The sequence below is a fragment of the Massilia sp. YIM B02769 genome (assembly GCF_030411995.1).
GTDB lineage: Bacteria > Pseudomonadota > Gammaproteobacteria > Burkholderiales > Burkholderiaceae_D > Telluria.
Genome location: NZ_JASNRC010000023.1, coordinates 1 through 46,603 on the forward strand (window position 1 = coordinate 1; position 46,603 = coordinate 46,603).

37 protein-coding genes are annotated in these 46,603 nt (G+C 67.3%); 12 read left to right on the forward strand and 25 right to left on the reverse strand.

What is annotated here, in order from left to right; genetic code table 11:
- Nucleotides 1-60: 60 nt before the first annotated feature.
- Nucleotides 61-1,875 carry a bifunctional diguanylate cyclase/phosphodiesterase gene (locus QPK31_RS25305; RefSeq protein ID WP_290425664.1) on the reverse strand — a complete coding sequence of 605 codons (1,815 nt, stop codon included), beginning with the start codon at nucleotides 1,873-1,875 and terminating at the stop codon, nucleotides 61-63.
- Nucleotides 1,876-2,111: 236 nt separating this feature from the next.
- Here QPK31_RS25305 and QPK31_RS25310 point away from each other — a divergent pair, with 236 nt between their 5' ends.
- A complete protein-coding gene (locus QPK31_RS25310) occupies nucleotides 2,112-2,855 on the forward strand; it encodes a GAF domain-containing protein (protein ID WP_290425665.1) in 744 nt (247 codons plus the stop codon).
- Here the strand turns inward: QPK31_RS25310 and QPK31_RS25315 are convergent.
- From QPK31_RS25315 to QPK31_RS25325, 3 genes are read right to left on the reverse strand one after another with little or no spacing between them, the layout of a single operon-like run.
- A complete protein-coding gene (locus QPK31_RS25315; RefSeq protein WP_290425666.1) occupies nucleotides 2,827-3,213 on the reverse strand; it encodes an ANTAR domain-containing response regulator in 387 nt (128 codons plus the stop codon). The two genes, QPK31_RS25310 and QPK31_RS25315, sit on opposite strands and share 29 nt — an antisense overlap.
- Before the next feature lie 16 nt (nucleotides 3,214-3,229).
- Nucleotides 3,230-4,006 (reverse strand): 5'-3' exonuclease H3TH domain-containing protein, encoded by a 777-nt coding sequence (locus QPK31_RS25320; protein WP_290425667.1) that lies wholly within the window; start codon nucleotides 4,004-4,006, stop codon nucleotides 3,230-3,232.
- A 15-nt stretch (nucleotides 4,007-4,021) separates the two neighbouring features.
- Complete coding sequence (locus QPK31_RS25325) at nucleotides 4,022-4,693, reverse strand: glutathione S-transferase (protein WP_290425668.1); 672 nt, start codon at nucleotides 4,691-4,693, stop codon at nucleotides 4,022-4,024.
- Between the two features lie 208 nt (nucleotides 4,694-4,901).
- On the opposite strand from QPK31_RS25325, the gene QPK31_RS25330 reads away from it, so the two are divergent.
- Together QPK31_RS25330 and QPK31_RS25335 are read left to right on the forward strand one after the other, a co-directional pair.
- Nucleotides 4,902-6,485, forward strand: coding sequence for a methyl-accepting chemotaxis protein (locus QPK31_RS25330; RefSeq protein ID WP_290425669.1), 1,584 nt, complete (start codon nucleotides 4,902-4,904; stop codon nucleotides 6,483-6,485).
- Nucleotides 6,486-6,567: 82 nt separating this feature from the next.
- Nucleotides 6,568-7,380 carry a DUF72 domain-containing protein gene (locus tag QPK31_RS25335; RefSeq protein ID WP_290425670.1) on the forward strand — a complete coding sequence of 271 codons (813 nt, stop codon included), beginning with the start codon at nucleotides 6,568-6,570 and terminating at the stop codon, nucleotides 7,378-7,380.
- Between the two features lie 59 nt (nucleotides 7,381-7,439).
- Here QPK31_RS25335 and QPK31_RS25340 read toward each other — a convergent pair whose 3' ends face one another.
- The 4 genes from QPK31_RS25340 to QPK31_RS25355 all read right to left on the reverse strand — a co-directional run bounded on the left by QPK31_RS25340 (nucleotide 7,440) and on the right by QPK31_RS25355 (nucleotide 10,509).
- Nucleotides 7,440-7,979, reverse strand: coding sequence for a transposase (locus QPK31_RS25340; protein ID WP_290425671.1), 540 nt, complete (start codon nucleotides 7,977-7,979; stop codon nucleotides 7,440-7,442).
- A gap of 125 nt (nucleotides 7,980-8,104) precedes the next feature.
- Nucleotides 8,105-8,365, reverse strand: coding sequence for a DUF6587 family protein (locus QPK31_RS25345; protein ID WP_290425672.1), 261 nt, complete (start codon nucleotides 8,363-8,365; stop codon nucleotides 8,105-8,107).
- 2 nt (nucleotides 8,366-8,367) lie between these two features.
- Nucleotides 8,368-10,248: a ferrous iron transporter B gene (locus QPK31_RS25350; RefSeq protein WP_290425673.1), complete on the reverse strand. Its 1,881-nt coding sequence runs from the start codon at nucleotides 10,246-10,248 to the stop codon at nucleotides 8,368-8,370.
- 3 nt (nucleotides 10,249-10,251) lie between these two features.
- Nucleotides 10,252-10,509 (reverse strand): FeoA family protein, encoded by a 258-nt coding sequence (locus QPK31_RS25355; RefSeq protein ID WP_290425674.1) that lies wholly within the window; start codon nucleotides 10,507-10,509, stop codon nucleotides 10,252-10,254.
- 272 nt (nucleotides 10,510-10,781) lie between these two features.
- Here QPK31_RS25355 and QPK31_RS25360 point away from each other — a divergent pair, with 272 nt between their 5' ends.
- Nucleotides 10,782-10,994 carry a bacterioferritin-associated ferredoxin gene (locus QPK31_RS25360; protein ID WP_290425675.1) on the forward strand — a complete coding sequence of 71 codons (213 nt, stop codon included), beginning with the start codon at nucleotides 10,782-10,784 and terminating at the stop codon, nucleotides 10,992-10,994.
- A gap of 97 nt (nucleotides 10,995-11,091) precedes the next feature.
- Nucleotides 11,092-11,562, forward strand: coding sequence for a bacterioferritin (bfr, locus tag QPK31_RS25365; protein ID WP_290425676.1), 471 nt, complete (start codon nucleotides 11,092-11,094; stop codon nucleotides 11,560-11,562).
- A gap of 261 nt (nucleotides 11,563-11,823) precedes the next feature.
- Here bfr and QPK31_RS25370 read toward each other — a convergent pair whose 3' ends face one another.
- From QPK31_RS25370 to QPK31_RS25390, 5 genes are all read right to left on the reverse strand, one after another.
- Nucleotides 11,824-13,464 (reverse strand): CehA/McbA family metallohydrolase, encoded by a 1,641-nt coding sequence (locus QPK31_RS25370; RefSeq protein ID WP_290425677.1) that lies wholly within the window; start codon nucleotides 13,462-13,464, stop codon nucleotides 11,824-11,826.
- A gap of 109 nt (nucleotides 13,465-13,573) precedes the next feature.
- Entirely contained in the window at nucleotides 13,574-14,644 is a 1,071-nt protein-coding gene (locus tag QPK31_RS25375) for a sugar-transfer associated ATP-grasp domain-containing protein (RefSeq protein ID WP_290425678.1), read from the reverse strand.
- 107 nt (nucleotides 14,645-14,751) lie between these two features.
- Nucleotides 14,752-15,609 carry an outer envelope protein gene (locus QPK31_RS25380; protein ID WP_290425679.1) on the reverse strand — a complete coding sequence of 286 codons (858 nt, stop codon included), beginning with the start codon at nucleotides 15,607-15,609 and terminating at the stop codon, nucleotides 14,752-14,754.
- The gene (locus tag QPK31_RS25385) at nucleotides 15,606-24,269 is read right to left on the reverse strand and encodes a GH36-type glycosyl hydrolase domain-containing protein (protein WP_290425680.1); all 8,664 of its coding nucleotides are present in this window, start codon (nucleotides 24,267-24,269) and stop codon (nucleotides 15,606-15,608) included. The genes QPK31_RS25380 and QPK31_RS25385 overlap by 4 nt, the downstream gene beginning before the upstream one ends.
- Nucleotides 24,270-24,411: 142 nt before the next feature.
- Nucleotides 24,412-26,355 (reverse strand): aminotransferase class V-fold PLP-dependent enzyme, encoded by a 1,944-nt coding sequence (locus tag QPK31_RS25390; protein ID WP_290425681.1) that lies wholly within the window; start codon nucleotides 26,353-26,355, stop codon nucleotides 24,412-24,414.
- 139 nt (nucleotides 26,356-26,494) lie between these two features.
- Here QPK31_RS25390 and QPK31_RS25395 point away from each other — a divergent pair, with 139 nt between their 5' ends.
- The 4 genes from QPK31_RS25395 (at nucleotide 26,495) to QPK31_RS25410 (ending at nucleotide 30,488) form a co-directional block, all read left to right on the forward strand.
- Nucleotides 26,495-26,980 (forward strand): Lrp/AsnC family transcriptional regulator, encoded by a 486-nt coding sequence (locus QPK31_RS25395; protein WP_290425682.1) that lies wholly within the window; start codon nucleotides 26,495-26,497, stop codon nucleotides 26,978-26,980.
- 79 nt (nucleotides 26,981-27,059) lie between these two features.
- A complete protein-coding gene (locus QPK31_RS25400; RefSeq protein ID WP_290425683.1) occupies nucleotides 27,060-28,193 on the forward strand; it encodes a branched-chain amino acid ABC transporter substrate-binding protein in 1,134 nt (377 codons plus the stop codon).
- A gap of 12 nt (nucleotides 28,194-28,205) precedes the next feature.
- Nucleotides 28,206-30,017, forward strand: coding sequence for a DUF885 family protein (locus QPK31_RS25405; RefSeq protein ID WP_290425684.1), 1,812 nt, complete (start codon nucleotides 28,206-28,208; stop codon nucleotides 30,015-30,017).
- Nucleotides 30,018-30,080: 63 nt separating this feature from the next.
- Nucleotides 30,081-30,488: a hypothetical protein gene (locus QPK31_RS25410; RefSeq protein WP_290425685.1), complete on the forward strand. Its 408-nt coding sequence runs from the start codon at nucleotides 30,081-30,083 to the stop codon at nucleotides 30,486-30,488.
- Nucleotides 30,489-30,665: 177 nt separating this feature from the next.
- On the opposite strand, the gene QPK31_RS25415 is transcribed toward QPK31_RS25410, so the two are convergent.
- From QPK31_RS25415 to QPK31_RS25430, 4 genes are all read right to left on the reverse strand, one after another.
- Nucleotides 30,666-31,250 carry a type IV toxin-antitoxin system AbiEi family antitoxin domain-containing protein gene (locus QPK31_RS25415; RefSeq protein ID WP_290425686.1) on the reverse strand — a complete coding sequence of 195 codons (585 nt, stop codon included), beginning with the start codon at nucleotides 31,248-31,250 and terminating at the stop codon, nucleotides 30,666-30,668.
- A gap of 144 nt (nucleotides 31,251-31,394) precedes the next feature.
- The gene (locus QPK31_RS25420; RefSeq protein ID WP_290425687.1) at nucleotides 31,395-32,768 is read right to left on the reverse strand and encodes a caspase family protein; all 1,374 of its coding nucleotides are present in this window, start codon (nucleotides 32,766-32,768) and stop codon (nucleotides 31,395-31,397) included.
- Entirely contained in the window at nucleotides 32,765-33,391 is a 627-nt protein-coding gene (locus QPK31_RS25425) for a hypothetical protein (RefSeq protein ID WP_290425688.1), read from the reverse strand. The genes QPK31_RS25420 and QPK31_RS25425 overlap by 4 nt, the downstream gene beginning before the upstream one ends.
- The gene (locus QPK31_RS25430; protein WP_290425689.1) at nucleotides 33,384-33,980 is read right to left on the reverse strand and encodes an RNA polymerase sigma factor; all 597 of its coding nucleotides are present in this window, start codon (nucleotides 33,978-33,980) and stop codon (nucleotides 33,384-33,386) included. Before QPK31_RS25430 ends, QPK31_RS25425 begins: the two co-directional genes overlap by 8 nt.
- Before the next feature lie 109 nt (nucleotides 33,981-34,089).
- Here QPK31_RS25430 and QPK31_RS25435 point away from each other — a divergent pair, with 109 nt between their 5' ends.
- The gene (locus QPK31_RS25435) at nucleotides 34,090-34,890 is read left to right on the forward strand and encodes a hypothetical protein (protein WP_290425690.1); all 801 of its coding nucleotides are present in this window, start codon (nucleotides 34,090-34,092) and stop codon (nucleotides 34,888-34,890) included.
- 26 nt (nucleotides 34,891-34,916) lie between these two features.
- Nucleotides 34,917-35,681 (forward strand): hypothetical protein, encoded by a 765-nt coding sequence (locus tag QPK31_RS25440; RefSeq protein ID WP_290425691.1) that lies wholly within the window; start codon nucleotides 34,917-34,919, stop codon nucleotides 35,679-35,681.
- Nucleotides 35,682-35,726: 45 nt separating this feature from the next.
- Here the strand turns inward: QPK31_RS25440 and QPK31_RS25445 are convergent, their stop codons facing one another.
- The 3 genes from QPK31_RS25445 to QPK31_RS25455 are packed head-to-tail and all read right to left on the reverse strand — an operon-like array spanning nucleotide 35,727 to nucleotide 39,068.
- Nucleotides 35,727-36,632 carry a glycerophosphodiester phosphodiesterase family protein gene (locus QPK31_RS25445; RefSeq protein ID WP_290425692.1) on the reverse strand — a complete coding sequence of 302 codons (906 nt, stop codon included), beginning with the start codon at nucleotides 36,630-36,632 and terminating at the stop codon, nucleotides 35,727-35,729.
- Nucleotides 36,616-38,175, reverse strand: coding sequence for a hypothetical protein (locus QPK31_RS25450; protein ID WP_290425693.1), 1,560 nt, complete (start codon nucleotides 38,173-38,175; stop codon nucleotides 36,616-36,618). The genes QPK31_RS25445 and QPK31_RS25450 overlap by 17 nt, the downstream gene beginning before the upstream one ends.
- A gap of 5 nt (nucleotides 38,176-38,180) precedes the next feature.
- A complete protein-coding gene (locus QPK31_RS25455; protein WP_290425694.1) occupies nucleotides 38,181-39,068 on the reverse strand; it encodes a hypothetical protein in 888 nt (295 codons plus the stop codon).
- Nucleotides 39,069-39,410: 342 nt separating this feature from the next.
- Between QPK31_RS25455 and QPK31_RS25460 the strand changes: the two genes are divergently transcribed.
- Nucleotides 39,411-40,106, forward strand: a complete 696-nt coding sequence (locus tag QPK31_RS25460) for a hypothetical protein (protein WP_290425695.1) — start codon at nucleotides 39,411-39,413, stop codon at nucleotides 40,104-40,106.
- Here QPK31_RS25460 and QPK31_RS25465 read toward each other — a convergent pair.
- The 5 genes from QPK31_RS25465 to QPK31_RS25485 all read right to left on the reverse strand — a co-directional run bounded on the left by QPK31_RS25465 (nucleotide 40,071) and on the right by QPK31_RS25485 (nucleotide 46,509).
- Entirely contained in the window at nucleotides 40,071-40,391 is a 321-nt protein-coding gene (locus QPK31_RS25465) for a hypothetical protein (RefSeq protein WP_290425696.1), read from the reverse strand. The two genes, QPK31_RS25460 and QPK31_RS25465, sit on opposite strands and share 36 nt — an antisense overlap.
- A 159-nt stretch (nucleotides 40,392-40,550) precedes the next feature.
- Nucleotides 40,551-42,233 (reverse strand): PQQ-dependent sugar dehydrogenase, encoded by a 1,683-nt coding sequence (locus tag QPK31_RS25470; protein ID WP_290425697.1) that lies wholly within the window; start codon nucleotides 42,231-42,233, stop codon nucleotides 40,551-40,553.
- Nucleotides 42,234-42,375: 142 nt separating this feature from the next.
- Entirely contained in the window at nucleotides 42,376-44,064 is a 1,689-nt protein-coding gene (locus QPK31_RS25475) for a M14 family zinc carboxypeptidase (RefSeq protein WP_290425698.1), read from the reverse strand.
- Between the two features lie 31 nt (nucleotides 44,065-44,095).
- Nucleotides 44,096-45,607, reverse strand: coding sequence for an ATP-binding protein (locus tag QPK31_RS25480; RefSeq protein ID WP_290425699.1), 1,512 nt, complete (start codon nucleotides 45,605-45,607; stop codon nucleotides 44,096-44,098).
- Nucleotides 45,604-46,509: a hypothetical protein gene (locus QPK31_RS25485; protein ID WP_290425700.1), complete on the reverse strand. Its 906-nt coding sequence runs from the start codon at nucleotides 46,507-46,509 to the stop codon at nucleotides 45,604-45,606. The genes QPK31_RS25480 and QPK31_RS25485 overlap by 4 nt, the downstream gene beginning before the upstream one ends.
- Between the last annotated feature and the right edge of the window lie 94 nt (nucleotides 46,510-46,603).

Genomic DNA, 46,603 nt, shown 5'->3' on the forward strand with positions numbered 1-46,603 from the left:
TTTTGTTTTGCCGTACGTCGGCGGCGCCCGGACATGGCGGCGCCGCCTTTCACATCGTCGTCAGGCGCAAGCCAGCATCTGCGCCGGCGCCTTGCGCTCGCGCGGCAGCGTCCACTTGGCGCAGACCCAGCGTTCGAAATCTTCCGGCGCCATCGGCCGCGCGTACAAATAGCCCTGCACCTGGTCGCAGCCGTCCGCCAGCAGCAAGGTCGCCACCGCCGCGGTTTCGACGCCCTCGGCCACCACGCGGCGCTCGAGGTCGTGCGACAGCTTGATCATGGTGCTGACCAGCGCGCGCTTGTGCTTGTCGGTGTCGAGGTCGCGCACGAAACTCTGGTCGATCTTGACGACCTTGGCCGGCACGCTTTGCAGGTAGGCCAGGCTGCTGTAGCCGGTGCCGAAATCGTCGATCGCCAGGTGCACGCCGGCGGCGGCCAGGGCGTCGAGCGTCTTCATGGCCAGCGCGCGCTTCTTCATCAGCGCGCTTTCCGTGATTTCCAGCGCCAGCGCTTCCGGCGGCAGCGCGTGGCGGCGCAGCTGCTCGACCACGTAGGCGACGAAGTCCGCTTCGGTCAGGTTCACCGCCGACACGTTCACCGCCATCTGCAGCATCAGGCCGGCGTTGCGCCATGCCGCCAGCTGCTGCAGCGCCTGCGCCAGCACCCAGCGCGTGGTGGCGCGCGCCAGCGAGGTCTGTTCGATCAGCGGGAAGAATTCGCCCGGCGACACCTCGCCCAGCACCGGATGGTTCCAGCGCAGCAGCGCCTCGACGCCGAGGCAGCGCCCGGTCGACAGTTCGACCTTCGGCTGGAACACCAGGCGCAGCTGGTCGGCGCTCTCGAGCGCGGCGCCGAATTCGTTGACCAGGTAGAAGCGGCGCAGGAACATGGCGTTCTGCTCGGCCGAGAACACGCGCACGCGGCGCGAGCCGTCGAGGGCGTCGTGGGCGGCGCTGTGCATGTCGCGCAGCACGTCGAGGATATCGCTTTTCCCGAGCTGGAACGGCGCCACGCCGATGGTCGTGGTGGTCATGAAGCGCGAGGTCATGGCGTCGGCGCGCAGTTCGAGCCAGCAGCCGAGCCAGTCGCAGAAGCGCTGGACGTCGGCGTCCGGCTCGGCCAGGAACACGAACTGGGTCGGGGCCACGTGGTAGACCTTGCGCCCCGGGCCGAGCGCCGCACGCAGCATGCGCACCGCCTCGTCCACGATCTCGTCGAGGTAGCCGGCGCCCATCGCGCGCATGGCGTCGCTGAGCTGCTCGGGGGTGGCCAGGTTGACCATCGCCGCCAGCCGGGTTTCACCGCGCGGGCGCTCGATGGCCAGGTCGCTCATGTCTTCAATGAACTGATTGCGGTTCGGCATGCCGCTGACCGGGTCGATGCGGCCGATCGCATGCTGCAGTTCGATCTGCGCCATCACCATCGAGGCCAGATCGGTCAGGCCTTCGCGCTCGGCCTCGGTGATCGCGCGCGGCTCAGTGCCCAGCACGCACATCGCGCCCAGGCAGTGGCCGTCGCGCGTCATCAGCGGCGCGCCCGCATAGAAGCGCACGCCGGAACGCGCCAGGTGGCTGTCGTGGAAGCATTCGTCGGTGCGCATGTCGGCCACCACCAGCATGTCGCCGTTGTCGACCACCTTGGCGCACGGCGCATTCTCGCGCGGGATCGAGGTGTGGTCGACGCCCACGCGCGACTTGAACCACTGGCGGTCGGCATCGGTCAGCGACACCGCCGCCACAGGCAGGTTGAACAGCTGCGCCGCCATGCGCGTGATGCGGTCGAAGGCTTCGCTGGGCGGTGTGTCGAGCAGCTCCAGCTTGCGCAGGGCATCGAGACGCTCGGATTCCTGTTGTGCGGATAATGAATGGTGGGACATCTGGCTTCCTTGGCGACGAGGGGCATACACATCAACTGACGAAATTGACGGCGACTCTCATTCTGATCGTCAAATTTCCAAACGTCAACAAAAATTCCATCGTTCCACACCGTAACTGTTGCGAAGTGGACGATTCGTGATGTTTTATGGCAACTCGCGTCATCAAATTCGATAAATTTTGATTTTCATAAAGTAAAATACTTTGTTCAGTTATTTATTAGTTGAAAGAATTTGTCATGCCTGCGCCCTCTTCCGGTCCTTCGGACGATCCAATCCTGACCACCCGCGAAGCCGCCCGCCTGCTTGGCATCGCGGTGAGCACCGCCCAGCAGTGGATCGAACACGGCTTGCTGCCTGCCTGGAAGACGCCGGGGGGCCACCGCCGCCTGCGCCTGAGCGCCGTCAGTGCCCTGCTGCGCGAACGCGCCGGCCTGGCGCCGCTGGCGCCGGCGCTGCCGGCGCCGCCAGCCGCCCCGGCGGACGATGCGCACACGTTGCCCGACAACGAGACCGAACGCCTGGCGGCGCTCGACGCCACCGGCCTGGTCGGCAGCGGCGCCGAAGCCGTGTTCGACCGCCTGACCTGGCTTGCCTCGCAAGTCACCGACAGCCCGATCGCCATGCTGACCCTGGTGGACGAGCACCGCCAATGGTTCAAGTCGCGGGTCGGCATCGGCTTTGCCGAGACCCCGCGCGAGATGGCCTTTTGCAGCCACACGATCCTGAGCGGCGAGCCGATGATCGTGGCGGATACCCACCTCGACGGGCGTTTCAGGGACAATCCGATGGTGACCGGCGCGCCGCACATCCGCTTCTATGCGGGCGTGCCGCTGGTCGACGCCAAAGGCTTTCGTCTTGGCGCCCTGTGCGTGATGGACCGCGAGCCGCGCCGCCTGCGCGAGCGCGAGCTGCGCGCGTTGGGGGAGTTGGCCGATATCGCGGCCGAGGAGATCAGGCGCCGCCGCTCTGCTGTTTCTTGACCGCGGCGATGACGGTATTGCGGATGGTCTTCAGCACGGCGTCGGCCTTGAACGGCTTGACGATGAAGCCGTGCACGCCGCGCGCCAGCGCGTGTTGAATGGTGGGCGCGTCGAGCGTGCCCGAGACCATGAAGATGAAGCTCTTGGGCAGGGTGGCGCGCAGCTGCTCGACGACGTCGCCCTCCTCGACCTGTTCGCGCGCGATGCAGATCAGCTGCGGACGGAACTTGGCGGCCAGCAGCAGGGCGCCATGGCCGGTATGGGTCTGGCCGACGACGTCGTAGCTGCCCTCGGTCAGCACCGTGTTGAGCAGGCCGCGCGAGATCGCGTTCGAGTCCACCAATACCGCTTTCAGCATAGTCGGTCCTTCCCCTTCAATTCGATTCGTAAGCCAGCATCTTCCAGGTGACGCCCAGGCGCACGTCGGTCTTCAATTCCACCAGCTGGCGCGACAGGTAGAGTATGTCGCGTTCGGCGCGCAGGCGCTCGCCCAGCGGCGTCTTGAGGATGCCGGCGCCGGCCATCACGGCGTCCAGGCTGCCGTAGGCGTTCAGCAGGCGCGCCGCGGTCTTCATGCCGATCTTCGAGACGCCCGGCACGCCGTCGGTGGCGTCGCCCATCAGCGCCAGCAGGTCGTGCAGCAGCTCGGGGGCCACACCGAACTTGTTGCGCACCCAGGCGTCGTCGTGCCACTCGTTCTTGAAATGGTCCCAGACCAGGGCGCCGTGCGCAATCAGCACGTGCAAGTCCTTGTCGGTGGTGGCGACGATGGCCTCGCCGCGGTTCTCCCGCAGCCAGCGCATCACGCAGGTGGCGACCACGTCGTCGGCCTCGACGCCCGGCAGCATCGCCACCGGCACGCCGGCCGTGCGCAGGCGTTCCTGGAACTCGGGCAGCGCTTCGCGCAGCACCGCCGGCATCGGCGCGCGGTGCTCGCGGTAGCGCGAATACAGCGCGTGGCGCCAGGTCTCGCCGCCGTAGTCGAAGGCGGCCAGCACGTGGGTCGGCGCATGCACCTCGAGCACGTTGCGGAAGGACGAGAACGCGTGGCGCAGCGCGATGCTGGCCTTCAGGTCGGAGTCGGGCTCCGGGCTCGCTTCGTAGACCCGGCGCACGATGTTCAGTCCGTCGATCGCGAGCAGTTTTGCCATTTACTTCGCCATCACTTACTTTGCATAGTCATATTTGCCGCCGCGCTCCAGCGCGCGTTGATAGGCCGGACGCGCGTGGATGCGCTGCAGGAAGCCGCTCAGCTGCGGGTACTGGGCGCCCAGGCCGCCGCGCGAGGCCGCCGCTTCCAGCGCAAAGCTCATCTGGATGTCGGCGGCGCTGAATTCGTTCCCGGCAAACCAGGGACGCGCCTTCAGTTCGGATTCCAGGTAGTCGAGCTGGGCCTGGATGTTCGGGTTCACGAAGCCCTCCTTCACCTTGCGTGCGATGCCGCGTGCGACGGGCTTGACGAAGAACGGCATCGGGCCGTTCTCGATGCGGTCGAACACCAGTTTCATCAGCAGCGGCGACATGGCCGACCCTTCGGCGAAGTGCAGGTAATACGTGTATTTCAGTTTCTCCGGCGTGCCGGCCGCCGGCACCAGGCGCCCGTTGCCGTAGCGCTCGACCAGGTACTCGACGATGGCGCCGGACTCGGCCACCACGGTGCCGTCGTCGGTGATCACCGGCGACTTGCCGAGCGGGTGGACGGCCTTCAGTTCCGGCGGCGCCAGCATCGTCTTCGGGTCGCGCTGGTACTTTTTGATCTCGTATTCCAGGCCCAGTTCCTCGAGCAGCCACAGGATGCGCTGGGAGCGCGAATTGTTCAGGTGATGGACGGTGATCATGGGGAAGAACGCCGGATGTGATGGGACCGCTAGCTTATCACTGTTGCGGGATTACAAAAAGACAGTGAACATTTTGCAATCGAACATTGGCTATTGGAAACATTCGATATACTTGCGCGCTATTTACGCATCCTACTTGATCAATTTTCTTAATTTTTCAGGCTCTTCCTGGTTTTCTCTGCAACGTTTTCAATTTATTACCGTCTTTATGTCAAAGCTGTTTCGCCTGAACATAGCCCAGAAGCTGGGCCTGCTTACCCTGAGTACCGGTCTCGGCATGGCGATCATCGCCGCCTGCTTCCTGGTGTCCGAACGCGGCCTGATCGAGGAAGAGCGCGGCAACGGCGTGCGCCAGGCGGTCGAGGTGGCGACCGGCGTGGTCGAGCGCTACCGGCAGGCCGCCGCCGCCGGCAAGATGGACGAGAGCGAAGCGAAACGCGCCGCCCTGGATGCGCTGCGGATGCTGCGCTACAACGGCCAGGAATACATCTGGGTCAACGACATGGGACCGCGCATGCTGATGCATCCGATGAAGCCCGAGCTCGAAGGCAAGGACCTCGCCGGCTCGACCGACCCGAACGGCCTGCACCTGTTCGTGGCCATGGTCGACGTCGTGAAGAAGGATGGCGCCGGCTTCGTCGCCTACCTGTGGCCGAAGCCGGGCCAGGACGCGCCGGTGCCGAAGATCTCGTATGTGCAGGGGGTGCCGGCCTGGGGCTGGGTAGTCGGCTCCGGTGTCTACACCGACACCATCGGCGCCATCTTCTGGCCGCGCGTGGCCTGGTTCTCGGGCGCGACAATCGTCCTCTCCGCCATCCTGATGCTGTTCGGCTTCTCGCTCTCGCGCAGCATCGCCCGGCCGATGGCGCGCGCCGTCAGCGTGGCGCGCACCGTGGCGTCCGGCGACCTGACCACCGTGATCGAGGTGCGCGGCCACGACGAAACCGCCCACCTGCTGGACGCCCTGCGCGAGATGAACGGCAGCCTGAACACCATCGTCGGCGAGGTCGACACCGGCATCCAGGCGATTGCCAGCGCCTCGGCCCAGATCGCGGCCGGCAACCACGATCTCTCGAACCGCACCGAGCAGCAGGCCGGCTCGCTGGAAGAAACCGCGTCTTCGATGGAAGAGCTGACCGGCGCGGTGCAGCAGAACGCCGAGCACGCGCGCCATGCGAACACGCTCGCCTCGCAGGCCGCCGACGTGGCCGTGCGCGGCGGCGAAGTGGTGCAGCAGGTGGTGCAGACCATGGCGTCGATCAACGCTTCCTCGCGCAAGATCGTCGACATCATCGGTGTCATCGACGGCATCGCCTTCCAGACGAATATCCTGGCCCTGAACGCGGCGGTGGAAGCGGCGCGCGCCGGCGAGCAGGGCCGCGGCTTCGCCGTCGTGGCGGGCGAGGTGCGCAACCTGGCCCAGCGCTCGGCGGCGGCGGCGCGCGAAGTGAAAGCCCTGATCGACGATTCGGTGAGCAAGGTCGATGCGGGCAGCGCGCTGGTGCACAACGCCGGCGCCACCATGCAGGAGATCGTCGCCAGCGTGCGCCAGGTGAACGGCATCATCGGCGAGATCACCGCCGCCAGCGCCGAGCAGGAAGCCGGCATCAGCCAGGTGAACCGTGCGATCGCCGAGATGGATGGCGTGACGCAGAAGAACGCGGCCCTGGTCGAGGAAGCGGCGGCGGCGGCCGAATCGATGCGCCAGCAGGCCGAGCGCCTGTCGGAGGTGGTGGGCGTGTTCAAGGTGGCGGCTGCGGGGGGCGTGCGCCGCCCGCTCGCCCTGGCCTGAGCTCCGCATCGACTGTCGGCTTCCGGCTGCACGCGTTCGGCAACGCACCGAGCGCGCCAGCCTGCCCCTCTATGATCGCCCCATGGCGATCTTCATCGGTATCTCCGGCTGGCGCTACGTGCCGTGGCGCGGCGTCTTCTACCCCAGGGGCCTGGCCCAGGCGCGCGAGCTCGACTATGCGTCGCGCCAGCTGCCGACCATCGAGATCAACGGTTCGTTCTATTCGCTGCAACGCCCCGAAAGCTACGCCGCCTGGTACGCCGCCACGCCGCCGGGTTTTCTCTTCGCGGTGAAGGGCAACCGCTTCATCACGCACATGCTCAAGCTGAAAGACATCGAAGGCCCGCTGGCGAACGTGCTGGCCTCGGGCATCTTCGAGCTGCGCGAGAAACTCGGGCCGATCCTGTGGCAGTTTCCCGAGATGGTGAAGTTCGACCACGAGCGCTTCGCGCATTTTCTTTCCTTGCTGCCGCAGGATACCGAAGCGGCCCTGGCGCGTGCGCTGGAATACCAGCCGCGCATGGAGGGCAAGGTGTCGCTGGCCATGGATGCGAAGCGGCCGATGCGGCATGCGGTCGAGGTGCGGCACGAGAGCTTTCGCGACGAGCGTTTCATTGCCCTGCTGAGGAAGTACAACGTGGCGCTGGTGGTGGCCGATACGGCAGGCAAATGGCCTTATATGGAAGACGTGACGGCCGACTTCATGTACCTGCGCTTGCACGGGGACGAGGAGCTGTACGCCAGCGGGTATGGGGATGCGGCGATCGAGCGCTGGGTGGGGAAGATACGGGCGTGGAGCGCAGGTGGGCGGGATGTCTACTGCTACTTCGACAACGACATCAAGGTGCATGCGCCGTATGATGCAAAGAGACTGATCGCAGCGCTTGGGTTGTAGGGTGGGTACTCGTACCCACCACTCGCCCTCCGCACATACCCACCTTCCGCCCTGTCTATCTACTCGATCGACATCTCCCGGATATCCGGTGTTCCCGCCCAATCTTCCGGATACACCCCATCGCGCACATACCGATGAAACGTCGAATGCGGCCACTCCTTCACCTGTTTCACATACCCGTGCTTGACCGGATTGAAATGAACGTAATCCATGTGCCGCTCAAAATCGTGCCTGTTACGGACAGCATGTTCCCAAAACCGCCTTTGCCATATCGTCGACTCGCACTTGGCCTGGCGTGACCGGGTTAACAACCGTGGATCGTGCAAGGCCCGTCCATAACCGGTGGAGACGAAACGCTTGATCGCACACCACCGTGTCGAATAATCGGCATCGCCATCCGGCAGGGTCCAGATGCAATGCATGTGGTCGGGCAGGATCACCCACGCGTCGATGGCGAATGGTCGGGTTGTGCGGACGAATTGGATGGCTTGCCTGAGGCTCGTTTGAAGCGCAGGATCGCAGAAGATCGGGCGACGGCGGTGAGCGACGACCGTGAAGAAATACGTGGGACCGGTGTGAAGGCGGATGTAATCGGGCATGGTGCGGCATCGTAGGCCGCTGGTCATGCCGGGTATGTGCGGTGGGTCAAACGTGTGCGAAAGCGGTGCGGATAGTACCGAAGGATCGCATGTAACGGAGGCACAGGTGGGTACGAGTACCCACCCTACTTTTGGTGAATCTTGATCACGCGGTGTTTGCTGTCAGCCGGCGGGGTCGGCTCAGCGGGCGTCTCGCAGCTATTGCAGCTACTGCACCCGCTCCCGCAACTGCCGCCCGTATCCAGCCAGCGCACCAGCTTCGAGTCCGCCCCGCCCTTCGACAGGCGGTTCACGATGCGCACGCGCCAGGCCGCAGGCAGGTACTTGGCGCCGACGTACACGGCGGCCACCAGCACCAGCGCGGCAACGGCGAGTTCCTGCCACATGATCAGCCGCCGCCCAGCGCCAGTGCGACGCGGTAGGTGATGAACGAGGCCACGTAGGCCAGGCCGAACATGTAGCCCGCCATCATCCACGCGTACTTGGCGCTGCCGGTTTCGCGGCGCACCGTCGACAGCGTCGCCAGGCACTGCGGCGCGTAGACGTACCAGGCCAGCAGCGACAGCGCGGTGGCCATCGACCACGAGCCGGCGATCAGCGGGCCGAGGGTGTTGGCCACTGCGTCGCCAGTCTCGGACAGCGCGTACACGGTGCCCAGCGCGCCGACCGCGACTTCGCGTGCGGCCATGCCCGGCACCAGGGCGATGCAGATCTGCCAGCCGAAGCCAATCGGCGCGAAGATGAACTCCAGTGCGCGGCCCAGCATGCCGGCCACGCTGTAGTAGATCGGCGGTTGCGTCGCGCCTTCCGGGGCGCCCGGGAAGCTCGACAGGAACCAGAGCAGGATCGTCAGCGTCAGGATCAGGGTGCCGACGCGCATCAGGAAGATCACCGCGCGTTCCCACAGGCCCAGCGCCAGCGAACGCAGGTGCGGCCAGTGGTAAGCCGGCAGTTCCATCATCAGCGGATGCTGGCCGCTGCCGCTGCGGCGCTTCATGTACCAGGCCACGCCCATGGCGCTGACGATGCCCATCACGTACAGCGTGAACAGCACCAGGCCCTGCAGGTTAAAGATGCCGACCTCGCGCTCGGGGATGAAGGCGGCGATGATCAGCGCGTACACCGGCAGGCGCGCGGAACACGTCATCAGCGGTGCGATCATGATCGTCACCAGGCGGTCGCGCGGGTTCTGGATGGTGCGCGCGGCCATCACGCCGGGAATCGCGCAGGCGAACGACGACAGCAGCGGAATGAAGGCGCGGCCCGACAGGCCGACGCCGCCCATCATCCGGTCGAGCAAAAAGGCCGCGCGCGGCAGGTAGCCGATGTCCTCGAGGATGAGGATGAAGAAGAACAGGATCAAAATCTGCGGCAGGAACACCAGCACCCCGCCGACGCCGGCGATGATGCCGTCCACGATCAGGCTGTGCAGCGGGCCTTCGGCCAGCACCGAGCCGACAAATTCGCCGATGGCGCCGACGCTGCTCTCGATGAAGTCCATCGGCGCTTCGGCCCAGCTGAACACGGCCTGGAAGATGATGAACATCAGCGCCGCCAGCAGCACCGGACCGACCACCGGGTGCAGCACCACGTTGTCGATCTTTTCCGACAAATTGCCCTTGTCGTGGGCATAGCTGGCGCTGGCCTCGACGATGCGGCGCACTTCGCGCTGGGTCTGTTCGACCGGCACGGCGTCGATGGCGGCCAGCGGCTGCGGCTTGACGTTGAGGTCGAGGTCCGCCTTGTCGAGCAGCTCGACCAGGGCGCGTTCGCCGCCGGCCTGGATCGCCACGGTCTCGACCACCGGCATGCCGAGTTCCTGCGACAGGCGCGCGGTGTCGATCTCGATGCCGCGCTTTTTCGCGACGTCGACCATGTTCAGGGCCAGCACCATCGGCAGGCCGAGGCGCTGGATTTCCAGCACCAGGCGCAGGTTCAGGCGCAGGTTGGTGGCATTCACCACGCAGACCACGATGTCCGGCGACTTTTCGCCGGCGCGCAGGCCGGCCACGACGTCGCGCGTGATCGCTTCGTCCGGGGTCTGGGCGGTGAGGCTGTAGGCGCCCGGCAGGTCGAGCACGCGCATGGCGTGGCCCTTGGGCGACGTGAAATGGCCTTCCTTGCGTTCGATGGTGACGCCGGCGTAGTTGGCGACCTTCTGGCGCGAGCCGGTGAGACGGTTGAACAGGGCGGTCTTGCCGCAGTTCGGATTACCAAGCAATGCGATCAGGGGCGCACGCGTCGCCACCTGTTGTTCCATGACACCCATCGATTATTCCGGCTGAATTGATACGAGTGCGGCCTCGAATTTACGCAGCGCGAAGGTCGATTCGCCGACCTTCACCGCCACCGGACCGCCCGGCAGGCCGCGCTTGAGCATGCGGATACGCTCGCCCGGCACGAAGCCCAGCTCCATCAGGCGGCGCGGCACGTCGGCGCCGCCCTGCGCGGTGGGCGCGAGATGGATCACGGTGGCGTTTTGCCCGACCTTCAGGGCGTCGAGCGTGGTCAGGGTGGGATTGAGAGTCATGGCGGGTTCCGTTGAAGTAGTGCCAATGCGCTGATGATGCGTTGACAATGCGTCTCAGCGATGCGTTGCCGGTGAGGTGGCGCAAATCGTGTAGCGCTGATGAGACAGATACTAGCATCATAAACCTAAATGCGAATTATTTCTATTCAGGAGACCCCGCACACAACAAATCCGCTTGCGTTCGTGGCCGAGTTTCAGCAGAATACAACACGAATGAGAACGATTCTCATTAATTTTCAAGCAAGCTTATTTCGGTGTTAAGGAAGCTTTCGATGATCGTCTGTGTCTGCAACAACATCTCCGACCGTGAAATCCGCCAGGCAGTCGACCTCGGCATCACCTCCGTGGCCGAGCTGCGCCAGGAACTGGGCCTGGGCACCTGCTGCGGCAAGTGCGTCAGCTATGCACGTGAAGTACTGAACGAACACATCGACAGCAAAACCGTTGTTACCGAACTGAGCTTCCGCCCGGCCCAGCTGGCCTGAGCGTTGCAGTGATCCCCGCCGTGCCGGTTTTCCGGCACGCGCCGTCGCGCCCTTTGCTATGATGGCGGCAACCTCCACCAGAACAAGGCACACCATCATGAAGGGCGATCCCAACGTCATTCGGCTGCTCAACGCGCAGCTGACCAACGAACTCACGGCCATCAACCAGTACTTCCTGCACGCGCGGATGTACCGCCACTGGGGCTTCACCAAGCTCGGCAAGAAAGAGTACGACGAATCGATCGGCGAGATGAAGCACGCCGACAAGCTGATCGACCGCATCCTGATGCTCGACGGCCTGCCGAACCTGCAAGCCCTGCACAAGATCCTGATCGGCGAATCGACCCAGGAAATGCTGGAATGCGACCTGAAGCTCGAACGCGGCGCCCAGATCACGGTCAAGGAAGGCATCGCTGCCTGCGAAGCCGCCGCCGACTACGTGTCGCGCGATTTGCTGCTGATGATCCTGGAAGACACCGAGGAACACATCGAGTGGCTGGAGACCCAGCTCGAACTGATCGTCAAGGTCGGTATCCAGAATTACCTGCAGAGCCAGATGGGCGAATAAGCCTGTCGGGATGCACACGGAACGGCGGGCCCGCGGGTCCGCCGTTTTTGTTTGCGAAGGTGCGTCAATGGCGTGTGGCATCTGCCGGGATTGTTGGCCGTAACAGTACGGTGGGCACCCCGTGCCCACGCGAATGCACGCATCGCGGCTGCTCTTTTCGAGCCACATCATGTGATCAACCGCCAACGCCTGCACAAGCGTTCCGTTAGCGCGTCGTTCCGCGTGGGCACAGCGTGCCCACCGTACGGTCAGCGCTGCAGGCTACGGCTCCTGCATCACCCACACCGGCGCCGACCACAGCACATTGCCATCGGCCTGCGTCACCTTCGCATAATAGAAGTGCGCGCCCGGCGCCGGCGTAAAGGTCGTGGTCGCCTCGCTCGACAACTGCGTCACCACCCCGCCCCGCCCCGGCACGCCTTCCATGATCGCCACCGCCGCCACCTGCTTGCCCGCCGTGCTGGCGAAGTTCGCCACCAGCGTCAACGGACCACTATTCGAAAAGCGCTCGCCCATCAAGCGCCCGTTCGCGCTCAGGACCAGCTGCGAGCCCTTGTCCATGGTCGCAAACACCCGCCTCGCCTTCAGCGCATCGATGAAACTGTCGCGGCCCAAGGCCACGCCGTTCGGAATCAGCACCCCGGTACGGTTGCCGTAGGCCGTGCCCCAATTCGCGCAGTGGTTGTCCTGGTTGGTGCTGAAGGCGACATGAAAACCCGCTTCCAGCCGCTTGTTGCAGGCCGCCTCGAAATTGCTGCGCCGGGTCTCGCCTTCCTTGTCGTTGACCGAGAACGCCGTGCTGTTGACCACCTCGCACAGCGCCATCGCTTCGTCGCCATCGGCCGTGTAGCCCAGCGCCTGGCCGGCAACGGCGAACTGCCCGCTGGTCGACGGATGGTTGAACTGGCCGATCCAGCCGCGCTCGCGCATCAGCGTGTACAGGGCCGGATAATCGCTGCGCGGCGTGAGCACATCGGCCAGCAGCTCGCCCTTGCCGTTCTTTTCCCAGCCCAGCAACTGGTCGCTGTTGAAAATGTTGATGTGGCCGCCCTTGTCGATCACACCCCACTCCATGCCGTACAGCGCCAGGAAGTCGGGATGGGCCGCGTTGTAGCTGGCCGCCGCATCCAGCCCCTTGCGGTAAAGCGCGCCGGGCACCGACGGGTCGACCTCTTTGCTCGTGCCGGCCGAGCCGTCGTACATGTGGTTGTGCTCGGACGTCACCAGGATGTCCAGCCCGTGCTTGTGCGCATAGGCAAAGGCGGCGTCCGGACCGTAGGGCGCCTTCAACGGTTCCTGCGCACCCTTGCAGCTGTCCAGCGGCGCGCCGCCGTCGCTGTGGTTGGTCTGGCTGTGCAGGTTGCCGAGGTAGACGGTGTAAGGCAAGGCGCCCGGCGCCGGCGCCGCCCCCAGCGTGCGGCCGACGGGCAGCGGCGCAAAGCGCGGCGTGGCAGGCGTTTGCGCCGGGCCGACCTCGATCTGCCAGCTTTGTTCATGGACGTCGGCGGACGGCGCCGTGCTGCCGGCATCGCGGCTGCCGGCGCGCAGGCGGACCTGGTAGACGCCGGCGGCGAGCTTGCCGGCATCCAGGTCCGACCAGGGAACCTGCACCGACACCGCCTGCCCTGCCAGTGCCGTCTGGCCCTGCCAGCGCCGCACCACCAGGCCGTTCGGCGCGATCAGTTCCAGCTGCCAGTCGACCAGCTGCGGCTGCTGGGCATTCGGATAATCGAAAGCAAGCGTGAAAGTACGGGCGTCGGGCCGGCCCGGGTCCGTGGCGCGATAAGGCGCGTGCAGGGTGGCTTCGAATTCGCTGTGTTCGTCGAGCACGGGGAGCGCCGAAGCGCAGCCCGACAGGATGGACAGGGCGGCCAGGGAGAGGGAGGAGAGAGAGGCTTTCATGATGCAATTTTTACAATTGCATCGCCAACCCCTCTTGCGTTAGTAGCAGAAAACCTTGCTACTTATTCCATCCTTTTTGACAAAAGGACAATGTCGCAGTAACAACAAGTCAGGCAGCACTCATCCAGCGGTCCACCTGCTTCAGCGGCAGGTTGATCCTGGCGCAGCCGATCTGGTCCGGCCGCACGTTCAGCTCGATCATGCGCGGGCCGTCGACGCCGATCGCCACGTCCACGCCGGCCACGTTCACGTGCGGGAAAGCCTGCAGCGCGCGCATCGCCACGTCCTGGCACTCGCGCCAGTAAGGCAGTTGCACGCCGCTGATCCGGCCGCCGGTGTCCGGGTGCACGTCCATCGTCTCCAGCGGATTCTTGGCATTCGCCGCATGGGTGAGCGTGCCGCTGGCCAGGTCGACCGGGCAGAAGATGCCGCCGCTGCTGGTGTTGTCGACCAGGCTGCCCTTGCGTCCCACGCGCAGGAAAGCGCCGGCGATGCGGCACTCGCCGCGTGCCTGGTAGAGCCAGATGCGCAGGGTGTTGACCGAATTCGGGTGGATCGCCGACAGCACCGCATGCTGGGGCAGGTAATGTTCGACGATGTAGCCGTCGCGGTTGTTGCCAGCCCCTTGCCACCAGTCGGCCAGGGTCGTCTCCGCACCCGTGAACGGGTGCACGAACACCGGCTGCCCTGCCCGCTCCTCGACCTGGAAGGCAAAAAAGCCGGCGCCGCCATAGCCTTCCACCAGCTTGAAGCAGATTTTTTGACCGACCAGCGTGCGGCACAGGGCCTCGAGGTCGGCCAGGCTGCGCAGGGCCGTGCCGTCGGCGCGGGCGCCGCGTTGCGGGTGGATGAAACCGATGAATTCGGGCGTCGGCACGCCAACCAGCTGCAGGACCGCCTTTTCGATCACCTTGTGCTGCGAGCTCTTCTGGTAAGGGCGGCGGTTCCAGCGGTCGATGAAGTCGTTGTATTCCTTCTTGTTGACGTGGGCCCACTTGTCGGCGAACGGCACCGAAGTGCGCCACCAGCGCGCCTGCAGGTAGTAGCCGGGGCCGATGCGGCGCACCAGGAACAGGGCGGCCATCTCGGCCAGCTGGCGCCAGAACGGCAGGTAAGGCTGGTCCGCCTTTCCGGCGCTCAGTTGCGCCCAGGCGCGACGAATATCGTTGATGACTTGCATTGACTATCCAGTGGGTCGGGGCCGGCACGAACGGGCAGACCGGAAATTGCCATTATATTATGCGATTCCGATATGCAACGCCCGTTTGCGGCGCTCCCGAACGGCCACTAGAAATGGTACTCGGCGCGCACCATCGGCGTGCTGGCGCGCTGGCCGTTGCCGCCCGTGGTCCGGCGCGTGTTGCCGAACTTGTTGTTCCAGAACTGGTATTCGAGGCCGAGGCGGAAACGGTTCTTCGGCTGGCCAAAATGGGCGCCGACGTCGTACATCAACGCCATGTCGAGATTGGTCTCGGCGCCGGTGCCGTTGCCGACCTCGTCGCGTCCCTTGGCCGCGATGAAGTTCAGGTAGCCCTCGAAGGCCAGGCGCTCGGTCACCGGAATGCCCCAGCTCGCGTTCAGCATGGCGTGGTTGTCGTAGGTGTAGCGGCCGTTCACCTCCGAGATCGGCGGAAAGGCCCCGCTCGGCGCATTCGATTCCTTCAGCAGCAGGACGCTGGTGGTGAGGAAGCCCGGCACGTCCCACATCAGCGTCGGTCCGGCCACCAGCATGCGCTTGCGCGAGTTGTAGCCGACGTCGTTCTTGGTGTTCCAGTCGAAGCCGAAGGTGACGCCGACGCCCTTCACCGGGCCGTAGCGCATCTCGGCGCCGCGCAGGGCGCCGATGTCGAGCGTGTGGCGGTAGACGATGTAGGCTTCCTGGGCGCCTTCGGACTGGCCGAGCGAGGCCGGGTCGGTCTTGTCGGACTGCAGCAGATCGACGTTGAAGTAGTTGCTGCCGTACTTGTAGCCGCTGGCGTGGGTCAGCGCGAAGATGTGCTTCTTGATGTGTTCCGGGTTGTAGGGCTCGGCGAAGCGGGTGCCGTAGCGCCAGCTGACGGCCGTGTCGCTCCAGTCGGCAGCATAGGCGCCGCCGCAGGACAGCAGGAAGGCGGCGCCGGCCGCCAGCGTGATTTTCTTGGTCATGTGATCGACTTCGACTGAGTGGGTTCGTGCGCCGCCGCCATGGCGGGTCCGTGCCGGCGCGGCACCAGCAGCTCGACGCGGTGGCGCTGGCCGTCGTCGGCCAGGTCCAGCGTGTTGCCTTCGCGCGCACGGCCATCGACCAGCAGCGCGCCCGCCTCGGCGAAGCGCACCTCGATCTCGTACACGGCGCTGCGGTAGCGGTATTCCATGCGGAAGCCCGGCCACCCGCAAGGCAGCTGCGGCGCCAGCACCAGCCGTTCGCCGCGGCGCTCCACGCCAAGCAGCGATTCGACGATCAGCCGGTACATCCAGCCAGCCGAGCCAGTGTACCAGCTCCAGCCGCCGCGTCCGATATGCGGCGCGGCGGCGCACACATCGTCGGCCAGCACATAGGGTTCGAGACCGTAGCGCCCTGCGTCCTCGCGGCTGGCCGCGTGCTTGATCGGGTTGAGCAGCTCCAGCAGTTCCCAGGCGCGCTCGCTCTGCCCCAGGCGGGCGTAGGCCATCGCCGCCCAGACCGCGGCCTGGGTGCACTGGCCGCCGTTTTCGCGCACGCCGGGCGGGTAGGCGGCGATCGTTCCCGGATCCTGGCTGGCGCCGTCGAAAGGCGGATCGAGCAGCTGCACCAGCCGGTGCCCGCGCCGCATCAGTTGTGCCTCGAACGCCGCCATGGCGCCCGCCGCGCGCTCGGGACCGGCCACGCCCGAGAGCACGCTCCAGGCCTGCACCATCGCATCGATGCGGCAGGCCGCGCCATCCTGCGTGCCGAGCGCCGTGCCGTCGTCGAAGAAGGCGCGGCGGTACCATGCGCCGTCCCAGCCGTGTTCCTCGAGGCGCGCGCCCAGCACCTGGCAGGCGGCGCGGCAGGTGGTGGCGAAGCCGAAGTCGGCGCGGCGTTCGGCCAGCTCGGCGAAGCGCGCCAGCACCTCGGCCATGAAGAAGCCGAGCCAGACACTCTCGCCCTCGCCTTCGATGCCGATGCGGTCCATGGCCTCGTTGCAGTCGCCGCTGCCCATCAGCGGCAGGCCGTGCGCGCCGAAGCGCAGGCCGTGGCGAATCGCGCGCACGCAGTGCTCGTACAGGTCGCCGCGCTGCCCGGATGGCGCCGGCTCGCCCACATACGCTTCTTCGCCCTCGCGCAAGGCGCGGCCTTCGAGCCAGGGCAGCGCTTCGTCCAGCACCGCCATGTCGCCGCTGGCGGCGATGTAGCGGCAGGTTGCGAGCGGCAGCCACAGGTGGTCGTCCGCACAGCGCGTACGCGCGCCGCGCCTGCCGGGCGGATGCCACCAGTGCTGCACGTCGCCTTCGATGAACTGGTGCGCCGCGCACTGCAGCAGCTGCGCGCGCAGCAGTTGCGGACGGGTGTGGATCAGGGCCATCGCATCCTGCAAGCCTTCGCGGAAGCCCTGGGCGCCGCCGGACTGGTACTGGCTGGCGCGCGCCCACAGGCGGCAGCCGATCGTCTGGTACAGCAGCCAGCCGTTGGCCAGCATGTCGAGCGCGGGGTCGGGCGTGGCGATGCGCACGGCGCCCAGGGTCTCGTCCCACCAGGCGCGCAGCTTCTCGAAAGCGGCGGCAGCGGCCGGCGCGCCGCGGTGCCGGCGTACCAGGCCGGGCGCGTCGGCGCCGGCGCCGAGCATGAAGACCAGTTCCTTCTGCTCGCCCGGCTGCAGCTCGAATGCCACCTGCAGCGCGGCGCAGGGGTCGAGCGCGGCGCCGGCGGCGCCCGACAGGCCGGCACGCGCCAGGGCGGCCGGCTGCGCCAGGCTGCGCCCGCGGCCGATGAATTCCATGCGGTCGCAGGTGAAGGCGGCCTGCGCGGCATCGACGTGGAAGAAGGCGACGCTGTCCGCCATGTCGCCGCTGCCCGCCATGTCGCCGCCGTACGCGCTGCGCGCCAACAGCGCGCCGCTGGCGTCGTCGCGCCCGGTCACCACGTGCATGCCGGAGGCGGCACGCTGCTCGCCCAGCACCCATTCCACATAGCCGGTGGCCGACAGGCGGCGCGGCAGGCTGCTGTCGTTGCGCACCTTGAGCACCGCGTACTTGAGCGGCGCATCGAGCGGCACGAAGCTGGCCAGTTCGGAATGGATGCCATGCGCCGTGTGCTCGAACACGCTGTAGCCGAAACCATGGCGCGTCAGGTAGTCGCCCCCCGAGGGACGCGGCGCGCCGGTCGCCGACCAGTACACGCCGCTGTGTTCGTCGCGCAGGTAAAAGGCTTCGCCGCCGGTATCGCGGACCGGGTCGTTGTGCCAGGGCGTGAGGCGGCAGGCCTGGGCGTTGCCGCGCCAGGTGTGCGCCGTGCCGCTTTCCGACACCACTGTGCCGAACTCCGGATTGGCCAGCACGTTCGACCACGGCGCCGGCGTGGGCCGCCCCGGGCCGGTGCGGATGACATATTCGCGGCCGTCGGCGCTGAAGCCGCCGATGCCGTTCTCCAGCACCAGCTGGGGCGGCGCCGGCTGCGGCGTGCGCACGGTCCAGGCATCCTGCGCCGTGTCGCTGTGCAGCAGGGGCGGCAGCGCGGTCTTGCCGGCCGCTGCCCGCCGCAGCTGGTCGCGCAGGCTGCCGCGTTCGTCCAGCAGCACCACGCTGGCAGCTGCCTGCATCAGCAGCTGGTCCTCCTGCGGTACCCCGTCGCTGGAGAACACGTAGACGCCACCCGGGCAGGCGACCGCCTGCGCATCGACACGCGAGGCCACCAGGTTCCGGACCCCGTCGTGCAGGGTGTCGTCGCTGCTGCCGATCCAGATCGCCAGGTCGGTGCGCAGCCCTTTCATGCGCCACCAGGCGTGGGCTTGCAGCAGCTGGCGCACGAAGGCGAGGTTGGCCGGGTCGACAATCCGAGCCAGGAGCAGCGGATGCTCGCCCGTGAGGCCATACGCCTGCAGGCAGGCCTGGCCACGCCCGTTGGCGGCGATGCGGTCCGGGTCGGCGCGCAGGGCGCGCTGCGGATACAGCAGGCTGCCGGCCAGGCGGGCGAACAGCTGGGCCTCGTCTTCGCCGGCATCCAGACTGCGCAGGACGGCCTGGTTGTGAGCCCAGGCCAGGTCAAGGGGGCGGTCGGCGTGCGCATGGTTGCGGTAGCGGTCGATCAGCCGCAGGGCGGACGCGCGCGTGCCGGCCGCGCCCAGCACGAGGTCGACCGCGGCTTCCTCGCCGGGCGCCAGCGCGAGGACGCGGCGGATCGCGACCGCCGGGTCGAGCACAACGCCATCGTGGCCGCCCAGCGGTCCTGGCTGGCGCAGCGCCGCCGGCAGCAGATGCCCATGTTCGCGCCCGACGAAGTGCACTCGGCTGGTCTCGAAGGACGCCGCGCCGGCGCCGGCGCCATGCACGGTCATCAGGTGCAGCAGCCAGGGCGCCGCCTCGCCCTGCCCTTGCGGACGGCGCGTGCACAGGATGGCGTCGCGGGCGGGCAGGATCTCGCCCTGCACGAACAGCTTGCTGAAGGCCGGGTGGGCGTTGTCCAGCGCCGGCGGCGCCAGCGCCACGTCCGCATGGCTCGTCAGCTCGATGCTGCGCGCGCGGCCGGTGACGTTGCGGATGCGCATGCGGCGCAGTTCGACGTCGTCCTCGGGCGACACCACGATCTCGGTCAGCAGTTCGATGCCATGGTCGCGCCGGCGCAGTTCCACGCGCTCTTCCAGAAAACGCACCGCGTAAGCCTCGGGTTCGGCCAGCGCCGGCTGCCAGGCAGCCGGCCAGGCGACGCCGCTGTCCAGGTCGCGCAGGTAGCAGGTCAGGCCGCCATCGAAGCCGGCCGCATCCGCGCGCCAGCGCGTCAGGGCCAGGTCTCCCCAGCGGCTGTAGCCGCCGCCATCGCCCGTCACCATCACGTGGTAGCGCCCGTTCGACAACAGCTGGACGTCGGGCTGCGCCGCGCCGGGGCGCGTGACGGTACGCGCCGGCAGCGGCCGGGAACGCGGCGCCTCGGCCTCGCCGGCGTCCGCCTCGAAGGCGCCGGACTTCGGCACCCGCTCCTGCAGCAGCAGGGAGGCGGCCCGGCACTGCGGGTCGGCGGCGAAGCGCGCCTGCATCGGCTTGTCGTGCAACAGGTTCGATAGCGCCAGCAAGCCCATGCCCTGATGCCGCGCCATGAAGGCGCGCACCACGGCATGCCGGCGGCCGTGCGGCAGGTGCGCGGCGGTATGGTCGATCGCGTCATGGAAACCGTATTCGCCCAGGCAGCCCAGCTGCGCCAGGCGCTCCAGGTTGGCGCAGGCCGCTTCCGGTTCCACCATCAGGGCCAGCATGCTGGCGTAGGGCGCCACCACGAGGTCGTCGCCGCGGCCGCGCCGCAGGCCCATGGCCGGCACGCCAAAGGCGCCGTAGGCATACTGCATCGCCGCGTCCACCGCGTGGTAGCTGGAGTCGGACATGCCCCAGGGGATGCCGTGGCGGCGCGCATGGTCGATCTGCACGCGAACCGCCGCGTGGCAGCTGCGGTCGAGCAGCGTGTTGCGCCAGGTCGGCATCACCAGTAGCGGCGCCAGGTAGGCGGCCAGCGCGCCGCTGCGCGACAGCAGCACCTGCTCGCCGTGCACGATGCCGAGCTGGCGTCCGAGCGCGAACCAGTGTTCCTGCGGCAGCTGGCCCTGGGCGATGCCGATGAAGCTGGCCAGGCGCGCCTTCGATGCCAGCAAGTCGTGGACGTCGCTGTCGGGGCGTTCCTCGTCCACCTGGTAGCCGGTGGCCAGCAGGCCGAGTTCGCGCCGGTAGAGGCAGCCGAAGTCCATCGCGCCGAACCCGCGCGCCTGGCTGGCCAGGGTGGCGATCGCGGTCATGCGCGCATTCGCCGTGGCCACGCCCTCTTCCACCAGCGCCGCCAGCGAGCGCGAGGAAGCGTCGGTGGCGCGGGGCGGAACGACAGCGGCCAGCTCGCGCAGCGTCGGGATGCGGGTCAGGCTGGCGTCGAGCACGTATTCGTGCACCGCGCGCATCCAGGGCGCCAGGTCGAGCAGGTCGGCGTGGGCGGCGCGGCACTGGCTGTCCAGGCGTTCGCACCAGGCGCGCAGCTGCGGGTCGGCGTCATCGGGCAAGGCGGCGAGCAATGCCGCGGCCGCGCCGGCGGCGGCCTGCAGGCAGTCGGCCAGGCCCGGCAGGGTGTCGGCGCTGCGGCAGCTGTCCGGGCCGAGCGCCGCGCGGCAGCGCGCCAGCGCATCCGCCGGCGGCGCGTGTTCCCCGATCACATCGAGCGTGGCGCGCGCACCGGCCAGCGATGTGACGCCGGCAACCGGTTCGTCGGCCATCTGCTCCAGCCCGGCGGCCAGGGTCAGCAGGTAGCCGGCCAGGTTGCCGCTTTCGACAGTCGACACATACTTGGGTAAAAGCGGCGCCAGGGTCTGCGTGTCGTAGCCGCTGTAGAAGTGGCCGCGATAGCGTTCGAGCAGCGCCATGCTGTCGAAGGCCGCGCGCACCCGCGCCAGCAGCTCGGCCTGCGCGATGAAGCCGAAGTCGCGCGCCGCCAGGCTGGCCAGCAGCCCGACGCCGATACTGGTCGGCGAGGTGCGCGGCAAGGTGCTGGCCTGCGGGTGTTCCTGCAGCGTGTCGGGCGCGAGCCAGTTGTGCCCGGGCCCGGCCTGGGTTTCGAAGAAGCCCCAGGTGCGGCGCGCCAGCCGGGTCAGGAACAGGGTCTGCTCGCCCGACAGCTGCGGCACGCGCGGCACGAAGGGCAGGCTGAGCCACCAGGCGAGGATGGGCGACAGGAACCACAGCAACAGCAGCGGCGCGGCGGCGAACAGCGCAAACGGATGGGCAAAGCTCAGCAGCAGCGCCGTGCCCACGGCCAGCGCCGGCGCGAACCACATGTTGCGCCAGTTGGCTTCCAGGTCCAGGCTGGAGCGCGCCAGGCTGGCCGCCTTCCATTCGAGCAGCCTGCGCTTCGAAACGACCAGGCGCCAGCTGCCGCGTGCGATCGCATCCACGCTGTACCAGGCTTCGTGCGGCAGGAAGGACATGCTCATCACCGCATGCCCGAGTGCGCCGCGCGCGCCGCGCCACCAGTTGGCCAGGTGCTGGCGCCACAGCATGTCGTGCGGCTTGTCGCCGAGCGCGGCGAACATGCCGAGGAAGGCCGGCAGGAAGAACACGGCCAGCGCCGCCGCGCTCCAGAACGCCGGCTCGGGCAGCAGCGACCAGCACAGCAGCAGGGTCGCCACCAGGGTCGGCGCCACCAGGCTGCGGCGCAAGGCGTCGAACAGCTTCCAGCGCGCCAGCGGCGGCAGCGGATTCGCCTCGCGCCCGCCGCCCGGCGCGGGCACGCGGGCGCGCAGCCAGCCCGCCAGTTGCCAGGCGCCGCGGATGCGGCGGTGGCGGCGGCCGACGTCGTCGCTGTAGCGCGCAGGATAGGCCTGGTACACCTGCACGTCGCTGGCCAGGCCGGAGCGCAGATAGACGTCTTCCAGCGGCTCGTGCGCCAGCACTTGCCCGTCCGGCAGGCGCGCGCCCAGCACGCGCTCGAAGGTATCGACCTCGTAGATGCCCTTGCCCAGCCAGGCGCCCTGGCCGAACAGGTCCTGGTAGACGTCGGGCGCGGTATGCGCATACAAATCGATGCCCGGCTCGCCGCCGCACAGGCGCTCGTAGCGCGAGGCGTCGTCGACCGGCAGCGAAGTGGTCACGCGCGGCTGCAGCAGGCCGTGGCCGGCGATCACGCGGCTGCCGGATGGGTCGAGCAGCGGACGGTTCAGCGGATGCGCCATGGCCGCCACCAGCTGGCGTGCGGCGTCGCGCGGCAGCTGGGTGTCGGGGTCCAGCGCGATCACGTAGCGCACCTGGTCCAGGCCTTCGAGACCGCCCTCGGCCAGGACGAAGCGCTCGCGCGCGCCGCCGCGCAGGAAGGCGTTCAGGTCGGCCAGCTTGCCGCGCTTGCGTTCGCGGCCGATCCAGGCGCCTTCGGTGCCGCTCCAGGTGCGCGGGCGCTGCAGCAGCAGGAAGGGCGCGCCCTGCCCGTCGCCGTGGCGCGCATTCAGGGCGGCGATGGCGCTGCGCGCTCCTTCCAGCAGTTCGGCATCCTCGAACATGGTTTCTTGCGGCGCATCGGCGAAATCGCCCAGCAGGCAAAAGCGCAGTTGCGGGTCGCGGTTGGCCAGGTAGCACACTTCCAGGCTGGCACCCAGGGCGGCGACGGTCTCCGCGCTGTCGAGCAGGGCCGGGACCACGACCAGGGTCTGCGCATCGTGCGGGATGCCGGCGCCGAAATCCATGCGCGCCAGCGGCTGCGGCCGCACCAGGCGCGCCGTCATCGCGTTGACGAGCGCCAGCGCCAGCTGGCTGGCGCCGAACGCCGACAGCAGGGCCAGCGCCAGCAGCAGCGGCATGCCGGCGCCATCGATCCAGGCGTGCACCAGCAGCGCCGTGACGAACAGCAGCGTGAAGCCGCCGACGGCGCCGAGCCAAGACAGCAAGGGCCGGCGCCGCGCCGCACCGCGCAGGCCGGCCAGCACGCCGGCGCGCATGCGCAGCCTGGCGCGCAGCGCCGGCAAGCCCGCGCCGGCCAGGTAATAGCCGACATGGCGCATGCGGCCATCCGCGCCTTCGGCTACTGGCTGGGCGTTGGCCAGCGCCAGCGCCTCGGCCGCCACTTCCGATTCGCCGTGCCGCGACTGCTGCGCCAGGCGCTCGACGGCGTGGCGGTAATGCGCGCGCGTGGCGGCATCCATGCGCGCATGCACGCCGGCGGGGTCCTGGCGCAGCGTGGCCTCGACCGCGCTCATGGTCTCGACGAAGTCGTGCCAGTCGATGGCCGCGACCAGGCGCAGGCTGGCGAGGCTGTTGGCGATCGACTCCGCGTCGGCGGCCTGGCTGGCGCTGTCGAGCTGGACGTGGGCGGCGATGCTCGAGCCTTCGTCGGCCAGGCGTGCGCCGATCCACTCCAGCACCTGCGCCAGCGCGGCGCCCCCGCCCTGCAGGCGCTGCGCCAGGTCGGCGACAAAGCCGGCGCCCAGCGGCTGCACGGCGCGCGCCATGTCGGCCACCAGCAGCACCAGGTCGCCGGGGCGGTTCGCGGAGGTGGCGATCAGGCGCTCGGCCCAGCCTTCGGCCAGTTCGTGCTCGACGCGGCGCGCATCCAGGCGCGCGGCGATGCGGCGCAGGTTGTCGACCAGGGCCAGGCGCAGCATGACCGGGATGGTCCGCAACTCGACCAGCTTCAGGGGCGCGCCTTCCTGGTAGGCGGCCACGAAGCGCGCCAGGCTTTCCTGCTCCAGGCGGCCGTCGCCGTGCGTGACGACTTCGAGCGCCAGCTGGTAGATGCGCGGCGCGCCGCCGGCCAGGCGCGGCAGGGCGCGGCTGCAGGCTGGCGGCAGCTGGTGGCGCGCGCTGCGCACGTGTTCGGCGACCAGGTGGTAATCGTCGAGCAGGGTCTCGGCCGCCGGCGCCAGGGTTTGTTTGTTCCTTGCCGCGCGCGCCAGGGCGGCGCAGGCCTGCTGGATGACCGCGCCATTCGCGGCCAGGCGCACCAGCAGGCGGTCGGGCGTGTCTTCGTGCGCGAGTTCGTGGCGCGCCGCCAGCTGGCGTCCGTGCACCGCCATCTGCGCCGCGCTGAACACCTCGGCGCGCAGGGGCGCCTCGTCCGCGCCGGGCTGGGCTTGCGTGCGGACAGGCTGGCGCCCCGTACGCCGGGCGTCGGGCAGGAGATGCAGTTCTTCGTTCAACAGGGCCTCGATGATGGACGTGCAATCCGCCTGTGCGGCGCACGCGTCAAGGCATGCTAGAAGATCATCGGATGAGAAACCGTGCGCTAACGTACGCAGGTGTCCCCGCCGCCTGACGGGGATCAAGCATGCGCCTGCCGGCTCAGTCGCGCAGCAGCGCCAGCCCGCCGGCCAGGTGCCAGACCCGCTCGCGCCCCAGCCCCTGCAGGCATTGCGCCGCCTTCAGGCTGCGGTTGCCGCTGCGGCAGAAGAACACCAGCGGACGCGCTTCGTCGCGCAGCCAGGCGGCATGGTCGGCCAGGCGCGACAGCGGCAGGCTGTAGGCGGCGCGGCCTTGCAGGCTGGGGGTGCCGGCCGCGTGCTCGCAGGCTTCGCGCACGTCGATCAGCAGCGCGTCGGGATGCGCGGCAAAGAAGTGTTTCAACTGGTGACGCGCGAGTTCGGCAGGCTGGCGCACCGGCTGCAGCGCCGCGTCGATGCCCGCGGGCCGGCAAACGATGGCGTCGCCGGATGCGTCGCCGAAGGCCAGGCGCACCTTGGCCAGCACGCCCTCCTCCACCGTCGCGAGCACGAAGCCGGCCGCACCGGGCCGCCGCGCCAGCACCTCGCGTCCGAGGCGGATGGCTTCGGCCGGGCTGCCGTCGGCCATCCGCACCGTCTCGCACGCGGCCGGCCAGCCCGCGGCCTGCAGCCGGTCGCGCAGCGCGGCGCCGCCGTCCTCGGTGGTGGCGAGTACCGCGCGCAGCCGGTAGGCGTGCTGGCGCAGCAGCGCCGTGACGCGTTCCGCCAGCGCGGCCGGCACGTCGATCGCCACGCAATCGCCGCCTGCGGGATCGAAGACCAGCCAGCCGCCATCGGCGCCGAAGTGGTACACGCCTGCGGCGCCCGGGCGCGAAGCCGCCAGCGGCAGCTTGCGCAGCGCCTCGCCGCAGCGCGCGATGCGCTCCACGGCGGCGTCGACAAAGGCATCGTCCAGCAGCGGCCCGAGCGACAGGCGCACCGCGTTCGCGCAGCGCCAGGCGGGCAAGCCCATCGCTTCCAGCACGTAGCTGGGCGCCGCCCTGGCAGCGGAACAGGCCGAACCGGCGCTGACGCGGATGCCGGCGGCATCGAACAGGTCGAGCAGTTCCTTGCCCGACAGGCCGGGCACGGCGAAGTTGAGCGTGGTCGGCAGCGCGTGCGCGAATGGGGTATTGAAGACGATCGCCGGGAAGGCCGCGCGCAGGGCCGCCGCCAGGCGGTCGCGCGCATACAGCAGCTGCGCGTGCGAGCGGAACACGTTCCCCTCTTCCAGCGCGCGCAGGACCGCGCCGAGCGCGGCGATGCCGGCCATGTTCTCGGTGCCCGAGCGCTGGCCGCCTTCCTGGCCGCCGCCGCACATCAGCGCCGTGAAGGGCGCGCCGTCGCGCACATACAGCATGCCGACGCCCTTCGGCGCATACAGTTTATGGCCCGAGAAGGGCGCGTAGTCGATGCGGGTGCGCTGCAGGTCCAGCGGCAGCTTGCCGAGCGCCTGCACGCAATCGACCATCCACAGTGCGGGACTGGCGGTTTCGGCCAGCACCGCGGCGATGCCGTCGAGGTCGGACACGACGCCGCTCTCGTTGTTGGCCGCCATCGTGCACAGGAAAGCCGTGCGCGGCGCCAGTTCGCGCAGCAGGTCCAGGCGGTGGCGGCCATCGCCGTCGACCGGCAGCGCCTGCAGGGTCAGGTTGGTGCCGAGGATGCGGTTCCAGTGCGCCAGGCTTTCCGGCACCGCCTTGTGTTCGGTGGCGCCGTACAGGAGCAAGTCGCCGCAGGGCTGGCCGGCGGCGCGGCGCTCGCGCAGCGCGCACAGGGCCGACAGCACGGCGGTCTGGATGCCTTCGGTGGCGCCGCTGGTGAACATCACCCGCCCCGTTCCCGCGCCCAGCACGCGCCGCGCCCGTGCATGCGCCTCGTCGAGGACGACGCGGGCGCGCAGGCCGGCCGCGTGGCTGCTGCTCGGGTTGCCGAAATCGATCTGCATGGCGGCATGCGCGGCGACGATGGCGGCCGTCAGCACGGGCGAGGTGGCATTGGCGTCGAGGTAGAGTTCGGAGTCCATAATAAAACTGAAATTGCGGGCGAAGATCGTGTTATTGTTCAGAAATATGTTACGAATTTGTATAGAAGTGCGCATTCTTAATTCGTTTGTATATCGCCAAAACTAAGCATGTTTGTTCTCATAGTGACCTATAAATAGAATGAATTCACTAGACAAATTTGATTGCGCCATTCTTGCCGCGCTCCAGGCAGACGCGACGCTGTCGATTTCCGGGCTCAGCGAAAAGGTGGGCCTGTCGAGCACCCCGTGCTGGAAGCGCGTCAAGCGCCTCGAGGAAGAGGGCTATATCGAAAGCCGCGTCACCATCGTCAACCGCCGGAAGGTGGGCTTGCCGGTGACGGTATTCGTCAGCGTGCGCACCCGCGAGCACGACGAAAAATGGCTGGAGCGCTTTGCCGCCGCCGTGACCGCCCTGCCCGAGGTGCTCGAATTCCACCGCATGAGCGGCGACGTCGACTACCTGCTGAAAGTGGTCACCACCGACATCGAAGGCTACGACCGCTTCTACAAGAAGCTGATCAAGACCGCCCAGCTGACCGGCGTCTCCTCGGCCTTCTCGATGGAGCAGATCAAGAGCACGACCGCGTTGCCGCTGGAACTCATCGCGCACGGCTTGCCGGCCTGACCTGGCCGTGCATTGTCCCTTCCGGGCATGCCGTTTTATGCGATGATGGCGTCCGTTTGCACATAACGGAGACAGGCTGATGCCATCGAAAATGAACATGGCGCCACTGGCGCTGGCCGCGCTGCTGTGCGTATCCGGCACGGCGCTGGCGCAGGAACAAGTCGTCAAGATCGGCGTGACCGGCCCGCTCTCGGGCGCCAACGCCTTTGCCGGCAAGGACAACGAAAACGGCGTGCGCCTGGCGGTCGAAGACCTCAACGCCCAGAAGATCAAGGTAGCCGGCAAGACCGTGCGCTTCGATCTGCAATCCGAAGACGACGCCGGCGATCCGAAACAGGGCGTGACGGTGGCGCAGAAGCTGGTCGACGGCGGCGTGAAGTTCGTGCTCGGCCCCTACAACTCGGGCGTCGCGATTCCCGCTTCGCGCGTGTACAACGAGGCCGGCGCCCTGATGTCCACGGTCGGCACCAATCCCAAGATCACCCAGGGCGGTTATAAAACCGTGTTCCGCACCGTCGCCAGCGACGCCCAGGTGGGCGGCTCGATGGCCAGCTACGCGGCCAAGGAACTGAAAGTGAAGAACGTCGGCGTGATCGACGACCGCACCGCCTTCGGCACCGGCATCGCCGCCGAATTCAAGCGCCAGGCGCAGGCCGCCGGCATGAAGGTCGCCGGCCACGAATTCACCAACGACAAGGCGAGCGACTTTTCCGCCATCCTGACCTCGCTGCGCGCGAAGAAGGTCGACGCCATCTTCTTCGGCGGCTATGCGCCGCAGGCCGCGCCGATGGCGCGCCAGATGGCCGCCCTCGGCCTGAAGGTGCCGCTGCTCGGCGGCGATACCCTGTGCAGCCCCGAGATGGCCAAGCTCGGCGGCCCGGCCGTCGGCGAAAACGTGCGCTGCGCCCAGGCCGGCGCCATCATCGCCAAACAGCCGAACGGCCCGGCTTTCCTGAGCAAGTACAAGGCGCGCTTCAAGCGCGAACCCGACGTCTACGCGCCTTCCTTCTACGACCAGACCATGTTCATCGCCCAGGCGATGCAAAAGGCGAACTCCTTCGACCCGGCCGCCGTGGCCCAGCAGCTGCGCACCCTGAGCTACGCGGGCGTGGTCGGCACCTACGGCTACGACGACAAGGGCAACCTGAAGAAGACCGCCGTCACCGTCTACACCTTCAAGAATGGCGCCCTGGCGCCGCTGGCAAGCTATTAAGGATTCATGCACATGACCCAGTTGTTCAAGCTCGGCGCACTCGCCGCGGCCGCACTCATCGCCTCCGCACCTGCCCTGGCCGCAGGGCAGGCTGCCACACCCGCCACCAAGCAGGCCACCGCCAATCCGCAAGCCGGCAAGGCGCTCAACAAGCTCGCCGACGAATACTACGATGCCATCGCGCGCTTCGATCCGGTGTCGGCCAGCGAAAGCGGCGACAACCGCTTCATCGACCAGATCGGCATGACGATCTCGCCGCAGGAACGGGCTAAACAGTTTGCACGGTATAAAGACTTCCAGAAGCGCCTGCACGCGATCAAGCGCGACAGCCTGGGCCAACGCGACCAGACCAGCTACGACATCCTCGACTACGAGCTGGCGACCGCGCTGCGCTTCGAGCCCTTCCCGGAATACCTGCTGCCGGTCAGCCAGATGGACAGCATGCCGGTCACGCTGGCCAACTACGCCAGCGGCCAGGGCGCCCAGCCTTTGTCGAGCGTGAAGGATTACCGTGCCTACGCCAGCCGCCTGGTCCAGCTCGGCCCCTGGATCGACCAGGCCATCGCCAACATGCGCGAAGGCGTCAAGCGCGGCGTGACCTATCCGAAATCGGTGATGACGTCCGCCCTGCCCCAGTTCAAGCAGCTGGTGGCGGCCACGCCCGAAGACAGCATCTATTATTCGCCGGTGAAGAGCTTCCCGGATGGGTTCTCCGACGCCGACAAGCGCCAGCTCACCAAGCTGTATGGCGACACCATAGCCGGGAAGCTGAATCCGGCGCTGGCGCGCCTGGCGACCTTCCTGGAAAAGGAATACCTGCCCGTTGCGCGCACCAGCACCGGCTGGGACGCCCTGCCGAACGGCGCCGCGTGGTACAAGGTGCGCGTGGCGAGCCAGACCACCACCAGCCTGACGCCCGAGCGGATCCACGAGATCGGCCTTAAGGAAGTGGCGCGCATCCAGGGCGAATACGGCCGCACCGGCCCGAAGATGGGCTACAACGGCCCGGCCGCCGGCCTGCCGGCCTGGGTGTCGCAACAGGCGAAGTACAAGCCATTTAAAACCGACCAGGAAGTCATCGCCGTCTACCGCAAGCTCGACGCCCAGCTGCGCACGAAGCTGCCTTCGATGTTCAACCTGATGCCCAAATCCCCGCTCGACCTGCGCCTCGAACCTGAACTGAGCCGCGCCACGGCCTCGGACCACTACACCCCGCCGGCGGTGGACGGTTCGCGTCCGGGCGTGTTCTGGTCGGTGGTGAACGACCCGACGCAGTACGGCAGCACCGGCATGGTCACGCTGTTCCTGCACGAAGGCCAGCCGGGCCACCACTTCCACATCGCGCTGGTGCAGGAACTGGGCCTGCCGAACTTCCGCAAGTTCGGCGGCAACAACGCCTTTACCGAAGGCTGGGCGCTGTATGCCGAGACCCTGGGCAAGGACATGGGCCTGTTCGACAAGCCGGAAGATTACTTCGGCCACCTGAACGACGAGATGCTGCGCGCCGCGCGCCTGGTGGTCGACACCGGCATGCACACGAAGGGCTGGTCGCGCGAACAGGGCATCAAGTACTTCTCGGAGACGCTGGGCTACAGCGAAGCCGACTCGCGCGCCCAGATCGAGCGCTACATGGTGTGGCCGGGCCAGGCGCTGGGCTACAAGATCGGGGCGCTGAAGATCGTCGAACTGCGCCGCCGTGCGGAAAGCGCGCTGGGCGACAAGTTCAACATCCGCAAGTTCCACGACATCGTGCTGGGTGAAGGGACGTTGCCGCTGTCGTTGCTGGAGGCGAAGGTGGATCGCTGGATTGCCGAGTCGAAGTAAGCGCTTGAGGGAGGTGGGCGTCTGCCCACCTTCGTGATCGATTGTCAGGAAGACAGGCAAGTCATGAAGTTCTCGTCTGCGAAAAATGAGGCGCCCAAGGAATCTGGCTGTTCGATACCGATCGACGCAAGACAGGTGATGCCGATGCGCTTCGCGACACGGCTAGCGATTGGTCTGTTGTTGGTTCAGGCCGGCATCGTACTTACTGTCGTGCTGGAGCGTTTTTTGGTCGCACTGTACAAGCTTTACAAATTTTATTTTGCGTGGCCCCAGCCGATTTACTTCCAAAGTAATACAGTCATTTTCTTTGTCGCCTATTCTGTGATGATCTGGATTGCCAGTCACTGGCTGGCACGATCAGCAGAGGCCGGCGGTATAAAACGCTTCGCCAGGCTGGCAAAAGGAATGAATGCAAGTGCGCTCGTCGTGGTGCTCATGATGCTCTTGTCAAAGCTGGCGATGCTTTCATGATCAAGGAAATAGCCTTGCGAATGCAGCCGAACTGGCAATGGCGGTATAACGCGGATAGGCACGCAGTGCAGGGCTGGGCATACCGGCCAGTCAGCACTTGCTGATACTCGAGATGCGCATCCCTTGCCGTGTTCTTGAGCCGGGCCAGGACCGACTGCGGCATGTTCCTTGTCACATTCAAACAAGCGACTCCAGATAAGGACGCATGATTTTCTCGACCCGGCAAACCTTACCGAAATAATAAAGCTCGCGCATCGTTACGCGCTTTTCCCGCCATGCCTCGCGCAGCGCCTCGATGCCGACATCGACGCCGATCTTGTTGCGGTACTTGAAGCAGTCGGCAATTGTCTTGGCAATACCATACACCTCGATGGCCTGCCCGGCCACCTCGTGCCGTTCGACGCCTTCCGTGAGCGCCGTGCCTGAGTACCAGACAATCCTGACGGGGGGATAGTCGATCTTCGGGGCACGTGCCTTATTGGGCAGTGCCAGCCAGACTTCGAAGGGCGACTGGGTGGTCAGCTTGTGAAAACGCAGGGCGGTAAGGAGGCAGAAAACGCCCTGTCCCCTATAGGCGGCAAGGTCGACCAGACTATCCAGTTCCGTGCTGGGCCTGTTGGTGAATGCGTACAGGCCGCGAGCGATGCGCGTGATATCGCCTTGGCGCACCAGGCGCGTCAGTGCCATGCGGGACAGGCCAGCGTCGACGGCATCTTTCGCCCGGAAGGCTGGTTTATTGACAGCTTGCAGCGCGGTGTTCATGCATCCATTGTTGCATATCGTCGGTAAATGCCAATAACTACCGACACTTTGCAACACCACTGTTTTCATGCACCGCAATCTCACCCAACAATGAGAAATGGCCGCTGTGGGAATGGCGTTCCCGAAACGGACCGGTATCCGCGCTTACTGCCCCGTCTTCGGCTGCATCTTCCCCTGCTTCATCATGGTCGCATTGCTGTCCATGATGGTCCCCCACAGCGCCTTGACCGCTTCCGGCGTCGGGTTCTGCTGCATGCGCAGCTGGGCCAGGTCGATGCGGGCACGCGGGTAGCGCGCCTGCGCCGCCTTTTCCAGCCAGCCTAACGCCTCCTCGCGCGCTTGCGCGGTGCGGTCGGCATACAGCATCTCGCCCAGCTCGGTCTGCGCCACCGGGAAGCCGAGGCGCGCCGCTTTCAGGAACCACCCTTTCGCCTGTGCCCTGGCCTGGCGCCTTTCCGCGCCGCCCTGCTCCGCATCCTGCAAGGCGGCCAGCCCCAGCGTGGTCATCGCCACCACATTGCCCTTGCCGGCCTGGCGCCGCAGCGCCGCCATCTCGTTGCTGTCGGCCGCACGCGCGCGCGCTTCCAGCTCATGATCCAGCCCGGTCCAATCCGATTCGTCCATATCGCGGTACCAGGCGTCGTTGCCGGTGCTGCCGATCGAGCCGATGCCGCGCGAACGGCCGGCGGCTGCGCTCGAACGGGCCGTCAGCGGCGGCGCCCCCGGACGCCAGCCCGGCGGCGGCAGGAAATAGAAATCGCCGGCCAGCGAGGACTCGAACCAGGGCTGCTGGTCTTCGCGGGTCTGGCGCCGCACCTGGTCGGACAAGGTGCGGAACAGCGTCTCGGCCGGCAGCCCGCGCTGGGCCAGCAGCCTGGCCAGGGTCTCGGTATAGATGCTGTGGCGGCGGCCGCTGCCGTCCTCGGCCAGTTGGCCAGGCGCGGTGGAGTAGGCCACCAGGGTGCCGCGCGCGGCGCTGGACGGCGCCAGGCCCAGGTTCTCGTAGCTGCGCAGCTTGACCGGCTTCACCGGCTGGAAGGGGTTGTTGCGGCAGGCATCGAGGATCATCACGTTGACCGCCGATTTCGACAGCGCCAGCCTTTCGTGCAACGCCTGCAGCGGAAAGGCGCGCTGCTTCACGCCCTCTTCGCCGGTGACGACCATGTCGACCGGCAGCAGGTAGTTCTCGCCCTTGATCTGCATGCCGTGGCCGGCGTAGTAGACCACGGCCGAGGCGCCGGCCGGCAGCCGCTCGGCGAAGCCGCGCGTGGCGTCGAACATGCCGCTGCGCGTGAGGTCGGTCTTCAGGGTGACGTCGAAGCCGGCCTGGCGCAGGCTGTCGGCAATCAGCCTGGCGTCGGGCCGCGTGTTCGGCAGGCTGTTGGTGCCGTAGTCGCCATTCCCGATCACCAGCGCGTAGCGGTTGGTGATGGATGCCGGCGCCTGCGTCTTCACCTGCGCCTGGGCCGGCGTCCACGCCAGCACCAGCAAGAACACGCCAAGAAGACGCAGCATCATGGCGCCTCCAGCACCAGCACGTCGTCCACCAGGTTCGAACCCAGCAGGGCATTGCGCACGGCCTCGATGCGCTTGCGGTCGTCGACCACCAGCCAGAACTCGCCGCCGCTGCCCGGCCCCCACACGATCTGGCAGCGTTGCGCCTGCAGCAGCTCGGCCAGCTGCGCCATGTTCGTCGATGCACGCACCACGATCTTCAGGTTGGCCGCGCGCTGGGCCGTGGCCAGCGAACGGGTCACGGGTTCGTCGGCCACACGCGGCAGCACGCCCAGGTTCATCACCGTCTGCAGTCCCAACAGGGCGATGACGAAGCCCAGCGCTGGCGAGAAGCCCCAGCTCCTTGCCCACTCGCGCCAGCCGCGCCGCGGCGGCTTTTGTTCGTCAGCGCGCGCGGCGGCCAGGCGCTGCCGGAACTGCGCGAAGCCGGCCATCGGATCGCGCTCCTCCACATGCCGGCGCGCCGCACCGGCGAGCGCCTGCGCGAACGCGAGTTCTTCGCGCGCTTCGGCATCGTCTGCCAGGAAGGCCTCGACGGCGGCGCGCTCGCCCGCAGGCAGCGTGCCATTGATATAAAAGGGCAGCGCCGCCCGGAAGCTGGCGCGTGCCTGTGCCTTGTCATCCATTCCGTTCTCCTCCGAAGCCGCCACCAAAGGCCCGTTCCAGGCATTCGCGCACACGGCGCCGCGCGTGGAACAGGCGCGATTTCACGGTCCCTTCCGGCACGCCGGTGCGCGCCGCCACTTCCTCCAGGCCGCACTCTTCCACCGCGCTCCAGTACAGCGCCTCGCGCTGGCTGTCCGGCAGGCGGTCCATGCATTCGACAAGCGCCGCGCCGCGCTCGCGCTCCTCGATCAGCTCCAGCACGCCCCAACCCGGCGCGGCGGCGTTGTCGATGGCGTCGGGATCGTCGACGAACACTTCCTCGATCCGTCCTTTGCGGCGCCGCCAGTCGGCCACCTTGTTGCGCGCGATGCCGCACAGCCAGGTCGAGAACTCCGACACCCCGGTATACGCATCGGTCTTGCGGAAGGCCACCAGCAGCGTGTCGCTGACGATCTCCTCGACCGCATGCGGGTCGTCCCACACCTGCGCGCGCACGTAGCCATACACGAGGGGCTGGTAGGCCGCGTACAGCCTGGCCAACGCTGTATCGTCGCCGCGCGCGATCTGGTTCAACAGCATCCGCACTTCATGGCGGGGAAGGTTTCGCATTGTTCGTCAAAAAAAAATCTGAAAAAAGATTGAACCGGTTCCAACCCGGCAGCGATACACGGGCACAGATGCTAACACCGACCCACCCTGACCCGAGGAGCTACCACCCATGAATACCCTGACCACGTCCACCCGCACCTTGCGCGGGAAAATCCTGCGCGACACCCAGGCCGGCCCCGGCCTGCTGGCGGTCGACGGCAACAAGATCCCCTTCACGCTCGAGGACCACTGGAACGGCACCACCCCGCCCCAGACCGGCGGCAGCGTCGACATCGGCTTCGACGAAGGCGGCCAGCTGCGCAGCGTGCACCCGGTCGGCGTCGGCAAGGAAGAACTCGAGATCGCCGGCGAACTGGCGCGCCAGGCCCTCGGCAAGGGCGCGCCGGTGCTGCGCGCGTCGGTGCGGAAGATCGGCACGCCGGTGCTGGTGGCCATGGCCATCGTCGCCGTCAGCTGGATCTGGCTGCCGGCGGTGACGGTGCAGATCATGGCCGGCATGGCGCAAAGCGCCACCATGTTCGACGTGCTGCGCATGGTGAACGCAGGCGCCAGCCTGCAAGACTTCGGCCGCGGCGGCAGCGCCGGCCTGTACGGCCTGCTGTGCATCCTGGCGATGGCCGCGCCCGCCCTGCCCGCCCTGTGGAAGCACCGCCTGGCGCCGCTCGGCTACTTCGCCCCGCTTGCCTTCCTGGCCGCCGTCGGCCTGGTCATCTACATGAAGATGAACGCCATGGCCAGCGCCGCCACCGAACAGATGCGCGGCCTCGGCGGCAGCGGCATGGGCGACATCATCGGCGCCATGATGAAACAAGTGATGCAGGCCGTCTCGGTTGGCTTCGGCGTGTATGTGTCGCTGGCCGCTGCCCTCTACCTGGCCTGGATCGGCCTGCGCGCAATTCGTCAACGTTAATCCACCCCCAACTTGTGAGCACATCCATGAAAAACGCCACCATCCTCGCCGTCCAGATCGCCCTCGCCTTCAGCCTCGCCGCCTGCTCGAAGAAGCAGGAAGAAACACCGGCCGGTGCGCCCGCAGCAGCAGCAGCAGCAGCAGCAGCAGCGGCCGCGCCCAGCCTGGCTGACCTGCACAACCCGGAAGCCGTCAACAAGGCGGTTGCCGCCACGCTGCCGAAGGGCGACCCGGCCACGCCCCTGAATGCCTACCGCAAGATCGACAGCGGCCACCAGGTCATGTTCATGTACTACGCGCTGTCGAACATGCCGGCGCCCTACGACGAGATCGCCAAGACCTATTCCGACGAATACCGCCGCACCAGCGACAGCTTCAAGCAGCGCGACATCCTGAAGGCGCTGCAGCCGCGCATCGACGGCGAAATCGCCGGCGCGAAGAACGGCCGCTACGTCATGGTCGACCAGCAGGACAGCCGCCTGCTGCAGCGCTACGATTTCGAGAAGAAGTCCTTTGCCATCAACGACTTCTCGGACGACCGCTATACCTTCTTCAACGACAACAGCCAGTACACGCTGGCCACCACCAACGCGGCCGACTTCCCCGCCTTCAAGGTGACCGATGAAGCCAGGGCGCGCGAGATCGAGGGCTACCTGAGTGCGTACAAGCCGCTGCGCCTGGAGACCTATGCGTATGCCCAGGACGCCGATCCGAGCAACCGCCGCATCAAGCTGCAGGTGATGAAGGTGCGGCTGCTGGATGCGCGCGGTACGGTGCTGGCGGAGATGTGATGCGTAGGGTGGACCGGGCCGCGCAATGCGGCTATGCCGTCCACCCTACCTCAGCTTCGCACAGAACGCCTCGGCGCCGCCATCGATAATCGCCCCGCTCGGCCACATGCCCGTGGCCCGCCGCGCCTTTTGCAAGGCGGACGCCAGCGCATCATCCCCCTCCACCGCATACACGAACACCGGCATCGACAGCGCCGCCGCATCGGCCAGCAGCTTGCGGTTGGCGTCGAGCGTGCGTGCATCGACGTGCACGCCCACCGGCGCGCCGACCCGGCCCTGCAGGTTGCTGAGCCAGTTGCGGTCCAGGCGCGGCGCCTGCGCATGGGTGGCGACAAAACGCGTCGCACGCGAATTCCCCAACGCCTGGGCGTTGCGCGGATCGAGCACGATCAGCCCCAGGTAACCCTCGCGGTCGGCCTGGCGCGCGCAGCGCAGGTTGCCTTCCACCGGCGAGGTAAGGAACCAGTTGCCGTGTCCGACTTCGCCGCGCAACTGCTGCACCAGCGCACCGACGTCCTGGCATGCCGCCACCGTCTTGATCTCGGCATTCAGCGTGCCCTGCGGATAGCTCGACGCCAGGCTGGCCAGGTCGCTGGCGAAGGGCGGCGCTTCCCCGGTCGCCACGCCGCGCAAGCTCATGCGCGCCGCGCGCCAGTCGGCGCTGCGCAGGCTGTTCACCGGCGCCGGCGCCGCGGTCCGTACCACGCGGCCGGTGGTCTGGTCGTGGTGCACCACCCATTCGCGGTCGCCCAGCATCTGCAAATCGGTCTCGACGCCGTCGAAGCCGCCCTGGTAGGCAGCACGCAGCGCGCCCAGCGAATTCTCCGGTGCCTGGCCATTGCCGCGGTGCGAATGGATCTGCATGCCGAAGCAGGCCGCGTGGGCGGGGCCGGCGGCAAGCAGTGCGATCGACAATGCCGCGCCCAGCACGGACTTACGGTTGTGGTTCATAGCCATAGTTCAGGTCCTGCAAAAGGTGGACGCGGATCGCTTCGTTGACGGGATAGCTGTAGCCCTGGCCGACTGCCACCACATGGGTGACGTTGGCGACGATGGCCTTGCGCGCGCGGGTCCAGCCCGTGTCGCCCTCTTCCGGCGCGCGCGACTGCTCCAGCATCTGGGTGAACAGTTCGCTGCGCGTGACGCGGTTCTCGGCCAACGACAAGAGCAGCCAGACGCCGGCAAACACGGCCAGCAGCACCGACGTGGCCAGCCATGCCGAGCGGCGGCTGAGCGTGTCCTGGCCGGGTGCGCGCAGCAGCAATACCAGCGTGGCGATCAGATAGAGCAACTTGGAGAAGTGGCCGATCGCACCCAGCAGCGAAAAGGCCAGCGCCACCGGCGGCACGATGGCGGCGCGCGCGGCGTCGTTGCCGTCCTTGAACAGGCGCGCGTTGTACTCGAACTGCGCGGCGTCCGAGTCGTAGCTGGCGCGCTTGTCGCGCACCGACTTGCCGACCATCGCCTCGTACAGGCGCTTGAACTCGGCCGCGCTGCCGTAGTCGTGCGCCACCGTGACGCCGGACGGCAGCGCCAGCGCCTCGCGCAACTCCCCCTGCACGCCGGGACGCGCCACGAACTGCGCGAACGACAGGCCGGGCGGAATGCGGTCGCGTCCGACCGTGATGCCGCTGGTCGACCTGCGATAGCGCTGCTCGACGGCGTCGCGGAAGGCGACTTCGTCGGATGGATCCCAGCGTGTACTCACCGGCACCTTCTGGCGCACCTTCTTCACCACCGCCGCGCGGCGGTAGCCGGGCACCGTGTATGGCGTCCAGTTGTGCTTGCGCAGCGAGTCGACGTAGTCGTTCCAGGCCTTGTCCTGCTCGCGCTGCAGGTCGTCGTTCGAGGCCGACGGAATGCGCGCGTACTTCTGCCAGTTGGTATGGGTGCGCTTCATCGCCTCGAGGTAGTCGTCGTAGTACTGCTGGCCCGTCTTCGCGGTACGCACGATATTCCCGATGACCTGGTCCTTGGTGTCCTTCATGCGCTCATCGAGCGTCTGGTTGGACAGGGCCAGGAAAGGAAACAGCGCCAGGAAGGCCTTGCCCTCGGGCTGTGCGAACAGCAGCTTGTCGTCGACCAGGCCATCGAGTTCGGCCTGGCCGTTGACGAGCGAGCGCTGCAGCAGGATGGTGTTGTAGGCGACGCGGCGGAATTCGGCGTCGCGCGTCGCCACCAGCACGTCGACGAAGATCTTGATCGTGATGAAGACGGCGGCGGCCAGCAGCAGGCAGCCGACGGCGATACGCACCAGTGTCGGCCGCCTGACCTGGCTGCGCAGGCGCCGATTCAGCATCAGCTGCAGCAACACCAGTGCGGCGGCCACGCCGGACAGGGTGCGGCCGTACACTTCCAGATGCTCGACATCGGCCGGGCTGGCATTACCGCCCACCACGTCGAGCAGGCGGGCATTGAAGCCCAGTTCGAAACACAGGTAGACCAGGGTCAGCAGGATCAGGAAGACCAGCTGCTTGAGTTTGAGGGCACGCATCGTGGTCACTTCCTCAGGTCGATGCGGACCGGCTTGATTTCCTCGTCCGGGATGGTCAGGCGGGCGCGCGGCAGCTCGTCGTTGCGCTTGCGCTGGGACGTGGTGTCGCGTGCTGTATCGCGCGCTGCATCACGCGGAGCCGGCGTGTCGCGCGGCGCCGGCTTGTTGCCGGCTACGGCAGTGGCCCGTTGCGGCGGCGCCGGAATCACGCGCCCTGCGCTGCCGGCGAGGTTCGGACGGCCCGGGACATTGCCGGGGCCCGGGCGCGCATCGCCGCGTGCCGGAGGCAGCGGATACGCGGGCCGCAGGTTCTCGTCGGCGAAGGGGCGCGCCGCCAGGTTCACGCCCGCCGGCGCCGGCGCCACGCCCGAGTACAGGCGCTGGTCCATGTAGCTGTAGCGCTTCAGGCTGTTGTATTCGGGGAAGTCGATATAGATCGCGCGGCCATCTTCGTCCAGCGTCGCCTGGGGCCGGTCGCGGCAATTCCCGAAACCCCACTGCAGCACGTCGGTGCCTTCGATGGCCATCAGCGTGTACTTGTAGTTGCAGTTGCGTTCCTGGGTCTCGACGATCACCACCAGACGCGATTCCACCTGCGCCACCATGGCAATGCGCGCCGACACCGCATTCGGGATCGGCACCACGCGGTAGCTGCCGATCTTGACCGAGAAGGCGCCGGTGGACGGATCGTGACGCAGCGAGCCCGGCGTGCCGTCGGCCAGGCGGAAGCCGCCCAGTTGCTTGCCGAAGAGCTCCGCGGTGTCGACACCGATCATCAGGCCGCCGCGGTCGTTCGGTTGCACGGCGCAGCCGGCAGCAAGCAAGGCGGCGGTCAGGACCAGGGTGTGCGGCAGATATGCGAGGCGGATGGGCGGTTTGATGATGTTCTCCAATGGAAAGGACGGGATGCCGGAGAACACCGATCGAAGCGTGGTTGTTGTCGGCCCCGCAGTGCAACATGCGCAAGATGGCGCATTATGCCCTGTCATGCCTCCTGGAAAACTCACGCATTGTCACCGCAGGGCAGCGCCGGCGGTGACGGTCATGCCGCTGCCTGCATCGGCAAGCGCGGCCGGAGAGCATGCGATCAAATACCGCAGCGGCTGGCCGATTCCAGCCTGTCCGCATGCACCTTGTTGACGCCGCTTTTACGCCGGCGCCCTCGCCTTTTTCGGTCTTTTTACCGCATTCCCGCTAAGCTGGCCTGCATCCGATTTCTTCCCGAAGAGGCCAGCATGATCGTCGCCATCGTCAACCAGCACGGCAACGCCGACCGCAGCATCGTGGCGCGCAATCTCGCGGTGCTGCGCGCGCGCAGCGGACGCAAGGTGTGCCTGGCCATGACCGGGCTGTGGCACGGCGGCTACCTTTGGGGCGAGGCGCGCAGCGCGGCGCGCATCCGGCCCTGGCTCGACGTGCGCAGCCTCGGCACGCGTGCCGTCGGCGACAGGCTGGCCGGGCTGCGCCGGCTGTTCAACGACATCGTCGTCGATGCGGGCGCGCGCGATACCGAGGAATGCCGCCGCGTGCTGGGCGCGGCGCGGGTGATCGTGGTGCCGGCGCGCGGCGGTGAAGTGGACCTGGTAGGCCAGTACACGCTGGCCAGGCGCCTGAACGCGGCGCGCGCGCTCAATCCGGAGGTGCGCATCCTGTTTGTCGCGGTCTGCGCCGCGAGCGATGCGGAGCCGGACAACGAGGCCGCGCTGCTGGCCCATGTCCACCGCGTGGGAACGGCGCGCCTGGCGCCGGTGCGGCTACACGAACCGGGCGCGTACGCGTATGGCGAGGGACGCTGCGTGTGCGATGCCGAAACCTGCGACCCGGAACTGGCGGACGAGATGCACGCGCTGTACCGGGAAGTGTATGCGCAGCCGGTGGCGCGGCCTCGCCGCCCGCTACTCGGAGTCGCGCAGCCAGGACTTGCCGGCTGACTTGGCTGCCACGGTTGCGGTAGCAGCGGGCGTGGGCCGGGCCACCTGGCCGGCGTCGCGGCGCGCCGCCTTTGCCTTGGCCGAGGCATTCGCCACATAAGCCTTGACGCCGAGGGTGCCGCGGTAGATCAGCGCGACCGCACAGATGATGATCGCGCTGACCGTGATCGCCAGTGCTTCGGGACGGCCGGCGATGACGAGGATGGAAACCAGGACGGCGAGGTCGAGGCAGAGGATGAAGTTAAAACGCGATTTGGTGGTGGAATCGCTTCGGGATACTGACATGTTACGTTCCAGGTGAATCTTGTGGCATCCGGATGCCGAATGATGCGATGACGCGAAGACCGATGCAGTCGCAGCCATGGGCTGCTGCGCGCATCGGTCCGACGGTCAGGTGTCTATCGCATCATTTTACCATTTCCACATGGAAACTTTACACACCAATCAGTGCGCGCGCGCCGGCACGATCCGCCACACCACGCCGCCGCCGTCGTCGACCACCAGCAACGCGCCGTCCGCTGCCACCTCGACCGCAGCCGGACGTCCCCACACGTCGCGGTCGCTCAGCACCATGCCGGTCATGAAGTCCTGGTACTGCCCGGTCGGCACGCCGTTCTTCATGAACACGCGCACGACCTTGTAGCCGGTGCGCGTGCCGCGGTTCCACGAACCGTGCAGGGCCAGGAAGATGTCGCCCTCGTACTCTTTCGGGAAGGCGTGCTGCGCGCCCTGCGGCGCTTTATAGACGATCATGCCCAGCGGAGCCGAGTGCGACTGGATCAGGGTGTCGGGCACGATGGTCTTGTTCTTCAGGTCGGGGCGGATGCCCTTCAGGCGCGGGTCTTCGTTGGCGCCGATGTAGTACCACGGCCAGCCATAGAAGCCGCCCGCCTTCACGCGCGTGATGTAGTCGGGCGGCAGGTTGTCGCCCAGTTCGTCGCGCTCGTTCACGCTGCAGAACAGCTCACCCGTCGTTGGATGCACGATCATGCCGACGCAGTTGCGCAGGCCGTTGGCATAGGCGCGGCGGTTCCTGCCGTCGGCGTCGAAGGCCAGCACGGCTGCGCGCTCGGTCTCTTCGCCCCAAGCGGCGCCGACGCCATATGTCGCTTCCCACTGCGCCAGCGGCTGCGGCGGCTGGGCGCCGATGCCGGCGGCCACGTTGGTGGCCGAGCCGACCGACAGGAACAGGGTCTTGCCGTCTTTCGAAAAGGCGATGGTGCGCGTGACGTGGCCGCCGCTGGTATCGCTGATCTTCTCGATCACGGTTTCGGGTTCGCCCCTGGCCTTCAGGTCGCCGGTGCTGTAGGGGTAGCGCACCACCGAGTTGACGTTGGCGACGTACAGGTACTGCGGTTTGTCGGCCGGCCACAGGGCCATGCCATAGGGGCGCGACAGGCCGGTGGCGTAGACGCTGACGGTATCGGCTTTCTCGCCGTCCTTCGAACGCAGGACCGTGATCTGGCCTTTCGCGGCTTCGGACAGGAAGATGTCGCCGTTCGGGGCGCGCAGCGGCAGGCGCGACTTGCCGAGGCCTTCGGCATAGATGCCGATCTTGAAGCCGGGTGGGACGGCGGGCATGGCGCCGCTTGGCCTGGCGGCGAGTTTCGGGCCGTTGCCGGCGCTGTCGCTGGCGTAGGGTTGGATGAGCTCAGTCGGCTTGATGTGGTGCAGGTCGCCGGGTTTGTCGTCGTGCCAGGCGCCGGCTTTGTCGCTCGGCTTGGCGTTGACGGCTGCGGTAGCGGGCGTGACGGCCTTGCCGGTCTGGGTGGCGAGATAGGCGATGACGGCGGCGCGCTGCTTGGCGTCGGCGATCCCGATCGGCATCGCGGTGCCGGGGACGTCCTTGTTCGGGTCGCGCAGGAAGACGTCGAGTTCTTCGCGGGTCCAGGTCTTGCCGGCAGCGCCGGCTTTGCTCAGCGCGTCGGTGTAGTTGAAGTTGGCGACGGCGGCGGCCTTGCGGTTGATGACGTTGTAGAGGCCGGGGCCGGCCAGCGCGGAGAGTTTGGGGTCGACCGTGTGGCAGCTGGCGCAGTTCTGGGTGAAGTAGGTTTGGCCGGGGGATGGGGCGGCTTGGGCCAGGGTGGTCAGGGCCAGGCCAAAGGCGGCGATGGTGAGGTGTCTCATTGGTGTTGTTGTTTGGGTGGGGAACGATGTGCAAGCGGTATTGGGGCTGTTGCCTGCACTGTTATTGGTGTGTTTGATCCGCGTGGGCACGGAGTGCCCACCGTACGGGATACGCCGCGTCTCCATCCGCGGCATGTCGAGCTTAGGCGATCATGAAGACGGGGTAGCGGCGCCATTCGGGTTCGCGGTACTTGGCGCAGTTGGCGAAGATGAAGTCGAGGACGGCTTCCTGGTTGGACAGCAAACCTGGATTCGCGGACTTCCACTCGGCGAACTTCGATGCCAGTTCGGGTTCGTTCAGCAGCAGCTGTTCGGCTTCGTCTTCAAACACGTAGTCGGAATAGGCTTCCTTCTTTTCGAGCACGCTGTTGAAGAAGCCCCAGCGGAAGAAGCTGTCGTGGGCCAGCGGTTCCAGGGTTTCGACGACATAGCGGGCCGCGTCCTGGGCTAGCGGGACGATATAGTCGCCGGCGCGCAGCAGGACGTCGGCGCGGCGCTTTTCCAGCTGCACGTCGTCGTGGAACATGTGGCCTTCGTAGGCGTTGGGGCGCGAGGAGACCGAGACGATGTGGTAGTAGTCGACCGTTTGCATGCGGTCGGCGTCCACGCGTTCGAGCTGCACGCCGTTCAGCTGCAGGCGCTCGATCGCTTCGCGCCAGGCTTGCGGGATCACGTAGGCCTCCGGTGCGGCCACGGTGATGTCGGCGTCGAAGCGGTTGTACCAGGCGATGTCGCGTTCCCAGGGGCTGTTGCGGTCGTAGTGCAGGCGCGTGTACCCGCCCAGGACACTTGGTTTGTACTTCGCTTCGTAACCCTTGAAGCGGAAGCTGCCCGGGTTGGCTTCGTCCATGACCCAGTGGATCGGCCACTCGGTGCGGGTGCGGCCGGCGGCCTTGGCGGCGCAGCGCAATTGCTGGATCTGGGCGGCGTTCTGCACCGTGAAGTCGAGCGCGGTTTCCACCAGGGCGCGCATCGAGTCGTAGCGGTCCTTGAAAGGCTTCAGCATGTGGGTCTCGGGCATGAAACCGATGGTGTGGTGCAGGGCCGCGTAGCCGGTCGAGAAGCGCGCGGTTTCCAGGAAGTCGGCGATGCCGTGGTCCGGGCTGTCCTTGACCGGGTTCACATACGGGCAGGTCGGCCAGCCGCGCGCTGCCATTTGTTCGTACATGGCCGGCAGCATGGTGTCGCGCAGGAAGCCGCCGAGTTCTCCACCCAGCTTGTCGGGCTGGGTGTGGATCAGGGTCATGGTGTACGAATAGTCGGCGCCGTTCGAAGTGTGGGTGTCGACCATCACGTCCGGGTCCCAGGACGTGAAGAAGCGGTTGAAGACCTGTGCGGTCAGCGTGTCGCACTTGACGAAGTCGCGGTTCAGGTCGAGGTGGCGGCTGTTGCCGCGGAAGCCGAACTGCTCGGGGCCGTCCTGGTTTACGCGCGAGGTATTCGCGCGGTTGATGCTGCCGTCGACGTTGTACAGCGGGATGAAGATGAACACGGTCTCGCCCAGGGCCGCCAGGCGCGCGGGCTGGGTGCAGAAGTCGCGCACCAGCGCCATGCAGCCGTCCACGCCTTCGGGTTCGCCCGGGTGGATGCCGTTGTTGTTGAAGAAGACCGGACGGCCGCTGGCCTTGATCTGCTCGCGCCCGAACACGCCGTCGGCACTGACCACGCCGGCATGGATCGGCAGGCCGGCGTCGGACGTGCCGATCACGCCGAAGCGCAGCACGCTCGGGTAACGGCGCGCCAGTTCTTCGTACCAGGCGACGCAGTCGCTCCAGGTGGTGGTCTGGTTCTGGTTGCCCAGTTCGTAGGGCGTCTTGAGTTCGTTCGACATGGGAGATCCGACAGGAGGTTTAAGCAGGTTGCTACGATACAGCAGTTGGGCCCGAGAGTGGCAGCGTGATGGCCACCGTGGTGCCGCGCTGTGGCGCCGAGCGCACGTCGATCGCGCCGCGCAGCGCGTACACGCGTTCGCGCATGCCGATGATGCCGATGCCTTCGGAACTGAGGGTCGGCTCGAAGCCCTGGCCATCATCCTCGACCGCGATGCGCAGCACGTCATGGTCTTCGTCCAGCACCAGGCTGACCTGGGCAAAGGTGGCGCCGGCGTGCTTCATCACGTTCGACAGCGCTTCCTGCACGATGCGGTAGGCGGAGATCGCCAGCTCGTTCCCCAGGCGCGAAAAGTCGCCCTCGGAGTGGAAGGCGAAGCGGCAGCCGGAACCGCTGTCGTAGTGGCGCAGCATCTCTTCCACCGCGCCGTGCAGGCCCAGCATGTCGAGCACTTCCGGGCGCAGGCGCCGCACCAGGCGCCGGCCGTTGGCGTACAGATCGAGCGCCAGCTTGGTGATGGCTTGCGCCTTGCCGCGGATCTCCTCGACCTCAACGCCAGCCGGCGCCCTGCCCGCCAGCGTGGCGATGCTCTGCGCTTCCAGGCGCACCGCAATCAATGAGGCGTTCAGTTCGTCGTGGATCTCGACCGCGATGCTCTTGCGCTCGTCCTCGATGATGCTGTTCACCTTCTGGATCAGCTTGCGCTTGTCAGCGTCGGCGCGCAGCGCCTCGTTGCGCGATTCGAGCAGGTCTTGCGTGCGCGCCGCTACCTTGTTCTCCAGGTCCTGCTTCGACTGGTCGAGCGCCACCGACATCTCGCCGATCGACGCCTGCAGCTCGCCGACCTCGCCGCCGGTGGTCACCGGCAGGTCGATGCGGTAGTTGCCGCCGCGGATGGCGCGCAGCGCGCCAATCGCGTCGCGCAGCGGCAGGATCAGCGAGCGCGCCAGCACCCAGGCCAGCACGCCGCTGGCCGCCAGCGCCAGCGCCGCCATTGCCACTTCCACCCGGAAGCGGCGCGCCTGCTTGGCCAGCATGTTGGCCGGCGACATGGTCACACGCACCGCGCCCACGACTTCGGTGGTGAGCGTCGGCGGACGCGTATCGCTCGAGGCCGAGACGTGCGGGATGCCGTTGTCGGTGAACAGGTTGATCCACACCACCTGCTTGCGGATCGCCGCTTCGTAGTAGTGCGGTTCGGCGTCAAGCGCGCTCTCGGAGGTCACGCGCACGGCGCGCTTGCCCGTGGCGTCGACCACGTCGATGCGGTAGATGCTTTTGTCGGACTGCACCAGGCCATTGATGGTCAGGCGCAGGTCGGTGAGGTTGCCGGAGATGACGTTGTATTCGCTGGTCTCGGCCAGCGCGCGCGCCAGGATGCGGCCGCGTTCGGCCAGCTCCTCGGCCACCTGGGCGCGGTGCGCGTACCAGGAATACCAGAGGAAGGAGGTGAACAGGAAGGCCACCGGCAGCATGGTAATGAAGGCCATGCGCAGGCCGATGCTCCAGCTGCGCCAAGGCTGGACGATGCGCGTGAACCTCATGGCCGCGGCCTGGCGAAGTTGCGTGCGTCCTTGCCGACCACGATATCGAGCGAACTGGCCACGCCCTCGTTGACCACGGTGTGGAAGTAGCGCGGGAACTGCGGCGCCGGCAGTTCGCCGCTGGCGACAAAGGCCGCCGCCACTTCGGCCACCTGGGCGTTGATGTCCTCGATGTCGGAATAGGTGGTGGCGAGCGCGCCCACCTTCACCATGTCGCTCGAGAAGCCGATCACCGCCTGCTTGCGGCGGTAGGTCGCGAGCAGGATGCTGCGCACGTTCTCAGGCGTGAAGACGGTGGAGTCGGGCAGCGCCAGCAGCGCTTCGCTGCGGCCGATGCGCCCCAGCAGCTCGCCGATGTCGTCGTCGGGCGTGGCGCGCACCAGGTCGGCCTTGCCCTGCAGGCTGTGGACAAAAACGTCCGCATCCGGGCTGACGATGGCGGCCACGCGCACCGGACGGCGGTACAACAGGCTGGCCAGCTGCAGCTGGTCGAGCGGCGCCGGCTCGGCGTACACCGCCGTCATGGACGACGTGCGCGCAGGCGGCAGCGCGGCCATGATCGCGCGCCATACCTGGCTCGACGTAAAGGCCGCGATCACCACGCAATCGCAGCGCCGTGCGGCGGCCTGGCGCAAGGCGTCCGGCCCGATGGCGATGGTGACCATGCGGCGCTTCTGCGCCAGCTCGGTGCGGAAGGCGGCAAAGGTCGGCACCAGGCGTTTATACAAATCGTCGGCGATGCGCGCGGTGACGGCGCTATCGTCGCCGGTGACGATCTCGAAGCGGTAGCCCTGGGCCTTGTCCTGCTGTGCAGCCGTGGCCGTGGCCGTGACAGCGCAGGCAGCCAGGCCCAGGGCCAGGCCTGCTGCCAGCCTGCTCAGGAAGTGCGCGGCGCGGCGCATTGCCTGTTACGGCTCGATCAGGCCGTACTTCACGGCCAGGCGGGTGATGTGGGCTTGTCGCTCCACGCCCAGCTTTTCCTTGATCGCCTGGCTG

What these genes read in the sequence shown, in the direction of transcription:
- QPK31_RS25355 (WP_290425674.1), bottom strand. Translation starts at nt 10,509, where the DNA reads ATGACTCTCAATCCCACCCTGACCACGCTCGACGCCCTGAAGGTCGGG.
- QPK31_RS25315 (WP_290425666.1), bottom strand. Translation starts at nt 3,213, where the DNA reads ATGCTGAAAGCGGTATTGGTGGACTCGAACGCGATCTCGCGCGGCCTG.
- QPK31_RS25380 (WP_290425679.1), bottom strand. Translation starts at nt 15,609, where the DNA reads ATGACCAAGAAAATCACGCTGGCGGCCGGCGCCGCCTTCCTGCTGTCC.
- QPK31_RS25320 (WP_290425667.1), bottom strand. Translation starts at nt 4,006, where the DNA reads ATGGCAAAACTGCTCGCGATCGACGGACTGAACATCGTGCGCCGGGTC.
- QPK31_RS25375 (WP_290425678.1), bottom strand. Translation starts at nt 14,644, where the DNA reads ATGCAAGTCATCAACGATATTCGTCGCGCCTGGGCGCAACTGAGCGCC.
- QPK31_RS25310 (WP_290425665.1), top strand. Translation starts at nt 2,112, where the DNA reads ATGCCTGCGCCCTCTTCCGGTCCTTCGGACGATCCAATCCTGACCACC.
- QPK31_RS25400 (WP_290425683.1), top strand. Translation starts at nt 27,060, where the DNA reads ATGCCATCGAAAATGAACATGGCGCCACTGGCGCTGGCCGCGCTGCTG.
- QPK31_RS25445 (WP_290425692.1), bottom strand. Translation starts at nt 36,632, where the DNA reads ATGAACCACAACCGTAAGTCCGTGCTGGGCGCGGCATTGTCGATCGCA.
- QPK31_RS25475 (WP_290425698.1), bottom strand. Translation starts at nt 44,064, where the DNA reads ATGTCGAACGAACTCAAGACGCCCTACGAACTGGGCAACCAGAACCAG.
- QPK31_RS25420 (WP_290425687.1), bottom strand. Translation starts at nt 32,768, where the DNA reads ATGATGCTGCGTCTTCTTGGCGTGTTCTTGCTGGTGCTGGCGTGGACG.
- QPK31_RS25325 (WP_290425668.1), bottom strand. Translation starts at nt 4,693, where the DNA reads ATGATCACCGTCCATCACCTGAACAATTCGCGCTCCCAGCGCATCCTG.
- QPK31_RS25425 (WP_290425688.1), bottom strand. Translation starts at nt 33,391, where the DNA reads ATGGATGACAAGGCACAGGCACGCGCCAGCTTCCGGGCGGCGCTGCCC.
- QPK31_RS25350 (WP_290425673.1), bottom strand. Translation starts at nt 10,248, where the DNA reads ATGGGTGTCATGGAACAACAGGTGGCGACGCGTGCGCCCCTGATCGCA.
- QPK31_RS25395 (WP_290425682.1), top strand. Translation starts at nt 26,495, where the DNA reads ATGAATTCACTAGACAAATTTGATTGCGCCATTCTTGCCGCGCTCCAG.
- QPK31_RS25415 (WP_290425686.1), bottom strand. Translation starts at nt 31,250, where the DNA reads ATGAACACCGCGCTGCAAGCTGTCAATAAACCAGCCTTCCGGGCGAAA.
- QPK31_RS25430 (WP_290425689.1), bottom strand. Translation starts at nt 33,980, where the DNA reads ATGCGAAACCTTCCCCGCCATGAAGTGCGGATGCTGTTGAACCAGATC.
- QPK31_RS25390 (WP_290425681.1), bottom strand. Translation starts at nt 26,355, where the DNA reads ATGGACTCCGAACTCTACCTCGACGCCAATGCCACCTCGCCCGTGCTG.
- bfr (WP_290425676.1), top strand. Translation starts at nt 11,092, where the DNA reads ATGAAGGGCGATCCCAACGTCATTCGGCTGCTCAACGCGCAGCTGACC.
- QPK31_RS25360 (WP_290425675.1), top strand. Translation starts at nt 10,782, where the DNA reads ATGATCGTCTGTGTCTGCAACAACATCTCCGACCGTGAAATCCGCCAG.
- QPK31_RS25440 (WP_290425691.1), top strand. Translation starts at nt 34,917, where the DNA reads ATGAAAAACGCCACCATCCTCGCCGTCCAGATCGCCCTCGCCTTCAGC.
- QPK31_RS25480 (WP_290425699.1), bottom strand. Translation starts at nt 45,607, where the DNA reads ATGAGGTTCACGCGCATCGTCCAGCCTTGGCGCAGCTGGAGCATCGGC.
- QPK31_RS25470 (WP_290425697.1), bottom strand. Translation starts at nt 42,233, where the DNA reads ATGAGACACCTCACCATCGCCGCCTTTGGCCTGGCCCTGACCACCCTG.
- QPK31_RS25330 (WP_290425669.1), top strand. Translation starts at nt 4,902, where the DNA reads ATGTCAAAGCTGTTTCGCCTGAACATAGCCCAGAAGCTGGGCCTGCTT.
- QPK31_RS25485 (WP_290425700.1), bottom strand. Translation starts at nt 46,509, where the DNA reads ATGCGCCGCGCCGCGCACTTCCTGAGCAGGCTGGCAGCAGGCCTGGCC.
- QPK31_RS25435 (WP_290425690.1), top strand. Translation starts at nt 34,090, where the DNA reads ATGAATACCCTGACCACGTCCACCCGCACCTTGCGCGGGAAAATCCTG.
- QPK31_RS25465 (WP_290425696.1), bottom strand. Translation starts at nt 40,391, where the DNA reads ATGTCAGTATCCCGAAGCGATTCCACCACCAAATCGCGTTTTAACTTC.
- QPK31_RS25335 (WP_290425670.1), top strand. Translation starts at nt 6,568, where the DNA reads ATGGCGATCTTCATCGGTATCTCCGGCTGGCGCTACGTGCCGTGGCGC.
- QPK31_RS25340 (WP_290425671.1), bottom strand. Translation starts at nt 7,979, where the DNA reads ATGCCCGATTACATCCGCCTTCACACCGGTCCCACGTATTTCTTCACG.
- QPK31_RS25460 (WP_290425695.1), top strand. Translation starts at nt 39,411, where the DNA reads ATGATCGTCGCCATCGTCAACCAGCACGGCAACGCCGACCGCAGCATC.
- QPK31_RS25410 (WP_290425685.1), top strand. Translation starts at nt 30,081, where the DNA reads ATGAAGTTCTCGTCTGCGAAAAATGAGGCGCCCAAGGAATCTGGCTGT.
- QPK31_RS25405 (WP_290425684.1), top strand. Translation starts at nt 28,206, where the DNA reads ATGACCCAGTTGTTCAAGCTCGGCGCACTCGCCGCGGCCGCACTCATC.
- QPK31_RS25450 (WP_290425693.1), bottom strand. Translation starts at nt 38,175, where the DNA reads ATGCGTGCCCTCAAACTCAAGCAGCTGGTCTTCCTGATCCTGCTGACC.
- QPK31_RS25305 (WP_290425664.1), bottom strand. Translation starts at nt 1,875, where the DNA reads ATGTCCCACCATTCATTATCCGCACAACAGGAATCCGAGCGTCTCGAT.
- QPK31_RS25345 (WP_290425672.1), bottom strand. Translation starts at nt 8,365, where the DNA reads ATGTGGCAGGAACTCGCCGTTGCCGCGCTGGTGCTGGTGGCCGCCGTG.
- QPK31_RS25370 (WP_290425677.1), bottom strand. Translation starts at nt 13,464, where the DNA reads ATGAAAGCCTCTCTCTCCTCCCTCTCCCTGGCCGCCCTGTCCATCCTG.